The 57,671-nt window shown below is 44.1% G+C and carries 44 protein-coding genes and 1 pseudogene (1 of these 45 running past the window's edge); 28 read left to right on the top strand and 17 right to left on the bottom strand.

What is annotated here, in order from left to right:
* The 6 genes from QZ135_RS07955 to QZ135_RS07930 form a co-directional block, all read left to right on the top strand.
* Positions 1–569, top strand: the end of a protein-coding gene (locus QZ135_RS07955; RefSeq protein WP_294607604.1) for a trehalase family glycosidase. Its footprint begins 2,185 nt before the window's first position; 569 of the gene's 2,754 nt are visible here — the last part of the coding sequence; the start codon falls outside the window, past its left edge; its stop codon occupies positions 567–569.
* 324 nt (positions 570–893) lie between these two features.
* Positions 894–4,016, top strand: coding sequence for a TonB-dependent receptor (locus tag QZ135_RS07950; RefSeq protein ID WP_294607601.1), 3,123 nt, complete (start codon positions 894–896; stop codon positions 4,014–4,016).
* A gap of 35 nt (positions 4,017–4,051) precedes the next feature.
* Positions 4,052–5,875: a RagB/SusD family nutrient uptake outer membrane protein gene (locus QZ135_RS07945; RefSeq protein ID WP_294607599.1), complete on the top strand. Its 1,824-nt coding sequence runs from the start codon at positions 4,052–4,054 to the stop codon at positions 5,873–5,875.
* Between the two features lie 2 nt (positions 5,876–5,877).
* Positions 5,878–6,906 carry a family 43 glycosylhydrolase gene (locus QZ135_RS07940; protein WP_294607597.1) on the top strand — a complete coding sequence of 343 codons (1,029 nt, stop codon included), beginning with the start codon at positions 5,878–5,880 and terminating at the stop codon, positions 6,904–6,906.
* 13 nt (positions 6,907–6,919) lie between these two features.
* Positions 6,920–7,897, top strand: a complete 978-nt coding sequence (locus QZ135_RS07935; RefSeq protein ID WP_294607596.1) for a family 43 glycosylhydrolase — start codon at positions 6,920–6,922, stop codon at positions 7,895–7,897.
* Between the two features lie 29 nt (positions 7,898–7,926).
* Positions 7,927–9,954, top strand: a complete 2,028-nt coding sequence (locus tag QZ135_RS07930; protein WP_294607593.1) for a hypothetical protein — start codon at positions 7,927–7,929, stop codon at positions 9,952–9,954.
* A gap of 329 nt (positions 9,955–10,283) precedes the next feature.
* Here QZ135_RS07930 and ybeY read toward each other — a convergent pair whose 3' ends face one another.
* Together ybeY and QZ135_RS07920 are read right to left on the bottom strand one after the other, a co-directional pair.
* On the bottom strand, positions 10,284–10,694 hold the full coding sequence (gene ybeY, locus QZ135_RS07925; RefSeq protein ID WP_294607590.1) for an rRNA maturation RNase YbeY: 411 nt from the start codon (positions 10,692–10,694) through the stop codon (positions 10,284–10,286).
* Between the two features lie 26 nt (positions 10,695–10,720).
* On the bottom strand, positions 10,721–11,953 hold the full coding sequence (locus tag QZ135_RS07920; RefSeq protein ID WP_294607586.1) for a nucleoside recognition domain-containing protein: 1,233 nt from the start codon (positions 11,951–11,953) through the stop codon (positions 10,721–10,723).
* 158 nt (positions 11,954–12,111) lie between these two features.
* Between QZ135_RS07920 and QZ135_RS07915 the strand changes: the two genes are divergently transcribed.
* The 3 genes from QZ135_RS07915 (at position 12,112) to QZ135_RS07905 (ending at position 17,091) form a co-directional block, all read left to right on the top strand.
* Positions 12,112–14,070 carry a sialate O-acetylesterase gene (locus QZ135_RS07915; protein ID WP_294607583.1) on the top strand — a complete coding sequence of 653 codons (1,959 nt, stop codon included), beginning with the start codon at positions 12,112–12,114 and terminating at the stop codon, positions 14,068–14,070.
* A gap of 275 nt (positions 14,071–14,345) precedes the next feature.
* Positions 14,346–16,349 (top strand): ATP-binding protein, encoded by a 2,004-nt coding sequence (locus tag QZ135_RS07910; RefSeq protein ID WP_294607580.1) that lies wholly within the window; start codon positions 14,346–14,348, stop codon positions 16,347–16,349.
* A gap of 40 nt (positions 16,350–16,389) precedes the next feature.
* Positions 16,390–17,091 (top strand): DNA alkylation repair protein, encoded by a 702-nt coding sequence (locus QZ135_RS07905; RefSeq protein WP_294607578.1) that lies wholly within the window; start codon positions 16,390–16,392, stop codon positions 17,089–17,091.
* Here the strand turns inward: QZ135_RS07905 and QZ135_RS07900 are convergent.
* Positions 17,078–17,713: a DUF6266 family protein gene (locus tag QZ135_RS07900; protein ID WP_294607575.1), complete on the bottom strand. Its 636-nt coding sequence runs from the start codon at positions 17,711–17,713 to the stop codon at positions 17,078–17,080. The genes QZ135_RS07905 and QZ135_RS07900 overlap by 14 nt on opposite strands.
* A gap of 842 nt (positions 17,714–18,555) precedes the next feature.
* On the opposite strand from QZ135_RS07900, the gene QZ135_RS07895 reads away from it, so the two are divergent.
* The 12 genes from QZ135_RS07895 (at position 18,556) to QZ135_RS07840 (ending at position 32,462) form a co-directional block, all read left to right on the top strand.
* On the top strand, positions 18,556–20,319 hold the full coding sequence (locus QZ135_RS07895; protein ID WP_294607573.1) for an Ig-like domain-containing protein: 1,764 nt from the start codon (positions 18,556–18,558) through the stop codon (positions 20,317–20,319).
* A 12-nt stretch (positions 20,320–20,331) separates the two neighbouring features.
* Positions 20,332–20,868, top strand: a complete 537-nt coding sequence (locus tag QZ135_RS07890; RefSeq protein ID WP_294607570.1) for a hypothetical protein — start codon at positions 20,332–20,334, stop codon at positions 20,866–20,868.
* Between the two features lie 28 nt (positions 20,869–20,896).
* The gene (locus QZ135_RS07885; RefSeq protein ID WP_294607568.1) at positions 20,897–22,069 is read left to right on the top strand and encodes a radical SAM peptide maturase, CXXX-repeat target family; all 1,173 of its coding nucleotides are present in this window, start codon (positions 20,897–20,899) and stop codon (positions 22,067–22,069) included.
* On the top strand, positions 22,063–23,004 hold the full coding sequence (locus QZ135_RS07880) for a CXXX repeat peptide maturase (protein WP_294607566.1): 942 nt from the start codon (positions 22,063–22,065) through the stop codon (positions 23,002–23,004). Before QZ135_RS07885 ends, QZ135_RS07880 begins: the two co-directional genes overlap by 7 nt.
* 19 nt (positions 23,005–23,023) lie before the next feature.
* Entirely contained in the window at positions 23,024–23,299 is a 276-nt protein-coding gene (locus tag QZ135_RS07875; RefSeq protein WP_294607563.1) for a CXXX repeat peptide modification system protein, read from the top strand.
* 26 nt (positions 23,300–23,325) lie between these two features.
* Entirely contained in the window at positions 23,326–24,363 is a 1,038-nt protein-coding gene (locus QZ135_RS07870; RefSeq protein ID WP_294607560.1) for a hypothetical protein, read from the top strand.
* A 188-nt stretch (positions 24,364–24,551) separates the two neighbouring features.
* On the top strand, positions 24,552–25,652 hold the full coding sequence (locus QZ135_RS07865) for an ATP-binding protein (protein WP_294607557.1): 1,101 nt from the start codon (positions 24,552–24,554) through the stop codon (positions 25,650–25,652).
* A 2-nt stretch (positions 25,653–25,654) separates the two neighbouring features.
* Complete coding sequence (locus tag QZ135_RS07860; protein WP_294607554.1) at positions 25,655–26,296, top strand: DUF3226 domain-containing protein; 642 nt, start codon at positions 25,655–25,657, stop codon at positions 26,294–26,296.
* A 3-nt stretch (positions 26,297–26,299) separates the two neighbouring features.
* Positions 26,300–27,331: a Holliday junction branch migration DNA helicase RuvB gene (gene ruvB, locus QZ135_RS07855; protein ID WP_294607552.1), complete on the top strand. Its 1,032-nt coding sequence runs from the start codon at positions 26,300–26,302 to the stop codon at positions 27,329–27,331.
* 70 nt (positions 27,332–27,401) lie between these two features.
* Entirely contained in the window at positions 27,402–28,847 is a 1,446-nt protein-coding gene (locus tag QZ135_RS07850; RefSeq protein ID WP_294607549.1) for a lipopolysaccharide biosynthesis protein, read from the top strand.
* An 8-nt stretch (positions 28,848–28,855) separates the two neighbouring features.
* On the top strand, positions 28,856–30,226 hold the full coding sequence (locus QZ135_RS07845; protein WP_294607545.1) for a TIGR00341 family protein: 1,371 nt from the start codon (positions 28,856–28,858) through the stop codon (positions 30,224–30,226).
* 100 nt (positions 30,227–30,326) lie between these two features.
* Positions 30,327–32,462 carry a S46 family peptidase gene (locus tag QZ135_RS07840; RefSeq protein ID WP_294607543.1) on the top strand — a complete coding sequence of 712 codons (2,136 nt, stop codon included), beginning with the start codon at positions 30,327–30,329 and terminating at the stop codon, positions 32,460–32,462.
* 46 nt (positions 32,463–32,508) lie between these two features.
* On the opposite strand, the gene ahpF is transcribed toward QZ135_RS07840, so the two are convergent.
* The 3 genes from ahpF to QZ135_RS07825 form a co-directional block, all read right to left on the bottom strand.
* Positions 32,509–34,068, bottom strand: coding sequence for an alkyl hydroperoxide reductase subunit F (gene ahpF / locus QZ135_RS07835; protein ID WP_294607540.1), 1,560 nt, complete (start codon positions 34,066–34,068; stop codon positions 32,509–32,511).
* A 100-nt stretch (positions 34,069–34,168) separates the two neighbouring features.
* The gene (gene ahpC / locus QZ135_RS07830; protein WP_294607539.1) at positions 34,169–34,735 is read right to left on the bottom strand and encodes an alkyl hydroperoxide reductase subunit C; all 567 of its coding nucleotides are present in this window, start codon (positions 34,733–34,735) and stop codon (positions 34,169–34,171) included.
* 522 nt (positions 34,736–35,257) lie between these two features.
* Positions 35,258–36,184, bottom strand: a complete 927-nt coding sequence (locus tag QZ135_RS07825) for a hydrogen peroxide-inducible genes activator (protein ID WP_294607536.1) — start codon at positions 36,182–36,184, stop codon at positions 35,258–35,260.
* Positions 36,185–36,399: 215 nt separating this feature from the next.
* On the opposite strand from QZ135_RS07825, the gene QZ135_RS07820 reads away from it, so the two are divergent.
* Positions 36,400–36,891 (top strand): Dps family protein, encoded by a 492-nt coding sequence (locus QZ135_RS07820; RefSeq protein WP_294607628.1) that lies wholly within the window; start codon positions 36,400–36,402, stop codon positions 36,889–36,891.
* Between the two features lie 61 nt (positions 36,892–36,952).
* Here the strand turns inward: QZ135_RS07820 and QZ135_RS07815 are convergent, their stop codons facing one another.
* The 5 genes from QZ135_RS07815 to QZ135_RS07795 all read right to left on the bottom strand — a co-directional run bounded on the left by QZ135_RS07815 (position 36,953) and on the right by QZ135_RS07795 (position 42,705).
* Entirely contained in the window at positions 36,953–37,819 is an 867-nt protein-coding gene (locus QZ135_RS07815; protein WP_294607533.1) for a DMT family transporter, read from the bottom strand.
* A gap of 94 nt (positions 37,820–37,913) precedes the next feature.
* Positions 37,914–39,893, bottom strand: coding sequence for a DEAD/DEAH box helicase (locus QZ135_RS07810; RefSeq protein ID WP_294607530.1), 1,980 nt, complete (start codon positions 39,891–39,893; stop codon positions 37,914–37,916).
* A gap of 120 nt (positions 39,894–40,013) precedes the next feature.
* The gene (locus tag QZ135_RS07805) at positions 40,014–41,081 is read right to left on the bottom strand and encodes a tyrosine-protein phosphatase (protein ID WP_294607526.1); all 1,068 of its coding nucleotides are present in this window, start codon (positions 41,079–41,081) and stop codon (positions 40,014–40,016) included.
* 101 nt (positions 41,082–41,182) lie between these two features.
* Entirely contained in the window at positions 41,183–42,112 is a 930-nt protein-coding gene (locus QZ135_RS07800; RefSeq protein ID WP_294607524.1) for a carbohydrate kinase, read from the bottom strand.
* The gene (locus QZ135_RS07795) at positions 42,100–42,705 is read right to left on the bottom strand and encodes an SIS domain-containing protein (RefSeq protein ID WP_294607521.1); all 606 of its coding nucleotides are present in this window, start codon (positions 42,703–42,705) and stop codon (positions 42,100–42,102) included. Before QZ135_RS07795 ends, QZ135_RS07800 begins: the two co-directional genes overlap by 13 nt.
* A 249-nt stretch (positions 42,706–42,954) precedes the next feature.
* Here QZ135_RS07795 and QZ135_RS07790 point away from each other — a divergent pair, with 249 nt between their 5' ends.
* Positions 42,955–44,202 (top strand): pitrilysin family protein, encoded by a 1,248-nt coding sequence (locus QZ135_RS07790; protein ID WP_294607519.1) that lies wholly within the window; start codon positions 42,955–42,957, stop codon positions 44,200–44,202.
* 4 nt (positions 44,203–44,206) lie between these two features.
* Here the strand turns inward: QZ135_RS07790 and QZ135_RS07785 are convergent, their stop codons facing one another.
* Both QZ135_RS07785 and QZ135_RS07780 read right to left on the bottom strand, forming a co-directional pair.
* Positions 44,207–45,343 (bottom strand): ATP-binding protein, encoded by a 1,137-nt coding sequence (locus QZ135_RS07785; protein WP_294607517.1) that lies wholly within the window; start codon positions 45,341–45,343, stop codon positions 44,207–44,209.
* Between the two features lie 105 nt (positions 45,344–45,448).
* On the bottom strand, positions 45,449–46,354 hold the full coding sequence (locus QZ135_RS07780; protein ID WP_294607514.1) for an alkaline phosphatase: 906 nt from the start codon (positions 46,352–46,354) through the stop codon (positions 45,449–45,451).
* Between the two features lie 215 nt (positions 46,355–46,569).
* Between QZ135_RS07780 and QZ135_RS07775 the strand changes: the two genes are divergently transcribed.
* Entirely contained in the window at positions 46,570–47,709 is a 1,140-nt protein-coding gene (locus tag QZ135_RS07775; RefSeq protein ID WP_294607513.1) for an ATP-binding protein, read from the top strand.
* 57 nt (positions 47,710–47,766) lie between these two features.
* Here QZ135_RS07775 and QZ135_RS07770 read toward each other — a convergent pair.
* The 4 genes and pseudogenes from QZ135_RS07770 to QZ135_RS07755 form a co-directional block, all read right to left on the bottom strand.
* Positions 47,767–48,393, bottom strand: a pseudogene (locus tag QZ135_RS07770) (DUF6266 family protein); the annotation flags it as partial.
* A gap of 378 nt (positions 48,394–48,771) precedes the next feature.
* Positions 48,772–49,899 carry an SH3 domain-containing protein gene (locus QZ135_RS07765; protein WP_294607510.1) on the bottom strand — a complete coding sequence of 376 codons (1,128 nt, stop codon included), beginning with the start codon at positions 49,897–49,899 and terminating at the stop codon, positions 48,772–48,774.
* 142 nt (positions 49,900–50,041) lie between these two features.
* Positions 50,042–50,620 carry an epoxyqueuosine reductase QueH gene (locus QZ135_RS07760; protein WP_294607508.1) on the bottom strand — a complete coding sequence of 193 codons (579 nt, stop codon included), beginning with the start codon at positions 50,618–50,620 and terminating at the stop codon, positions 50,042–50,044.
* Positions 50,621–50,632: 12 nt separating this feature from the next.
* Positions 50,633–51,817, bottom strand: a complete 1,185-nt coding sequence (locus QZ135_RS07755; RefSeq protein WP_294607506.1) for a DUF5009 domain-containing protein — start codon at positions 51,815–51,817, stop codon at positions 50,633–50,635.
* A gap of 63 nt (positions 51,818–51,880) precedes the next feature.
* On the opposite strand from QZ135_RS07755, the gene QZ135_RS07750 reads away from it, so the two are divergent.
* From QZ135_RS07750 to QZ135_RS07735, 4 genes are all read left to right on the top strand, one after another.
* A complete protein-coding gene (locus tag QZ135_RS07750) occupies positions 51,881–53,473 on the top strand; it encodes a DUF6377 domain-containing protein (protein WP_294607503.1) in 1,593 nt (530 codons plus the stop codon).
* A gap of 186 nt (positions 53,474–53,659) precedes the next feature.
* A complete protein-coding gene (locus QZ135_RS07745; protein WP_294607501.1) occupies positions 53,660–55,132 on the top strand; it encodes a glycoside hydrolase family 30 beta sandwich domain-containing protein in 1,473 nt (490 codons plus the stop codon).
* 18 nt (positions 55,133–55,150) lie between these two features.
* Positions 55,151–56,413, top strand: coding sequence for a glycoside hydrolase family 5 protein (locus QZ135_RS07740; RefSeq protein WP_294607498.1), 1,263 nt, complete (start codon positions 55,151–55,153; stop codon positions 56,411–56,413).
* Positions 56,414–56,425: 12 nt separating this feature from the next.
* The coding region (locus QZ135_RS07735; protein WP_294607495.1) for a glycoside hydrolase family 3 protein at positions 56,426–57,671 on the top strand (1,246 nt) is incomplete at its 3' end.

Here is a 57,671-nt window from a genome sequence, read left to right as displayed (position 1 = left end):
CTAAGGTAGGCATATCTACAGTCGATCAATCCGCCCCTTATTATAAGGTAGACGGATATTGGAACGGTGCTGTCTGGTTTCCCCATCAATGGATGATGTGGAAAGCTCTTTTAGACTTGGATAAAGGAGAAGAAGCTTACCGGGTGGCGCATACGGCTCTTGATAACTGGGAAAAGGAGTGTACAGAGAGTTATTTCACCTTCGAGCACTTCATTATTTCCTCGGGAAGAGGGGCGGGATGGCATCAGTTCTCCGGACTTTCGTCTCCTATCTTGAATTGGTTTGCGGCTTACTACAAACCGGGTAAGGTTTCCACAGGATTTGAAATCTGGCTTACTAAAAGTGAATTTAGCGATGATTGCTCCGGGTATAGGGCGGAAATCTCTTTTGATGATTCAACGAAACCGCATGAACGTTGCATGATTGTTTGTATGGATGCGGGGCATACATACAAAGTGTTTTTCAATGGCAACCCCGTCAAGTTCAGGTCCGGCCATGCAGGAATGTTGGAAATCACTCTGCCTGCAACGAATAAAAGAGGGGAACTTGCCGTTCAGGCTCTTGATTAGCTTGTATGCAATAGCAGCATATTTTCTTTCATATTCGATATTATTAGAATAAAGGTGTATTCTGTTGAGGATGCACCTTTATTTTTTCTTTAAAGTTTCTTAGCTGTTCAGTCTTGCAACTCACAGTGTATGAGTAAAATGACAGATGCGTCCCACAATTGAGATTATTGTGTCTATTGCCGTTCTAAAACCTTCTGGCAGGTATTTTGGGACATTTTTTCTTTTTTTAGAGATAACTGTATTATCGACTATTTATTTGATTATCTACTTTTGTCTTGCTTTAAAGCCAATAAAGACTTTACAATTTTTTTAAAATTTAATATTATGAAGCAGAAGATTTCAAAATTCTTTTCTGATGCAAGGATTAGGATGCTACTCCTTCTCCTAATCTCTACGGTTTATGTTCAGGCTCAGTCGGGCAGAATTGTTACGGGTGTCGTTAAAGATGCTACGGGCGAAACAGTTATTGGAGTAAACGTAACTGTAAAAGGTAATGCTGCTTTGGGTACTATTACTGATTTGGATGGTAAGTATTCATTGAACATTCCCGCACAAAAAACTACTTTAGTATTTTCATTCATCGGCTATCAGACAATGGAGAAAACCATTGATGCCAACACCAGAACTCTGAACGTTATGTTGGTTGAGGATTCTAAATTGTTGGATGAAGTTGTTGTGGTTGGTTACGGTACGATGAAGAGAAAAGACGTAACGGGTGCCGTGGCACACGTTGGCGAGGAAGTAACAAAGAACAGAGCAGCCACAAATGCTCTTGACTTTCTGGTAGGTACTGTTCCCGGTGTACACATCACTCCTTCTACTGATGCAGGTGGCGGTGCTTCCGGACTTTTGATTCGCGGTAAGCAATCATTGAAAGCCAGTACTTCTCCTTTGATTGTTTTGGATGGTGTAGTATTCTATGGCAATATTGAAGACGTCAACCCGAACGACATCGAAAGTATGGATATCCTGAAGGATGCCAGCTCTACTGCTATCTACGGTTCTAAAGGTTCGGCTGGTGTTATCCTTATCAATACTAAGAAAGGTACTTCCGAGAAACCTATTATTAATGTAAGTACAAAGATTGGTGTCTCGCAGGCAACCTTTATGCCCGAAATGCCTACTGCTGCACAGTATATGCAGAGACGTTCCGATTACTACAAGACAATCGACTACTTTAAACCGGGCGACCAGCAAAAAGGTTTAGGTTATTATGATAATCCTGATAATCTGCCCGCAGGCGTTTCTCGTGAACAATGGGCAGCCTATGATCCTTCTTTCTCCGGTGACTACACCGAAACCTGGATGCAACGTATGGAGTTCAACCCTATTGAGGTTGAAAACTACAAAGCCGGTAAATTCGTTGACTGGATGGATCTTGTTTATCAGAATGGTTTGAGACAGGATTACGCTGCATCTGTTTCCGGTAAAACGGCAAGAACTAATTATTATGTGTCGTTGGGTTATACTAATAATGACGGTATCGTTGTAGGCGACCAGTTCCGTGCCTCAAGATCACGTGTGAACCTGGATACTGAGATTACAAAATGGTTGAATATAGGTTTGAATGCACAGTTCACTCATAAAGGCTCGGATAATATTAAGGCGGATACGGGTGCAGCTAAGGCAGCCAGTCCCTTTGGTGATGTTTACGAAGCTGATGGAAGCATCAAGGTTAGACCTTGGGATGACAACCGTATTGCCAATCCGTTATTGAACCACACAGTGGACGATAAATATTATAGAACGCAGAATTTCAATTCAAGTGTTTATGGTAAGCTGACTCTTCCGTTCGGATTTACCTGGCAGACCACTTTCAACGTGCGCTATGGTTGGAGAAAAGATTACTATTTTGACTCTGATATCAAACCGGGCGTAGTGGCAGGTGGCAAAGCAAAACGTGAAGACTATTCTGACTATGAATGGAGCATTGATAACATGTTGAAGTGGAACCGCACTTTTGCCAAAATACACAACTTTGACTTTACCTTCGTATATACTGCTGAAAAGTACCAGAACTGGAAAAGTACAGGAAATAATGAAGGTTTCCAACCTAACGGTGCGCTGAGCTATCATGGCATTCAGGCGGGTATCACTCCTACGGTCAGCTCAACTGACGAAATGCAGACTGGTAATGGCTTGTTGTGGCGTTTGAACTACTCATTGATGGATCGTTATTTGCTGACGGGTTCCGTACGTCGTGATGGCTTCTCCGCTTTCGGACAAAATAATCCTTTCGGCGTATTCTCTACGGTCGCTGCCGGATGGCGTATGTCGGAAGAAAAGTTCCTGAAAGACGTGAAATGGATTGATAACCTGAAACTGCGTCTTTCCTGGGGACAGACCGGTAACCGTGACATCGGCCGTTATGCTGCTTTCTCAAGACTGACCATTACCAACGTTATTCAAAATGGGGTAAACTATAAAGGTGTGTATCCTTCAAGTTTGGCCAACAGAGACTTGAAATGGGAAACTACTACCGGTTTCAACTTAGGTGTTGACTTTGGATTGTTCAACAACAGATTGAGTGGTTCGGTAGAACTCTACAAGAATAAGACGAATGATTTGTTGATGGACCGCGCTATGCCCGAAATCTCTGGATATGGTAACATTGCTTCCAACCTGGGAGAGATTGCTAACCAAGGTGCTGAGTTGACTTTGTCAAGTGTAAACGTGAATACCTCTAAAGTACGTTGGACTACTACATTTACTTATTCTACAAATAAAAATGAAATCAAGCACCTGTATGGTGATATGATTAATGTGTTGGATGCAGACGGTAATGTTATCGGTCAGCGTGAAGACGATGACGTACAGAATGGCTGGTACATCGGACATGCTATTGATGAAATCTATGATTATAAATGGATTGGTGTATGGCAATTGGGTGAAGAACTGGAAGCTGCAAAATATGGTAAGCAACCGGGTGACCCAAGATTGCTGGATGTCAATAATGATGGTAAGATCAATGACGAGGATAAACTTTGGTTGGGTAACAAAACTCCGAAACACCGTATGACACTGAGCAGTGACCTGGACTTGTTCAAATGTATCAACTTCTCTTTCGTATTGCGTGGAGAATTTGGTTGGATGGATATTGATAATCTGCCCAGAAACGAAACTAATCGCTTCTATAACACTTCAAACTCAGTTTGGACTGAGTACTGGACACCTTGGAACCAAAATAGCAAATATGCCCGTCTGGGTGCAAACATCGACAGCCCGGGTGTGAACATCTACGAAAAGAGAAACTATGTAAGAATGCAGAATATGGCATTATCTTATACGTTCCCGAAGAAGCTGATTAACAAGTTTATGATTGATAACCTGAGATTCAGTATTAATGTGGATAATGCATTCGTTATTTCTAAGTGGAGAACTTCCGATCCTTTGACTAAGGCCATTACTCCGCGTATCTGGACATTCGGTGTAAATATTACCTTATAATCTGATAGAACGAATAATTAAATAAAGATATTCAAATGAAAACAAAGAAAAATATACTAAAAGGTCTGGCCACTTGCCTGATAGCTGCCAGTCTTTCTGCTTGTGTTGATCTTGAACCGAAGGCTATGTCGTTCCTGACACCGGAAAATACCTTCGTGGATAAGGCGGGTTTGGAAACCATGCTTCGCCTTTGCCGTAAGCAGATGAATTTTGAATGGTTCGGAGATGCATTCAATTCTGGAAATTGTGAAACCTATTCTGTTTATGAATATGCTTGGTCTGACTTGGCCGTGATGGGTGGTCCTGAAACCAAGGAAATACATAATATGGTGACCCAGTTGACTCCTACCACTAATATGTATCTGCACCTCCGTTATTGGGTTTTCGGCTGGAACGGTATTAAGTATGCCAATACAGTCATTACCCGTGCTCCTGAAGCTGACGGTATGGCTTCGGAAGAAGACAGAAACGCTTGTCTTGCAGAAGGATATTTCCATCGTGCCTACTGGTACTATTTGCTGACCAACCAATTTGGTGATATACCTTGGATTGGTGAAGAAATTACTGGTGCCAAACTGGACTTTAACACAGTTTCCCGTAAGACGATCCTGGCTAATATCAAGAAAGATATGGAATATGCCGTGCAATGGTTGCCTAAAGAGGTGATTCGTGGTGCTGTGAGCAGGGCTGCAGGTGAACATTTGCTGGCTAAAATTTGTCTGGCTACCGGCGATTTCCAGCAGGCAATAGATGCAACTACCCGATGCATCAACAATTACGGATTGCACCTGATGACCGAACGTTTCGGTATTAACTCTGGTGATAAAAGTAAAGATGTATATAACGACTTGTTTCAAGAAGAAAATATCAGCATTGTTGAGAACAAAGAAGGTATCATGATCGGTCAGGAAATCTACGGTCTGGACGGATGTTCTTCTCCGAGTGGCTCAAAACGTAAGCGTAACTTCGTACCGCAATGGCATGCCGGAAGCAAAGTGAAGACACCTGATGGTAAGAACGGAACGACAGATGCATCGGGTATTTATGACGGATACGAGCAGTTGGAAGAGTTGGGTAGAGGTCTTGCCAAGATACGTCCTACCAACTATGCACAGTATGAATTGTGGAAGGATTGCGGTGATGATATGCGTCATAATTCCAATAACTGGTATGATAAGTCACGTATCAAATATAACCTGCCTGCTTCAAAGGGTGGTAGTGCTGCTTATTTTGGTCAACCGGTTGATCCTGCTTACTGTTCAGACACAATGCGTTGCTATTTCTCTTTCCCGATTGTGAAGGTTTTGATTGACAAAGATGATCCGAATGCGGGAGGTAAAGTGCCTGTAGGTGGTTTCACCGACCAATACATCTTCCGTCTTGCTGAAACTTACCTGAACAGAGCTGAGGCATACTGGTGGTTAGGACAAATTGATCTGGCTACTGCTGATGTGAATACAATCCGCCGCCGTGTGAATGCACCGGAACTCTCATCTGTTACATTGGAAGATATCCTGGATGAAAGAGCCAGAGAACTGTTCATGGAAGACCATCGTAAGACTGAGTTGACACGTATCGCATTCCTAAAAGCAGAAAAGGGCATAGACGGATATTCTCTCAGCAATTTCTCGGAGAAGAACTGGTACTATGACCGCATAATGGAAAAGAACAACTTCTTTGCAACAGAATATTATTATTCAACCAATGCCTTTATTATGAAGCCTTATCACGTATTGTGGCCTGTTCCGCGTAATGCCATAGAGTCCAATACACAAGGCCGCATCAACCAGAACTATGGTTACGATGGCTATGAAGACAATATTCCTGTAGAAGAACTTGAACAAAGATATAATAATTGATTATGAGAAGTAAATATATATTGTTTGCCTTGGCTCTGACAGGAGCCTTGGCATCCTGTTCGGATGATGATCATAAAAAGCCGGTTTATAACAACCCCTATTCAAACCCGCTGACTGACTACAGTGTGGGTGACCCTACCATCTGGAAAGAAAACGATCATTCGTTCTATGTATATGCCACTAATACATCTGTAGTCCGTAAATCAACGGATTTGATTAACTGGACAGAAGGTGGTAAGATGTTTGATAAGAAGCCTTCGTTCGTAACAGAATCGGGTGCGGCAGTATGGGCACCGGACATTGAAAAGATTGGCGATAAATATATCTTGTATTATGCCATGTCTGCCATGGGTAAACCCGCCACTGCCGGTATCGGTATCGCTTCGGCAGATTCTCCCGAAGGACCTTTCACACTGGATATATCTGTCGATGGAAAGGGCAAGTTGTTCACTTCAAATGAAATTGATGTAAGAAACTCTATCGACCCTTGCTTCTTTGAAGACAATGGACAGAAATGGTTGGTTTGGGGTAGTTTCAATGGTCTGTATGCTGTGAAATTGAATGCTGATGGTACAAGAGTATATCCTGACCTCGCAACAGCTAAAAAAGAAAGAGTACAGGTTGCAGGTACTGCATTTGAGGCACCTTACATTCATAAGCGTGGTGATTATTACTATATGTTCGCTTCGGTTGGTTCATGTTGTAACTCCATGTTGAGTACTTATACAACTGTTGTAGGCCGTTCGAATTCTTTCCTAGGTCCGTATGTGAATAAGAACGGAGAGTCAATGCTCGATAATAAATATGAAGTACTTATCAGAGCTAGCGATCGTTTTGTAGGCCCGGGCCATAATTCAGAGATTGTGACGGACAGCGAAGGTAATGAGTGGATGCTATATCATAGTTATGACAGACACACCCCAAGCAAAGGACGTTATCTGATGATTGATCGTATTGTCTGGGAGAATGATTGGCCAATGATTGTTGGCAATAGCCCCTCTACTGAAGCAGAAGCTCCGGTTTGTAAATAGTAAATGTGAATATATGCAGAAAACATTGTTTATAGGAGTCTTTCTCGCCATAAGCTGTTTGCTTATGGCGAAAAAGCCCATTAAAGCTTATCAGAATCCGGTCGTAAATTATAGCCTGCCTGATCCTTCTGTTATTAAGGGTGATGATGGCTATTACTATTTGTATGCCACCGAAGACATTCGGAATCTGCCTATCCACCGTTCCAAAGATCTGGTGAACTGGGAGTATGTGGGCACTGCATTTACAAAAGATACCCGTCCGAATTTTGAACGAAGGGGGGGGCTATGGGCTCCCGATATCAATAAGATAGGCGACAAATATGTACTTTATTATTCCATGTCTGTCTGGGGTGGGGAATGGACATGTGGCATCGGATGTGCCATAGCCGATAAACCCGAAGGACCTTTCACGGATTGTGGAAAGATGTTCCGTAGTAATGAAATCAATGTGCAGAATTCTATCGACCCTTTCTATATAGAAGATGGGGGAAAGAAGTATCTCTTCTGGGGTAGTTTCCGGGGAATTTATGCTATTGAACTGTCGGACGACGGACTTTCAGTTAAAGAGGGTGCCACGCCCTGCCAGGTAGCAGGAACAGCTTATGAAGGAACCTACATCCATAAGAAAAAGGGGTATTATTATTTCTTTGCTTCGATAGGCACTTGTTGCGAGGGATTGAAGAGTACTTATACTACGGTGGTAGGACGTTCCAAGAATCTGTTTGGTCCATATGTAGACAAAAATGGCGGAAAGATGTTGGATAACCATCATGAAGTACTGATTCATAAGAATGATGCCTTTGTGGGCACCGGACATAACTCTGAGATTGTAAAGGACAAGGCGGGTAACGATTGGATGTTCTATCATGCCGTGAGTACTCGGCGCCCTGAAGGTCGCGTGTTAATGATGGATAAAGTTGAGTGGAAGGGCGGATGGCCTTCAGTAGCTGGAAATTCTCCGTCGATAGAGTCTGCCGCACCGGTGTTCTAATAATGAATTGAAATAGATTAGATATAATTATGAGAGTAAAAAGATTGTTTTTGGGGATAATACTTTTGATGGGTATTGCCGAAATGTCGGCTATGAGTGCTGCTCCGGAGAATGTCTCGGCTTTTATTTCTTTGAAAGTACCGGGGAATGAGGCAAAGCAATATTCGCTTATTCTTCAGGAAGCGCAAGAGGGAACATACAATTGCCGGGCAAATAGTGAACTGCCGTTGGTTATTACCCGGAAAGTTACGGAAAGAGATGGAAAACAACGTGTTGACGTTGTGATAAATGCTTTGGAAGATGTGTATTTCAATTATGGGGAACAAGTAAAGACCGGTTATAAGCATGCCGATTGCCAGTTTTATATGCCGGGATTCTGGTATCGCCGTAATCTGCGTTCACCGCAAAAGGCACCTTCATTCCATACTTCCGATAGCTGGTTGGTGCGTGAGGACCGTTTGAGTACTCCGTTGACGGCTATTTTCAATCCTGTAAGCAGGAAGTCAATGTCAGTACTTCGTATTGATAAGTTCGATAAAGATGCGTTGGCTACTCACAAAGAAGGGGAAGTGATCGTATCCGGTGAAACATCTATTGGTTATACAGGTTTTGAGAATATAGAAGGTATAAGTGTGCTCTCTTTCGGTTTTCCGTATAAAGAAGCGCCAAAAACTTATATTCGTAAGTTGACACTGGCTCCCTCTGTTGAGGCTTTCCAGTTGCTTCGCAAAGGCGATAGCATTTCTCTGACCTGGGAATTGGCAGAAGTGGATGCGGCTGACTTCTCGGAATGCATACAGCGCACTTGGGAATATAGCTATGATACGAATCGCCCGGAACCTGTCAATACACCTTATACGGTGGATAGAATGAAAGAGGTTATGAGTAACTTCTTTGTGGAAAGTTATGTGGATAATACACCTACCCATTACTATTCCGGAGTAGAGTTGGAAACAGCTACTTGTGCCAGTACGGATGTTGCTGAAATTGGTTTTGTAGGACGCACATTACTCAATGCTTTTAATGCTTTGGAGTATGGAGCGCAGCAAAACCGTACAGACCTGGTGGATAATGCCAATAGTGTTTTTGATACTTATCTTCAAAATGGCTTCTCTCAGGTAGGGTTCTTCAATGAGGTTGTTCACTACAATCATGTTTCGAAAGATCCTGTTCATAGCATCCGTCGTCAGTCCGAAGGTGTATATGCCGTATTGAACTATCTGAATTACGAGAAGCAGCAGAAACGTAAACATCCTGAATGGGAGAAGCGTATAAAAGGTATACTGGACTCCTTCCTTCGTTTGCAGAATGAAGATGGTAGTTTCCCGCGTAAGTTCAAGGACGACTTTTCTCTTGTAGATGCCAGTGGAGGCAGTACCCCGTCGGCCACTCTACCTTTGGTAATGGCCTATAAATACTTCAAAGACAAACGTTATCTGGCAAGTGCAAAACGTACGGTAGATTATCTGGAGAAGGAATTGATATCCAAAGCTGATTATTTCTCGTCAACATTGGATGCCAATTGTGAAGACAAGGAGGCCTCTTTGTATGCTGCTACAGCTACATACTATCTGGCTCTGGTCACTAAAGGAGCCGAGCGCATCCATTATGCGGACCTGGCAAAGAAAGCTGCTTATTTCGCCTTGTCCTGGTATTATACCTGGGATGTTCCTTTTGCAAAAGGACAGATGTTAGGTGACATTGGTTTGAAAACCCGTGGTTGGGGGAATGTATCGGTTGAGAATAATCACATTGATGTGTTTATCTTCGAATTTGCAGATGTACTGCATTGGCTTTCCAAGCAATATAATGAACCGCGCTTCGCTGACTTTGCCGAAGTAATTTCTACCTCTATGCGTCAGTTGTTGCCCTATGAAGGTCATATGTGTGGCATCGCAAAGGTGGGTTATTATCCTGAAGTGGTACAACATACCAACTGGGACTATGGACGCAATGGTAAAGGATATTATAATAATATCTTCGCCCCGGGCTGGACGGTTGCTTCTTTATGGGAGCTCTTCTCGCCGGGACGTGCGGAACAGTTCTTGCTGAAATAATTCAAGTTTCGCAAGCTCAACTTTCGCAGTTGACAAGGGAAGAAGGGGACGAGTTGACAAGGACAGAAAGTCTGCTTATTTATAGAAATTTTATAGATAAATACGGCTATCGGTACTATTCCCCTTGTCAACTCGTCCCCCTTCTTCCCTTGTCAACTAATAAGTTGAGCAACATGCGAAACTTAAATGAAATAATATAAAGATTGCGAAGGATACAAGAAAAAGAAGGTGTGGCAAGACTCTGATAAGCGCATCATTCTGTCATCCTTGTCGAAGGATCTTCTCTCTGTGATTCAGGAGAGTAGATCCTTCACTACGCTCCTGTGTACTTATCTCATCGCCAGCGCTTTATTCTCTGCCTCTTCCATTATCTCCCGTTCTCCCGGACCTTTATCATTGATTCCGCAAAGGTGCAGGATGCCGTGAATAATCACACGGTGCAATTCTGTTTCATAATCGCTGCCGAATTGCTCTGCATTAGTGCGCACTGTATCGAGGCTGATAAAGAGATCACCACTGAGGCGGTTACCCTCACAGTAATCAAAAGTAATGATGTCAGTATAATAGTCATGTTGCAAATACTGGCGGTTTACCTCAAGAATTTTTTCGTCGGAACAGAAAATATAGGCGATTTCACCGACTCTTTTTCCGTAAGTGGCAGCAACGGCTTTAATCCATTCCGTTGTTGTGCCTTTTTTGATGGCGGGCATATCTACGCCGTCTGTCTGATAGGAAACCATATTAATTAAGAATTAGAAATTAAAAATTAAAAGAAGAAGATGTAGCTGATGATGATGGCAGCGATAATGCCTGCAAAGTCCGCTATCAGTCCGCAGGTGACGGCATTGCGTGTCTTGGTGATGCCCACACTGCCGAAGTAAACGGCAAGAATATAGAATGTAGTGTCCGAAGCACCACGCGCTACGCAACTCATTCGTCCCACGAAGGAGTCCGCACCATATTCTTTCATGGTGTCAATCATCAGTCCGTTGGCACCGCTACCGCTCAATGATTTCATCAACGCGGTGGGCAAGGCGCCTACAAAGCTGGTATCCACACCAAACAGTCCTACTACATAACCGATACCGCTTACCAGCATATCCATTGCACCGGAAGTTCTGAATACGGCAATACCCACCAGGAATGCCACCAGATAAGGAATGATGCGTACAGCAGTGGTAAATCCCTCTTTGGCACCTTCCACAAAAGCATCATATACATTTATCTTTTTCCACAATCCCCAGACAATGAACAACAGGATGATGCTGAACAGAATGATATTGGCAACCAATGTAGAATACGTTCCGATTTCTTCGCGTCCAAGCAGTGTGAACATGTAGATGAGTCCGGCAAAGAAAAGGCTGATGCAGCCGATGAGGATAAGGATAGGTTTATTGATGAGATTGATGCGCTGGGCAATGCTGACAGCAATTACTCCCACAAGGGTGGAGATGGCCGACGTAATAAGTATCGGAATAAATATATCAGTAGGCTGCGTGGCGCCCATCTGTGCGCGGTACATCATAATACTGATTGGAATCAGTATCAGTCCGGAAGTATTGAGTACCAGAAACATGACCATTGGATTGGTTGCTGTGTCTTTTTTCGGGTTCAGCTCTTGCAGTTCCTTCATGGCTTTCAGCCCCATGGGGGTGGCGGCATTATCCAGTCCCAGCATATTGGCAGAGAGGTTCATAAAGATGGAACCCATGGCGGGATGTCCTTTCGGAATCTCAGGGAAGAGGCGGCAGAACACAGGACTCAGCCAACGGGACAATGCATTTATCATGCCGCTCTGTTCGCCAATCTTCATGATGCCCAACCACAAGGAAAGAATACCAGTCAGTCCCAGGGATATTTCAAATGCTGTTTTCGAGGAAGTAAATGTGGAGTTGACAAGCTCCGTAAAGATTTCAGTATTGCCCATGAACAGGAGTTTGATGAATGCCACAATGAAAGCAATTACGAAGAATGCTACCCAAATGTAATTTAAAACCATAAAGCAACGCGTTTATTTTACGGCAAAAGTAGGAATATCTTTCTATTTAGCACGCTAAATGGAAAGATTATTGCATTTATTAGGGTAATAACGTTATTGGGAATACGAATTTCTAATTACCTTTGCTTTCTAATCACTAACTACTAATAACCAAGTATATGAAAAACAAGTGTATGTTAGTTGCAGCTTTGCTGATGTTATCCGGAGCAATGTCTGCAAAAGTAGTGCTACCGCCCATGTTCTCGGACAATATGGTGCTGCAACAACAGGCGGATGCTCCTATCTGGGGTACGGCTAAACCGATGAAAACGGTGAAAATTACCACTTCCTGGGATGGAAAGACGTATGAAACCCTTACTGATAAAGATGGTAGGTGGAAACTCTCTGTCCGTACCCCCGAGGCCGGAGGACCGTATGAACTAACCCTGACTGACGGGCAGAAACTGGTGTTGAAGAATGTAATGATCGGTGAAGTCTGGATATGTTCCGGGCAATCGAATATGGAGATGCCTTTGAAGGGCTGGGGTAAAATAATGGATTATGAGAAAGAGATAGCTGCTGCTAACCATCCTAATATCCGCTTGCTGCACGTGGAGCATGTGACGAGCACGCAACCGGAGCCGGACATCAAGATTCGCGATAACGGTTGGCAGGTATGCTCACCGCTTACGGTTCCTGAATTCTCTGCTACTGCCTATTTCTTTGGTCGTGAAATTTCTGAAAAGCAAAATGTGCCCATTGGGTTAATCCATACTTCCTGGGGCGGAACGAATGTGGAGTCCTGGATTAGTGGAAAGATACTGAAAGAAATGCCGGATTTCAGTAAAGTAGTGGAAGATATTCAGACAATGCCTGATAAATCTGCGATGAAAGCGGAGTATTTGAAAGGTTTGGAGGCTTGGAACAATCGTGTTGACGAGGGTTTTGCCATTGGTAAACCGGTGCGGGCGGAAGTCACCTGCGATGATAGCAACTGGGGGAAAATGAACTTCCCCGGTATGGTAGAAGAACAAGGTTTGGCTGGTTTTGATGGTTTGTTGTGGCTTCGCCGGACTGTTGAGATACCTTCTTCCTGGGCTGGTAAGAAAGTGCAGTTGGTTTTGGGAGCTATTGATGATAATGATGTCACCTATTGGAACGGGCAGGAGGTAGGACGTACTGATGGTTATTCGATTGCACGTAATTATACGGTTCCCGGTAAAATGGTTAAAGCGGGAGCGTTGACATTAGCTATCCGCGTTACGGATACAGGCGGTGGCTGCGGTATGCCGGACGAACTTTATCTTCGTTCTGCCAATGGTGAACAAATCAGCCTTGCAGGCGAATGGAAATATCAGGTGGCAGCAGATGCACGAAAAGAAGGAATGCCTCCGAAAGATATGTCCGAGAATCCCAACTTGCCGACATCTTTATATAATGCCATGATTCATCCGTTAGTGCCTTACACTATTCGTGGTGCCATCTGGTATCAGGGAGAGAATAATGCTTCTCGTGCTTATCAGTACCGTGAACTTTTCCCGTTGGTCATCGAAAACTGGCGTCAGGACTGGGGACAGGACTTCCCGTTCTATTTTGTGCAGTTGGCCAACTTCATGCAGCAATCTCCGCAGCCGGCTGACTCTGAATGGGCGGAACTCCGTGAAGCGCAAACCCGTACATTGGCTGTTGCCAATACGGGCATGGCGGTAATTATTGATAAAGGCGACGCCAATGATATTCATCCGAAAGATAAACAAGCGGTCGGTCATCGTTTGGCTCTGATAGCCCGTGCTAATACATATGGAGAACAGATACCATATTCCGGTCCGATGTACCGTTCCTATCAAGTGGATGGAGATAAGATAATTCTCTCTTTCGACCATACCAATGGTGGTTTGAAGAGCGGTGACGGTAAAGAACTGCAAGGTTTCTCCATTGCCGGGCGCGACCATAAATTCCACTGGGCGAAAGCAGAAATACAAGGCGATAAGATTGTGGTAACTTCTCCGGAAGTGCCTTATCCGGTTGCTGTACGCTATGCCTGGGCCAACAACCCGGTTTGCAATCTGTATAATGGTGCCGGTTTGCCCGCATCGCCTTTCCGTACGGATGACTGGAAAGGGGTGACGCAGAAATAATTTGAGGAAAGTAATCCGGAGAAAAAAATCCGCTTATTATCAATTTTAAATAATTGATAATAAGCGGATTTCCTTTTTATAGTGGACTGGCTATAGATGCATTGATAGTGCACAATTATTTGTTTATTTGCTCTGAATGTTTAGAAATAGCTTATTATTTACAATAAAAAGATAAAAAACGTCAATTGTGTTGGCTTGTAAGATGGAACAATATCTTCTTTCATATATAAAGCATATCTTTAGAACCCAGTTAATATACAACGAGCAAATAACTTATGATGAAAAAAACGATTCTTGCCTGTATCTTTTTACAATTGGCTATATGGGTTGTCCATGCCCAAAAGGTGGATTCCACCTACGTAAACCAAATGCATGCTTATTATGATAAGCATTTTAATGACCCCACCAATCCTATTGTACTGACAGCCTCGGATACATTGCTCGACATGGCAATCCGATGCAATGATACCGTAATGTCTAAAATAGCTTTAGGAGCTAAATTGGATTATTACTATTATGGGCAAGGTGAAAATCGTACGGATAGCATCATAGCCGGAGTAAATCGGCTGAAGCAATTTGCCCGGAAGGTGCAAAACCCTGAACTTTACTATTGGGCCTGGGCTGCCCGCCTGGTGAACTATTACATCAAACAGGGAGAATATAACATTGCTCTTGTTGAAGCAGAAAAGATGCTGCGTGAGGCTGAGAGGGATAATCTTACATCAAGTATTGCCGAATGTTATTATGCCTTGGCTAATGTCTATGCAGCCAAAGGTTTATTGAAAAAATCCCAGGAGTTCATGCTTAAAGAGATAGAACTTTCTGAGAAGACTAATGTCGTAAGATACAATATATCTTGCCAATACAGTGATGCGGCGAAGATATACATTGATCTGGGCGAAAAAGAAAAAGCTCCCGAATTATTAAAGAAAGCGCTCAAAACGGTCAAGTCTCCTTATCATAAGGTGACGGCCAAGCTGGTTTATGTCTCACTCTATCTTGCCCAAGGGGATAGGGAAGCTGCACGTCAGGCATTGGAAGAATGCAGGCAGATGTATGCGGAGGAACCTTCATTGAAACGTCATATCCACTATTTTTATGAGGTGGAGCTTGATTACAACTGGAGAGTCGGCAACTATAATGAGGCTCTTGGCATATTGGCTACACGGGAGGCGGAACTACAGAAAATAAACGATTTAATGACTTTGGCAGAATTAAGGAAGAAGAAGGCCGACATTCTTTGGGAAATGAATCGTAAAAGCGAAGCAGCTGATTTGTATCGCGACTTCCTGATAGAACAAAAGAAAGAAAAAGAGAAGAACGAAGAAATCACTACCGGTGAGTTTGCCACTATCTTGAATTTGCAAAGGCTCAGTGCCGAGAAACAGCAATTGGAAAAGATTTCCCAAGAGAAGCAACTTCAAAATACCCGTATCATCCTGTTTTCTGTAGTGGGAATCTTGTGCATTGTCGTTGTCTTCCTTTTGCAGCAGAGAAAGTTGAATAGAAAGTTGCATAAATCCAGAGATAAGCTGGACGAAAAGAACCGCATACTGATTGAAGCCAAAGAAGAACTGCGTAAGGCGAAAGAAATTGCCGAGCAAAGTAACTGGATGAAAACAGTATTCATCCAGAACATGTCCCATGAAATCCGTACCCCTCTCAATTCTATTGTAGGCTTCTCCGGGGTGCTGGTCGATATGTTTGAGGAGCAGGAAGACATCAAGCAGTATGTTTCGCTGATTGAAAGTAACAGTAAACTGCTGTTGAAGCTGGTTGGTGATATTCTTGATATTTCAGCACTCGATAGTAATATTGAAATCAACCATTATGCTGTCGATGTCAATGCTTGTTGCCAAGCTTCAATGGACGCGGCGGGCGAATTGTTTTCTAAAGATATAAGGCTCATTTTTGAGCCGGCTTGCGATGAACTGATAATAGACAGTAACTATAGCTACATAGTGCAGGTGCTCGATAACCTGCTGAGCAATGCATCAAAATTCACTCGGGAAGGTTCTGTTACACTGGCCTACGAGCTGAAAGAGGAGGAGAAGCAATTAATATTCACGGTTACGGATACCGGAATAGGCATTCCTGCCGATGAACGGGAACACGTCTTCGAACGTTTTGTCAAGCTGAATGATTTCACTCAGGGCACAGGTCTTGGCTTGTCTATTTGCCGCACCGTTGCAGAAAAGTTGGGAGGTTATCTGATTATTGATAAAGAATATATTCAAGGCACCCGTTTCATTTTCTGTGTACCGATGCAAAGAATCTGATGGGAAAAGGATATTTTTGTAGCCTGCTAAATTTAAGAGAATGCAAAGAACTAAAGAAATCCAGCAGGAGCTGGAGCAATACATTGACCCTGTGAAGCGGGAATATCTCCCCAATTTCTTTAAAACCGGAAAGGGGCAATACGGAGAAGGTGATAAATTCCTCGGTATTGTGGTTCCCAATACCCGTATCGTGGCAAAACGACATAAAGACGCACCTTTCGAGGTGATGGCGGAATTGCTGCAAAGTGAATGGCACGAGTGCCGCCTCTGTGCCCTGCTGATGCTAGTGGAGCGTTTCAAGAAGTGCGATGAAAACGGAAAAAAGGAAATATTCGATTTCTATCTGGCGCAAACCGCCCGTATCAATAACTGGGACCTTGTGGACTTGTCCGCTCCGGGCATTGTGGGCGAATATCTGAAAGACAACCCCCGTGATGTACTCTATCGTCTGGCGGATAGCGATTTGCTTTGGGACCAGCGCATTGCAGTTGTGTCTACCTATACATTAATCAAAAACAACGATTTCATCGATATTTTGGCTCTGTCCGAACGATTGCTTTATCATAAACATGATTTGATGCAAAAGGCCGTGGGCTGGATGCTGCGTGAGATGGGAAAGCGGGACAAGGACTTGCTGGTGCAATTCCTTGAAAAGTACTGTAAGACGATGCCCCGCACTACGTTGCGCTATGCGATAGAGAAGTTTCCGGAGGACGAACGGAAAGAGTTCATGAAACGGTAAGTGGCAGGCATACACTATTAGCTACGCTTTCGTCGGTTGCGCTGCAAAAGCCCAGGTAGGCAATCAATGTATCGCTCTTCCAGTCTTTAGGCAGTTGCAATTCGGCTTTGCCATCTGTGCGTGTGGCGGCAGTTGCATCATAGGTCGCCAAATTTTTCTCTTTGTTGTACACTAATAGCATGGCTGCATCTGTAGCCATGGCGTTTCCCTGTCCGCTGTTGTCCAGCCAGGTGAAAAGGGCTTTGTCTTCTTCTGTTGTCACTGCTGCGTTAAAAGCTTGTGTCAGGCTTCCGTGCGATACCAACACTTTGTTAGGGTCTATCACTAATCCCTGCTCACTGTCCGTCAAGGCATTTTTCATTACATAAGACATGGCGGCGTTGAAGGCTGTCTGCTTTTCCGCGAATTCCCGGTATCCGATACGCAGAAAAGGGGTGATTGTTTTGAGGAAGTTGAGTGCTACCTGAAATTTACTGCGTTGCCCTTGTTGCTTTTCGGTGCGTGGATTGGTCATGTATGCAGGGCGGGTTCTCATGTAAGGCACACCTTTCCAGGTGCAACCTACCAGATTTCCTACTTTTCCCGTAAATTCGCCAAAAGCTCCTTGTTTGATTTTTCCCATGATGGTTTAATTTTTAATTGTTAATACATTGTTGTTTGTGAAGGAGGAGAGAAGCTTTGTTTTGGCCTTTCTTATTCTTCGTGCATTGCTTTTTGAGAAGTGTTGCATCACAAAGGTATGAATAAACTTTTTCTTTTCTTTTGATTTGCAGAGTTTATTTTCAAGAATTTATGGGTATACGGAGAGAATGTATGTGATGCAGTGTTTCGGCATAAATATTACCGGTATCAGACATGGTTACGTCTTACCTTCTCCCTATATAATAAGAAGGAGTAGGTAGGGAGTAGGTAAGGAGTAAGTAGGGAGTAGGTACGAACCGGATATTTCTTTCTCATGGTTATCTGGATGGCTATGAGGTCCTAAACGGATGTTATGCGGTAAAAAATGGACAATAAAAACATCTTGAATAATTTGGTCTGTACACTGAAACTTCTTAACTTTGTCACAATCTCAGCTAGCCAGTGGGTTAGGGGGAGGTTTTTATTATTTTAATAGAAAGACGTTTACGGACGTTATCTTCTAGTCTCAAATCTCGCAAATTTGAAATCTATAAGAAGATACGGCAACGGGAACGTCCACTTGAGGTGTTTTGTTCAAACATTGCGCTTGGCGTGGTGTTCTGTATATTCATCTTGGCGTGGGCTAGCTGCGTTGCTTATCCTTATAGATGGGCATGCGAGAGCCTGAGACTGGGATAAGTGAAAGTACAGACTCCCACGTCTTTTTTGTATACTGCTGAATCAGGGGAAGTCTATAGGCATTAACCTATATGGATTATGCTTAGAGGAGAGAAATCAAATGGCAAATTACGGCACGTTTTAGTTGTGATAGTTATATCGTTTATGCTACCGTTAGCTATTGGCTGTAGCAAAGATGATAGTAAAGAGGAAGTTACTATTCCTGATATAGCATTGAATAAAAGTGAATTGGCGCTGGAAAAAGGTAAGACGGAAAGATTGATTGCTTCTTTTACTCCTGCTGAAACACCTGATAAAGGACATGTGTGGGCTTCCAGTGCCCCTGGCGTTGCAGTGGTGGATGAAACGGGAATGGTGACGGCTGTGGAGCCGGGAGAAGCGGTTGTTACAGCAACCGCGTTGACGGGTAAAAAGAAAGCCACTTGCAAGATAACAGTAGTAGATAAGGTTGTCAAAGTGACAGGAGTATCGATAAAACCTACAGAGACTACTATGGTAGTGGGAGATGACTTGATGCTTGAAGCTGTTGTGACACCAGAGAATGCGACAAACAAAACTGTAGCGTGGAGCTCGGATGATAGCAAAATAGCATCGGTGGATGCTGCCGGTAAAGTGACTGCTATAGCCGAGGGAAAGGTTACTATTGAAGCGACTACGGATGATGGCGATAAAACGGCATCCTGTCGGATTACAATCGTTAATAGAGGAGTGGAGATTTCTAAACCGGAGGTATCGGATATTACTTCTGTTTCGGCTCTCGTGGAGGGAACTGTCAAGCCTTCGGGTGTTAAGGTCACGGAGGTAGGTATTTGTTACTCTACTTCTCAATCTCCCACTGTCAATGACAAGAAGGTCGCTTTGTCCGGCGAAGATATTTCTTACACCCTGACCAAGCTGGAGGCAAATACTACTTATTATGTCCGCATATATGCTGTTGTGGATGGGGCGGCTAAGTATGGCGACCAGGCTATGTTTACTACGGCAGTGACCGTGGAAATTTCAGTACCTCAAATTTCTTCTATTTCTTCATCTTCGGCACAGATCTCAGGAACAATTACGACGTATGGTTTGCAAATGGATGAGGTTGGTATTTGTTATTCTACTACATCAATGCCGACGGTTGATGCTACTAAGGCTGTGCTTTCGGGTAATAAGATAGAATACACGCTGAATGAATTGACTCCCGAAACAGCTTATTATGTTCGTATATATGCTAAATTGGGTGCGGAATATTACTATGGAGATCAAGGAGCATTTACTACCTCAGGGATTATTAAAACACACTTTGAACCTACAGATATATATGAAGACAAGGTGGTGCTTACATCTGTTGCTCCAAGTGGGGTGAAGAAAGTAGATGTATGCTACGGAACATCGCCTAATCCTAAGATTACAGATAATGTTACTACGGCAAGTGTAGGTAGTGACGGGAAATTGAGATTGTCTTTAACAAAGTTGAGTAAGGGGACTACTTATTATCTAAGGGCTTACAGCCGTGTAGATTCAAAAATAGAGTATTACGATGATGAGGTGTCGGTGAAAACTGTTGGAGGAAATGATTTCTTTGTTAAATATACATATGAGCGGTATGAGAAAATGGATGATACTAATCCTTATAGCCGCTATCGGGTTTTTCTGAATTTTACCTATGATATAAAGTTAGCAGGTACATATTTGGTTGAAACTGATGATGGAGAATTGAAGAAAGCTGCGGACTATTCTCAATCAATATATATAGAAAATGGAACGGGCACTTTTTATTATATGAGAAAGGGAGGAGATGTATCATATTCCGGTGCTGCATCTTATATTGATTTTATTACGGAAGCGGATATCAGATTTACGAATCTTGAGAATAATCTGCGTTATCACTTTACGGTTCCTGCTAAATATTATAAAGGTTACTAATTTAGGGTTACTATGAAAAGAATGAAAGAAATATCACGCAGAGAGTTTTTTAAAGTAGCCATCAAGAAAACAATACCGTTTTTAGGGCTTATTGCTATTGCTCCTATATTGGATAGTTGCAGTAAAGATGATGAACCGTCGGGATGTAATAACAGTTGCATGGGAACAGCACAGAGTGGTTGTGGTTCTACCTGTAGCAACAGCTGCGTAGGGACATCGCAAGGTGGTTGTGGAGATGGTTGCAAAAATGGCTGTAAAGAAGGCTGTTCCAGTGGTTGTGATAATACAGCCAAATCTTCTTGTTCAGATTGCAGCACTTCTTGTAGTAATGGTTGTAAAGAAGGGTGCAGCAATGGTTGTAAGGATTCTGCTAAGTCATCCGGTTGCTCGGGCTGTGGCAATAGTTGTAATCTGGCTTGTGCGCAAACTTGTACGACAACTTGTCGTGGTGCATGTGTTTCAACCTGTTTGGGGCAGTGTAAGGGTACTTGTATGTTTGGATGTCAAACGGGATGCCGGAATGGGTGCCGGAGTTATAATAAATACTAACTTTTAAAATATTCGTTATATTTTAAAAATGGAAGGAATTAAAAAGAAGGAAGTGGACTGGAAGTCTGGAATGGCAAAGAATATCACTTTTATTGTCACGAAAGACTGCCAACTCGCTTGTAAATATTGCTACCTCGTGGGTAAAAACTCGAAAGAGCGAATGTCTTGGGAGGTAGCCAAACAAGCTATTGACTATGTATTAGAACGTGAAGAGGATTTTCCCGAAGAGTCTGTGGTATGGGATTTCATAGGCGGAGAGCCTTTTCTGGAAATAGACCTGATAGATAAGATTTGTGATTATATCAAGGTTGAACAATTCCAAAGAGATCATCATTGGTTTGGCGCTTACCGCTTCAGCTTTTCTACAAATGGCATCAATTACCATGAAGAAAAGGTACAGCAATTTATCCTGAAAAATAAGGAACATCTCAGTATTGGCATTACCATCGACGGTACGGAGATGAAGCATGACCTGAACCGCGTGTATAAGGCAAGCGGACGGGGATCTTATAAAGATGTTGTGCGCAACATTCCTTTATGGTTGTCACAGTTTCCTGATGCAAGTACGAAAGTGACTATCAGCAGTGCCGATATTCCTTATATCAAGGAAAGTGTTCTTCATCTTTATTCTTTGGGCATTCATGAAGTGAACATTAACTGTGTGTTTGAGGAAGTATGGAAAGTAGGGGATGACAGGCTGTTTGAAGAACAACTGCTGATGCTGGCGGATGCTATCATTGATAATAGCTATTACCGGGATTATTCTTGTTCTTTTTTTGGTGAGCATTTAGGGAAACCATTGGATTGTAAGTTGCAGAATCAGAATTGGTGCGGCGCGGGTATGATGCTGGCTGTAGATGCAATGGGAAATTTTTATCCATGTACTCGTTTTGCACAATACTCCCTTCGCAATAAGAAAGCTTGGATCATTGGTAATATTCATGATGGCATTGATAAGAACAAGTTGCGGCCTTTCTTGACATTGGACCGTTGTACGCAAAGTACACAAGAATGCATAGATTGTGAAGTGGCAAGTGGATGCGCATGGTGTCAGGGAGAAAACTATGATGCTGCCGATACTTCTACCATCTACCAGCGTTCTACAGCTATCTGCAAAATGCACAAGGCACGGGTAAAGGCTAATAATTATTACTGGAACAGGCTTTTACGTAAAATGGAATCGGAGGGCGAACCATGCTGAAATATTTAATTGTTTTATTGGATGATACCAGTACGTCCTATTGTCATTATGAGAATCCGAAGACGGAACATAAGCTAATCAGTTTGCAGGATTTGCGGGCTGCTATCCTTCTGGCAATGAAAGAGAATCTGATGGTTCAGTTTGTTTATCCTGATTACAAATTACCTCAGGAATATGAGGAAATCATAGAAACGACGGAGCATTGTAAAATTATGCCTGTTGCCTGTTGCGCTGGAGCGGACATTATCGTTTGGGATTATTGGGAGAATTCGGAAGGTCGGAATATGGACAGGGATAAGGTCTATGTATTGAGAACGAAGAAAGAGGATTTTTTCAGTCATTATGAGAAAGTGGGAAAGATGTTGATTCATGTGGCTCGCCTGAATATAATACTGACTGATGTGGATACTTTTACAGAAGCTGACTTCGATAAGTATAAGTCCGTGTTGGCTGAACTGGCTTTTCAGTTAAAGGGTTTTTATAATGAGAAGACGACCCCTCAATTCAACCTGCTGACTGACCGTATGCTGCTTGATAGTATGAATAACTGTAATGCCGGATGGGAGAATATAACGCTTGCCCCGGACGGGAAATTTTATGTTTGTCCTGCTTTTTATCTGTCAGGTGAGGGCTATTCCATTGGTGATTTGGATAAGGGACTTGATATCAGGAATCCTCAGTTATACCGTCTGAGCCATGCACCGCTATGTAGGCATTGTGATGCTTATCAATGCAAGCGTTGTATTTGGCTGAATAGAAAAACGACTCTAGAAGTGAATACCCCTTCGTATGAGCAATGCGTGACTGCCCATTTGGAACGTAATGCCTCGCGTGATTTGTTGCAAGAAATACGTAAATCGGGGTGCTTTCTACAAGGCAGGGAAATAACTGAGATAGATTATTTGGATCCGTTTGATGTGAGAAAGAAATATTAAAATGTAATGAGATATGATTATGAAGAAATTGGTAGGAGCAGTTACAGAACAAGAGAAACTTGAGATTCAGGTTCTTTTTGAACGTCGGAATGGGCTGAATGAGTTGGCCAAAATCATAACAGGGAGTAATGAGATGTTGTATGAAAAACTGGTGAAAGACCTTGGAGAGACAGGAAGAAAATTTCAGGACTGGTGGGATCGTATGTCAGATCAATATCAATGGGAACAGCGCGAGAAAGGTAATTGGGAGATTAATTTTAGTACGAATGAGATTTATCTGGTTTATGAAGAATAATGTTTTATTATTTATATTGTAATATTATGAGAAAGAATATTTGTTTAAAAAGTGGGATAATGGTGGTATGCATATTATCTCTCTCCGCATGTGGTTCTGGTAAGTTTCTTGATTTGTATGCACCGGAAGAAAGCGGCTTGAATGTTATGAAGATTACGGATGAGGCATCAAATTCTGTAATAGGAAATAATTCTGCCGGAGGGTTGGGGTTTTTGGCGAAAGGAAACTTTGCCTCTACTACTATAGGAGGGTGTAAAAATAGTAATGTATATTGGGGTACGGAGAGGCTACTCTCTATCTCATCGGATGGTCTGGAATTGGGATATGTAAGCAGTATCAATAAGCAATGGAATATTATGATTCGCAAAGCGGGTGCGCAAGGTGCTTCTACGCAACGTACGTTTAGGGATGTTAATGATTTCTCATGGGGAAATGACGGGAATTTGTATTTTTCTGACAAATCGGATATTCAACGTATGCAAATAGGCACTACTAATGCCCATGCGGGCAGCATTATGCGGCAACTTACTAATAATAGCATTGACAAGAATCCCGTCATTACAATGGATGGAAAACTATTGTTCTTTACACGTGTTGACAAATCGGGACCTTTTATCTGGTCTTTGGATTTAGAAAATGGGGCGTTGACGTCTTGTGCCCGTGGCTATAATCCATGTATTGTGGGGAACAGTAACGATTCTTTTATCTGTGTCCGTAACTCTACATCGGGGATTAGTGAACTTTGGTTGGTGAATTATGTGGATGGTAAAGAAACACTGATTCTTTCAGATAAGAACAGAGGATTTACTAATCCGACGGTATCTCCCGACGGGCAGTGGATCTTATGTCAGGGAAACAGTAAGTCATCCATCACTAAAAAGAATAATCTGGATATTTTTGCTGTGAAAATTGATGGAACAGGCTTTATACAGTTGACTTATCATCCTGCTAGTGACTGCTGTCCCATATGGTCGGCTGATGGAAAGAATATCTATTTCATTTCCAGTCGTGCAAATAAAGAAGATTATTTTAATATATGGAGAATGAGGTTTGATTTACGCTAGGCGGTGATTTCTTAAAAAACTATATGTAAATAGAACTGTGTGGCTTTCATACAGTTCTATTTTTTTTCACTGTAAGTTTGATAGTGCCAAAAAGATGGATAGGAATAGAGGTGTTTGTGAAAAGAGTTAACTTATAGGGGTTATCTCAAAATAAATTAGTTATTTTGCAGAAAACAAAAAATTGCGGTATGAAGTCACTGTGCATCAAGAACTATAAGAATCTTAAAGAATTGTCGCTCAATTCGCTTGCTCCGGTTAATCTGATAGTGGGGCGTAACAATGTAGGTAAGTCTACGTTGCTGGAGGCCATTTCTATCTACATAACGAATGGTAGCGATGAATGGCTGAAAACGATTCTGGATATTCGGGGAGAATTGGTGAATGTAGATTTTGCGAAAGGAGAAATAGATTCCAATAAAATATTATTGGAGCATTATAGCTCTTTGTTTAATGACCACTGCAAAGAGTTTGTAAATTCTACTGTTATTTCAATAGGCGAAAATGAAGACTTGTTGAATATCAGACTGGTGCATGTATCCGAAAAGACGATAAAGAGCGAAGATGGATTTGAAACGAGGAAATATGTATCGTATAATGATTGTGATAATGTTTCAGATTCTCAGTCGTTGCTGTATTTAGGAGATGGACTGGAGGTTTCTTCTGCTTCTGCTTCCAAAATTCTAATTCCCTTTTTTCAACGTAGAGCCTTTGGGAGTGTGAAAGATAAAATGCCATTTGAATATGTCTTGGTAGAGGATTTTCAGTTGAGAAGGAATGTGCTGCTTTTCGATAGAGTTTCTTTGTCTGATGAAGAAAAATACGTTGTTGAGGCTTTACGTATCATAGAGCCAAGAGTAGATAGACTCAATTTCTTGAATGAAAATGAGTTCTCGAATGTAAGGGTACCCTATGTAACTTTAAAGGATACAGGGCAACGCTTTCGTTTAAGTTCGATGGGGGATGGCACCAATAGGGTTTTGAGCATTATTCTTGGTTTGGTCAACTGTAAGGGAGGTGTTTTCTTATTAGATGAGTTTGAAACAGGACTTCACTATACTGTACAGACAAAATTGTGGGAAGTGATTTTTATGCTTTCTGAGAAGTTGAATATTCAGGTCTTTGTTACTTCGCATAGTCGTGATTGCATCAACAGTTTTGTTGCTGCTAATGAAAAAAAGTTGGGGCAGATTATTCGTTTAGATAACAGAGATGGAAATATTGTTGCTGTAAGTTATGATAATGAAGAAGACATGAAATTTATAGCACAAAGTAATGTAGAAATACGTTGATCATGAATAATAAGACGATTTTTCCTTATAGACTGTTTGTTGAAGGGGTGAATGATCTGCATGTCGTATCTTCGTTATGTGAGAATCATAAGTTGACGGAGAACTTTAATATAGAAGCTTGCGGAAGTGATAAAAATGTTATCAGGCAATTCAAGATCGCTATTACGAATCCTGCAGTTTATCAGCGTATCGGAATTATGGTGGATGCGGATAATGATGTTAAGGGACGCTGGATGCAATTGGTTGATATTTTGATGAAAAGTGGTAAGTATGACTGTGAAAACCTAGAATTGCCACTTGATGGATTGGTGCTTTATCCTTTGAATAGCTGTGATGCAATAATTGGTATATGGATTATGCCGAATAATAACTTGGAGGGAATGTTGGAGGATTTTGTTTTGCAATTAGTTTCTTCAGAAAATGTTCTGATGCAAAAGGCTGAATCCACATTATCTGAATTGGAGGCTAAAGAAATTCAACAATATAAAAGAGTACACAGGTCAAAGGCTAAGGTACATACATTTTTGGCATGGCAAGATGAACCGGGGCGACCTATGGGACAGGCCATTACTGCTCGTGTGCTGAACCCGGATGCTGAGCAAGCGAGGGTATTTATTGATTGGTTGAACAAATTGTATAATTAATAAATGGAACAAGAAGATTTTGACATACGTGATAATCAGTTGACCAGTAGGGAACGCGATTTTGAGAACGCACTTCGCCCGTTGTCCTTTGAAGACTTCAGTGGACAGGACAAAGTGGTGGACAATCTGCGCATCTTTGTCAAGGCGGCCCGTCTGCGTGGCGAGGCACTGGACCATGTATTGCTGCACGGACCTCCGGGATTGGGAAAGACGACACTTTCAAATATTATTGCTAATGAACTGGGGGTAGGCTTCAAGGTTACTTCCGGTCCGGTGCTTGATAAACCGGGCGACTTGGCTGGGGTGCTTACCAGTCTGGAACCGAATGACGTGCTGTTTATCGATGAAATTCACCGCCTTTCTCCGGTGGTGGAGGAGTATCTGTACTCCGCAATGGAGGATTACCGCATTGATATTATGATAGATAAAGGCCCGTCTGCACGGAGTATTCAGATTGATCTGAATCCGTTTACGATGGTGGGGGCTACTACCCGTAGCGGTTTGTTGACTGCGCCTTTGCGTGCCCGTTTTGGTATTAATCTGCATTTGGAATATTACGATGATGACGTGTTGAGCGGTATTATTCGCCGTTCGGCAGGAATATTGAATGTACCTTGCTCTACAAGAGCAGCGTCTGAGATCGCTTCTCGTAGCCGTGGAACGCCGCGTATTGCGAATGCATTGCTGCGTCGCGTGCGGGATTTTGCACAAGTGAAAGGGTCGGGGAGTATTGATACGGAGATTGCCAACTTCGCTTTGGAAGCACTGAATATTGATAAGTATGGTCTTGATGAAATTGACAATAAGATACTTTGTACCATTATTGATAAGTTCAAAGGTGGTCCGGTAGGGCTTACTACCATTGCTACGGCATTGGGTGAAGATGCCGGGACTTTAGAGGAGGTGTATGAACCGTTCCTGATTAAAGAGGGTTTCTTAAAACGTACCCCCCGCGGACGTGAAGTAACTGAACTGGCTTATAAACATTTAGGACGTAGTCTTTACAATAGTCAGCGTACCTTATTTAACGACTGAGAACAAATACTTTCTCTATTTTCTTCTCAGATTGAAAATAAAGATGGGGCTGTTTATTAATTAAGAAAACATGGCGGGATTAAAAAGTTTAGCAAAAGAGACAGCTATTTATGGGGTGAGTAGTATTGTAGGACGTTTCCTCAATTATCTGCTGGTACCTGTATATACGATAGCTTTGCCTGCATCATCGGGTGGTTATGGTGTGGTTACGAATATATATGCCTGGGTGGCATTGATACTGGTATTGCTGACGTGCGGCATGGAAACGGGATTCTTCCGTTTTGCCAATAAAGGGCAAGATGATCCGATGCGGGTATATTCCACCACCTTGTTGAGCGTAAGTATCGGCTCTGTGGTATTTGTAGCTTTGGGGTTGTTATTTTTGGAACCTATTGCCGGATGGTTGGAATACGGAGAACACCCCTGGTATATAGGTATGATGATGATTGTGGTGGCAATGGATGCTATTCAAAGCATTCCGTTCGCTTATCTGCGTTATAAGAAACGTCCCATTAAGTTTGCGGCGCTAAAGTTGTTGTTTATCTTCCTCAATATTGCTCTTAATCTTTTCTATTACGTTGTTCTGAAAGGAAATGATGTAGGTTATGCCTTTCTCTTCAATCTGATATGTACCTCTGTTGTCATGTTGTGCATGATACCGGAACTGAGGGGATTTACTTATGTGCTGGATAGAGAGTTGCTGAAACGGATGCTTCGTTACTCTTTGCCATTGGTGATATTGGGTGTGGCAGGTATCTTGAATCAGGTGGCTGACAAGATTATCTTTCCTTTTGTCTACCCTGATGAGGCGGAGGCCACCGTGCAACTTGGCATTTACGGGGCTGCCAGTAAGATAGCCATGATTATGGCTATGTTTACCCAGGCATTCCGCTTTGCTTACGAACCTTTTGTATTTGGTAAGAGCAAGGATAAAGACAGCCGTGAGATGTATGCACAGGCAATGAAGTTCTTCATTATCTTTACGTTGCTGGCCTTCCTGGCAGTGATGTTTTATATGGACATTCTTCGCCACGTCATCGGGCGTGATTATTGGGATGGACTGAGGGTAGTGCCTATCGTGATGGCGGCGGAAATCTTCATGGGCATTTACTTTAATCTCTCTTTCTGGTATAAACTGATTGATGAAACCCGTTGGGGAGCTTACTTCTCATTGACGGGCTGTACCATCCTGATACTTATGAACATCTTCCTGATACCGAAGTACGGTTATATAGCTTGTGCCTGGGCGGGTTTCACCGGCTACGGTGTTGCTATGTTACTTTCCTACTTTGTCGGTCAGAAAAAGTATCCGATACAGTACGACCTGAAAGCGATCGGGATGTACGTCCTCCTGGCAGCCGTACTTTATGTGGCAGCCGAGTATGTGCCGATAGATAACATCTACCTGCGCATGATGTATCGCACCATCTTATTATTATTGTTTATTGCTTATGTTGTGAAGCGTGATTTGCCGCTTGGGCAGATACCTGTCTTAAACCGTTTCATTCGAAAATAATAGCGCTTATGGAAACACCTGAACAAAACCGGAATATATTTGCTATCAAGAAATTCCTAAACGAATATCTTGACTTACGAAAAGACAAAGACAATGAATTGGAAACCGTAGACTCTATCCGTAAAGGAGTGGAGTTCAAGGGAGCGAATCTGTGGATTCTGATATTTGCCATCTTCATGGCGTCATTAGGTCTGAATGTCAATTCCACTGCCGTAATTATCGGTGCTATGTTGATTTCCCCGCTGATGGGTCCTATCATGGGGGTGGGGCTTTCCGTTGGTTTGAATGACTTTGAATTGATGAAGCGTTCATTGAAGAGTTTCTTGATAACGACACTGTTCAGCGTGACGACGGCTACCATTTTCTTCCTGGTAAGCCCGGTTGCCGAGGGACAATCGGAGTTGCTGGCACGCACCTCACCTACGATTTATGACGTATTCATCGCACTAATGGGTGGTCTTGCCGGTGTGGTGGCCCTTTCTACCAAAGAAAAAGGAAATGTGATTCCCGGCGTTGCCATTGCCACGGCATTGATGCCGCCACTCTGTACGGCAGGTTACGGACTGGCAACGGGAAATCTTGTTTATTTCCTTGGTGCTTTCTATCTTTATTTCATTAACTCGGTGTTCATCAGCCTTGCCACCTTTGTCGGTGTGCGTGTGATGCATTTCCAACGAAAGGAGTTTGTAGATAAGAAACGGGAAAAGAAAGTGCGCCAATACATCATACTCATTGCCGTACTGACGATGTGCCCGGCTGTTTATCTCACAGTGGGCATCATCCAGAGCACTTTCTATGAGAGTTCTGCCAACCGGTTTGTTGCTGAACAACTCTCTTTTGAGAATACGCAGGTGCTGGATAAGAAAATCCATTATCATGGCACTAAGGACAATGAGATACGTGTGGTTTTGATTGGTCAGGAAGTTCCCGAGGCGTCTATTGCTATTGCCCGTGGGAAGATGAAAGATTATAAGTTGGGTGAAACGAAGCTGACCGTTCTTCAAGGAATGAATAATGAGGCTGTGGATATTTCTTCTATCCGGGCTATGGTGATGGAAGATTTCTATAAGAACAGTGAAGAGCGGCTGGTGGAACAGGCGAAGAAGATTTCTTCGCTGGAACAGAACCTTGCGAAATATAAATCTTTTGATGAATTGGGAAAGACAATCATCCCGGAACTGAAAGTGCTGTATCCATCGGTAAAAACGGTTTCTATTTCTCATGCGATAGAGTTGACGGTCGATTCGATACGGACGGATACCATTACGCTTGCCGTACTGAAATTCGGTAAACATCCCAATGCACAGGAAAAGGAGAAGATTGCTGAATGGCTAAAGGCGAGGACAGGGGCGAAACAGCTAAGACTGATTGCAGAATAATATGAATCCAGGTTCAGCCCGGGAGGGTTAGGGAATTGTAATACTAACTGATAGTTCTTCATTAAATTATCATTTAAATCACTTAAATACTAAATATAGAATGAAGTTAAAGTATATCCTGATAACCGTTTGCTGCTTCTTCACCTTGGCAGGACAGGCGGACGAAGGTATGTGGATGCTGGGAAACCTGAATAAACAGACCCGTAAGACCATGAAAGAACTCGGCCTGCAAATGTCTGCCGATAAACTATATAATCCGAAGAAGCCGTCGTTGAAAGATGCGGTAGTCAGTTTCGGAGGGTTTTGTTCAGGAGTGGTAGTGTCGGAAGACGGGTTGGTGTTTACCAATCATCATTGTGGTTTTAGCAGTGTGCAGCAACATTCATCGGTGGAACATGATTACCTCAAGAATGGTTTTGTGGCACGTAGCCGTGAAGAAGAACTCCCTAATCCGGAACTTTATGTCCGTTTTCTGTTACGCACAGAAGATGTGACGAAACGTGTGCTGAGAGCTGTCAAACCTTCGATGAATGAGATGGAACGTTCCAGTGCGGTAGATTCCATGATGCTGGTGATAGGTGGTGAGGTTTCCCACAAGGATTCTACTTTAATCGGTATTGTGGATGCTTACTATGGTGGCAATGAGTTCTGGCTTTCTGTTTACCGCGACTTTAATGATGTCCGGTTGGTGTTTGCACCGCCTTCTTCTATCGGTAAGTTTGGTTGGGATACGGACAATTGGGTGTGGCCGCGGCATACGGGAGATTTCTGTGTGTTCCGTATCTATGCAGACCGCAATAACCATCCTGCCGAATATTCTCCCGAGAATGTTCCTTATCATCCTGAATATGTAGCTCCGATTTCGCTGGACGGCTATCGGGAAGGTTCTTTCTGTATGACGCTGGGTTATCCCGGCAGTACGGAACGCTATCTCTCTTCGTTCGGTATAGAAGAAATGATGAACAATTCCAATCAGGCGCAGATAGATGTCCGTGGTGTGAAGCAGGCCATCTGGAAGCGTGAGATGGACCGCAATGACAGTGTACGCATCAAGTATGCCTCCAAGTATGATGAAAGTTCCAACTACTGGAAGAACAGTATCGGCACAAACCGAGCTATCCGTAAACTGGGGATATTGGAGAAGAAACGGGCTATGGAACAGGAACTTCGCCGATGGATACAGCAGAATCCGGAAGAGAGAGAGAAGCTGTTGCAACTGTTCACAGACCTGGAACTGAATTACAAGAACCGCCGTGAGGTGAACCGTGCACAAGCTTATTTTATAGAATCATTCCTGTATGCCCCGGAGCTGGTGCAACTTGCTCTGAAAATACTGAATTTCGACTTTGAGGGAGAAGAGAAGACTGTTGTGGCGGGTTTAAAGGATATTGTAGAGCAATACTCCAATCTGGATTTGGAGATTGATAAAGAAGTGTTTACGGCTGCATTAAAGGAATATCGTTCTAAAGTAGATACTACTTTTCTGCCTGCAATCTATCATACCATTGCGCAGGAATACAATGGAGATGAAAAAGCTTATGTGGACAGCCTTTATGCCCACTCCGAACTGACTACTCCCCGTGGCTTGAAGCGTTTCCTTGAACGGGACACTACTTACCAGATATTTGATGATCCGGCCATTTCCCTGGGTATAGATATGCTGACAATGCTGTTTGATATGAATATGCAGATGCAGGCACCCACTTCGGAGATTATCCGAGGAGAACGCTTGTTGAATGGGGCTATCCGGCGGATGTATGCTTCGCGCAATTTCTATCCGGATGCTAATTCTACCATGCGGTTGAGCTTTGGCACTGTGGCGGGATATACACCTTTTGATGGCGTGGAATATGCTTATTATACCACTTCAAAAGGAGTTTTAGAGAAGGTAAAAGCAAATGTGGGGGATGTGGATTTTGCTGTTCAGCCGGAAATCCTGTCGTTGCTTTCTTCGGGAGATTTTGGAAGATATGCCGATGAAAAGGGGGAAATGAAAGTGTGCTTCATCTCGAATAATGATATTACGGGCGGGAATTCAGGCAGTGCCATGTTTAATGCAAAAGGTGAGTTGCTGGGCTTGGCGTTCGACGGAAATTGGGAAGCGATGAGTAGTGATATTCTGTATGAGCCGAAGATGCAGCGCTGCATCGGGGTGGATGTAAGGTATATCCTGTTTATTATAGAGAAGTATGGTAAGGCAAGCCATTTGGTGCAGGAACTGAAAATTAGTGATTAGTGGTTAGTGATGAGTGGGCACTGCGCAGCCCACTCATCATTCATCACTAAATTATCCCTCTTATTCTGTCGTCAAATGCTGAAAGCGCTGCTTTTGCCCCTTCACCCATTGCAATGACAATCTGTTTATAAGGTACGGTCGATACATCTCCTGCTGCATATACTCCCGGAATATTGGTCCGGCAATAAGCATCAATCTTGATTTCTCCTTGTGGTGTAACCTCCAGTTCTTCCCGGAAAGGAATACTATTTGCTGCCAGTCCTATCTGTACGAAGATACCATCGAGTGGGAAATCCCGTTCTTCGTTGGTCACGCGGTCCTTGACACGGATGCTTACTACTTTATCTCCGTTTCCCAAGACTTTTGTAGTTTGTGAAGACGTGAAGATTTCAACATTCGGTAGGCTCTGCGCTTTTTCTTGCAGCACCTGGTCTGCTTTCAGACTATCAGCAAACTCAAATACGGTTACTTCCCGGCATATACCGGCCAGATCGATGGCGGCTTCTATACCGGAGTTTCCGCCTCCGATTACGGCTACATCCTTTCCCTGATAGAACGGTCCGTCGCAATGCGGACAGAAGGCAACGCCTCTACCGATGTACTCCGTTTCACCTTCTACATTCAGTTTCCGCCAACTGGCACCTGTCGCAATAATCACGCTGGGGGAAGTGAAAGTCTCACCGCCTACTACCGAAATAGCTTTTTCTTTACCTTGAAGTTCCGCCTTCTCTATTTTCCGGTCTTCAAATAAATCGATAGGATAGTGATTGATATGGCTCCTTAAATTATCCGCCAGTTGTGCCCCCGTTGTCTGCGAAATGGAAATCAGATTCTCGATACCTACGGTTTCTTTCACCTGACCACCAATCTTTTCGGCAACAATAGCCACACGCAATCCCTTGCGGGCTGAATATATAGCTGCTGAGGCTCCTGCCGGTCCGCCGCCCAATACAAGGACATCATAGGCCCGTGATACGGGTTCTGCATTTGCCAATGGCTCGGAACCAAACATATCTTCTAACTTTTGTAAAAGTTCCCCCAGCGTGCCACGTCCGACGTGGAGCAATTTCCCATTGGCGTATACGGACGGTACGCCTTGTATCTTCAGTGCATCCACTTCTTTCTGGAAGAGGGCTCCGTCTATCATTTCGTGCGTAATTTGTCCGTTCAGCAGGGCAATGACATTCAGAGCCTGCACCACATCGGGGCAATTCGTACATGTCAGCGATACATAAGTTTGCAGGGAAACAGGTCCTTTCAATGCCTGTATGCGTCGCTGTATGACTTCATCAGGAATATTTTTACCTTTGCTGTCTGCGTTGAGTACTGCCAGAAGCAAGGAAGTGAATTCATGTCCGTTCGGTATTCCACGGAACTTCACACCGGTTTCTTTTCCATCTTTCAGCAGGGAGAACTCCAGTTTCGGCTCTTCGGTTTCCGTTATTTCGCAGGATAGTTTGGCGGAACATTCGGCTACATCTTTCAGCAAATCTATCAGTTCCTGTGCGCTCTCGTGCCGTGGATGGCATACAATATGAAAGGTGTACGTCGCTTCCAGATTCTGGAAGATGCCGCGTATCTGTTCTTTTAATGCTAAGTCTAACATAATCTATTACTGTTTTTTGAGAATAAAACAAGCCCCCTCCAAAGTGTGTGTGCAAGATACAGGATAGAGGGGGCTCGCTAATTAAAAAAGGGAGATGAACTTAAATTTTACCAACCAAATCGATGCTTGGTTTCAGTGTTTCGCCGCCTTTCTTCCATTTTGCGGGACATACTTCGCCGTCGTGCGTAGCCACGAATTGTGCTGCTTCCACCTTGCGGAGGAGCTCGTCGGCGTTACGTCCGATGTTGTTATCTTGAATTTCTGCAATCTTGATTTTGCCCTCAGGATTTACGACGAACGTGCCCCGGTAAGCCATACCTTCGTCTTCAATCATTACGCCGAATGCACGGGTCAGGACTCCTGTCGGGTCTGCCAACATAGGATACTTGATTTTACGAATGCTCTCGGATGCATCGTGCCATGCTTTGTGCACGAAGTGGGAGTCTGTGCTTACTGAATATACCTCCACGCCCATTGCCTGGAACTGCTCGTATTTTTCGGCGATGTCCACCAATTCAGTAGGGCATACAAAAGTAAAGTCTGCGGGATAGAAGAAGAAAATAGCCCATTTGCCTTTTACGTCTTCGTTAGTTACTGTTTTGAAACTTCCGTTCTGGAATGCCTGAACTTTGAATTCAGGAAGCTGGGAATTGATAATTGGTTCCATAATCTTTTTTGTTTTTAAAAGGTTTAGTACTTTGTTTTACTGATGCAAAGTTCATGCAAACCGAATGCAGAAGCAAGCTCGCTTGATTATGCTGAGGTGCAGCTGAATTTCGCTTTTGCAAAAATATAGCATCTTTTGCCGATAGAACAAAAAAAACGATTGAAAAGATTTATGGGGCGATAGAAGAAATCTATCTACTTGCACCAGCCTTATGATAAATGCCTTGTTTGTAGCAAAGGGGAAGGGGGCGTTCATTGTAGAGAAAAGCCGACTTATATATTTCCTTTCATGGAAATTCTATTTCCCCCAAATGGTAACTTCATTTACATGCCGAGGTAAAGGGCGTTACATGCCGAGGTAAAAGCCGTTACAATACGGGGTAAAGAGCGTTACATACAGTGGTAAATGCTTTTACATCGTGAGGTAAATAGAATGTAAATGCTATCTGTTGATAATCAGATAACTATCTAAATGCATTGGCAAATGCTAATTCGTTGTCATAGTGTTTTAAAGGAATTGATACTATACCAGTGTCTGTGTGGCTTTCAGGGAAAGCATCTCTTTGGGCACTGCGCCGTGTATTTCTTTGACCAGCACTTCCAACAAAGTATGGCGGACAAAGTTTTTGTTAGTCAGCATCACAATCTGCCGGGTGGGGGCAGGGATGGCAAAAGTGCGTACCAATTCTTTTTGAGTTTCGCCCAATTGCATTACTGCCAGTTCGGGGATGAAGGTCACGCCCTTGCCGCTTTCCACCATGCGCATGAAAGTCTCCATACTGCCCAAATGATAGGCCAACTGACTGGCGCGGGCGGCTTTTAGTTGGCAGAAGCGTACCAGTTGGTCGCGGAAGCAGTGCCCTTCATCGAGCAGCCAAAGCTGTTCTCCGGTCATGTCGGAGGTGCGGATAATCTCATTGTTGAACAAGGTGTCCTCACGCGCAACGTAAGCAAAGAATTGTTCATAGAACAGAGACGTTTGCCGGAACTCTTCCATCCCTGCCAGGCTTGCAACGATGCCTGCATCTATCTCCCCGGTTTGCAGGGCTTGCTTGATATCTTTGGTTTTCATTTCCGTCACACGGATGTCCAGTTGGGGATATTTCTTCATCAGTTGCGGGAAGAAGCGCGGCAGGAGGTAAGGGGCGATAGTGGGCAATATTCCCAGTTTGAAGATGCCCGATAGGGAATGTTTTTCTTCCTCTATAATATCCTTTATGCGGTCGGCCTGCGACAGCACCACGTGGGCCTGTTCCAGGATGAGCAGTCCGATGGGGGTGGGACAGATAGGTTGCTGGCTACGGTCGAATATTTTGGTTTCCAATTCGTCTTCCAGTTTCTGTATCATGGCACTGAGGGTGGGTTGAGTGACCCGACAATGTTCTGCCGCTTTGGCAAAATGACGGAACCTGTCGACGGCAAGGATATATTCCAATTGTTGTAAAGTCATGATAAATAGAGGGTTTGAATGGGTAATATAGATTCTGTCTATGCAAAGATAGAAATTATCTGTTTGACAAGCATTGATTTGCCCCTTATCTTTGTACAAAAAACGAAGAAGGCTGCATCTCAGCATAATCAAGCAAGTTTGCTTTTGATTTCAATTTGCACTTTCTTTATAACAGAAAAAACAAAAACAGTATAAACTTTTAAAACAGTAAAATGATGAAGACTTTAGATTATATCAAATTAAACGAATCGGGAGTAGCTAACGTAGTATCTGCATTGCATCAGCTTTTGGCAGATTTCCAGGTACATTACACAAACCTGCGCGGTTTCCACTGGAACATCAAAGGACACGGTTTCTTTGTACTGCATGAGAAGTTCGAAAGCATGTACGATGATGCAGCCGAGAAGATAGACGAAATTGCAGAACGTATCCTGATGTTGGGCGGCGTACCTGAAAACAAGTTCAGCGAATACCTGAAGGTTGCAAAAATCAAAGAAGTATCTGAGATTTCATGTGGCAGTGATGCCGTTAGCCATATTCTTGAGACATACGGATATCTCATCGGTGAAGAGAGAAAAGTAATCAGACTGGCGGGTGAAGCCGGTGATGACGTTACTGCCGACCTGATGACTGGTTATCTGAAAGAACAAGAAAAGATGGTTTGGATGTTGACTGCTTTTAGCACAAAATCTTGCACAGACAAGTAATTTTATAGGTTTAGGTGATAAATGATGGAAAAGGTGATGAAGTGGTGGAGACACTGCTTTGTCACCTTTTCAATATAATCACCGTCACCGCCGAAATAATCAGCATAATTCCCAAAGCGATACTTTGAGTGAAGGGTTCTCCGAAGATGAGGATACCCACGCAAACAGCAGTAACAGGCTCCATGGCTCCCAACACAGAGGTGAGCGTGGAGCCTATGTTTTTGATGGCACGCACCAGTGCCAAATTGGAAATAACAGTCGGTACTAAAGCAAGCATTACAAGGTTACCCAAAGTAATCCGGTCCGGAATGGCTTGTATGCCGATACCTGCCGCTTCTATCCCGATGAAAAGGAGGATTCCGCCAAACAGGAAGACGTAAAATGTCATTTTCAGTCCCTTCATTTCGAGGGATTTCAGTTGGCTGACGGTGACCAGATAGAGTGCATAGCCCAAGGCGGAAAGCAGAACGATGAAGATGCCTGTTAACGTTACGGTTCCCGTTGTGTCTCCATGTGAAAGGAAGAAAACGCCGCTCACAGCCAATGCTATTGCTGCTATGCGCCACAGTGATTTCTTTTCGCGAAAGAAGACCATCATAATGAGTGTGGTCAACACCGGATACATGAAATGAAGGGTAGTGGCTACGCCGCTTGACATGAACCTATATCCCCAAAAGAGGAAAACCGCAGAACTATCGTATAGCAATGCCAGTAGCATAAGTGGAAGTATCTCCGTCCGCCGGATGCGGAAAGATTGTTTATCGAGTAACAGAATGCCCGCCAGTGCCAACATGGCAAACAGGAAACGGTAGAGCAATATGGACCAGAACTGCATCCCCTGATGCATGGCGGGTATAGTGAACAACGGAATAAGTCCGAAGCTCGCCGAAGAGAGAAGTCCATATAAGAAACCGTTTACTTTATTCATGTTCAAAAAGTGATAAAGTGATAAAGTAATGGGGTGATAGGGTGATGTTACTTATTATCACTCTATCACCCCATTACTTTATTACTCTATGCTATTATTTCTTCTTCGGTGTCCGTCTTGCCCAGCCTTCTTCGCTGAAGTCAGGTTCTTTATCACGGAACTCCTTGTTGTCACCCTGAAAGAATTGTCTCCAATCATCCTTTTTCCCGCGAGAGTTGGTGTAGCCACGCTCTTCGCGGCTTGGCTTGCTTTTCTTCTTGTCGGCCGGAGTGCTATTTTTCCTGTCAGCCGGAGCACTTTCCGATTTACTTCTGCTCTTTCTGGGGGTATCGCTGCGTTTATCGTCTTTGAAGCTACGCTTCTTGCCATCAAACTCTTTCTTGCCGTAATTGCCGCCTTCGGCTCTGCGTCTGCCTTTGGGTGCTTCCTTGCCTTCTTCGCCTGCAATCTCTACAGATACCTTGCGGCCGTTCCAGTTGGCGCGGTTCAGGGATTTCACTACATTGGCGGCTTCCTTCTCGTCTACCTCAAAGAAAGAGAATTTGGGCATGAGGTCAATGCGTCCCAGCTCTACCCGTCCGCGGGTATTGTTGTTCAGCAGACTTATCAACTCGTTGGGGAAGAAGTTATCCATCTTGCCTAGGTTGATAAACAGGCGGGTGTAACCCGGTTCTGCCTTGCGCGAGCCTGTGCTGCGTTCGCCACCACGTTCTCCGTTTCTGGAAGTGCGTTCACCACGACTGTCGGTAGGTATTTCTATATCTCCGCGATTGCGGTAATATTCTGAAAAACGGTTGAACTCATGAGAAACCATACGTTTGATAAGGTCTTCTTTGCTCAGCCAGTCCAGCTTACGGTAGATATCGGGCATGAAGTCGGCCATATCTTCTTCGTTCACCTTCACCTTCTCCAGGTCGTCGATTACTTTCAGAAGTTGTTTCTCGCAAATCTGTTTGCCGGTAGGCATTTCTCCTATAATGAACTTTTTACTGATGATGCGTTCTATTTCGCGCATCTTACCCTTTTCACGCAGGTTGATGATGGCGATGGAAGTACCCGTCTTTCCGGCACGTCCCGTGCGTCCGCTGCGGTGAGTGTAACTTTCGGTATCATCGGGCAAACCGTAGTTGATGACGTGTGTCAGGTCGTCTACATCCAGTCCGCGTGCGGCTACGTCTGTGGCAACCAGGATTTGCAGGTTGCGAATGCGGAACTTCTGCATCACAGTGTCACGTTGTGCCTGGCTCAGTTCACCATGCAGTGAATCGGCATTATAACCGTCCTGCATCAGTTTGTCGGCAATCTCTTGCGTCTCTTTACGGGTGCGGCAGAAGATGATTCCGTATATTTGGGGATAATAGTCTACAATACGTTTCAAGGCCGCGTATTTATCTTTGGCATGAACGGTGAAGACTACATGCTTCACGTTGCTTGTACTTTCATTTTTCCGTCCGATAGTGATTTCTTTGGCATCACGTAAGTACTTCTTTGAAATACGTGCAATCTCCGGGCTCATAGTGGCGGAGAATAATAACGTATTACGTTCCTGAGGCACATCGGCGAGAATGGCGTTGATACTGTCCGTGAAACCCATGTTCAGCATTTCGTCAGCTTCGTCCATCACTACGTTCTGAATAGTGGCGAGCGATACCGTTTTGCGTTCCATCAGGTCAAGCAGTCGTCCCGGGGTGGCAACGATAATGTGTACGCCCTGTTTCAGTGCGCGTATCTGGCTATCGATGGATGAACCGCCGTATACGGGCAGCACCCGCAAGCCGGTGACGTATTTGGAATAATCGTTCAGATCACCTGCAATCTGCAAGCAAAGTTCACGTGTCGGGCAAAGTATAAGGGATTGTGGAATCCGGTTCTTTACATTAATTTTCTGGATAAGTGGCAAGCCGAATGCGGCGGTTTTTCCGGTTCCAGTCTGTGCAAGTGCTACAATATCATTATTTTCTCCTAAAAGGTAAGGAATCACTTCCTCTTGTACCGGCATGGGACACTCATATCCCATTTCTTCAATGGCGCGGCGTATCTCCGGCGACAGACCGAGCTCTTCAAAATTCTTCATTAAATCTTTGTATATCTTTATATTTTGGGCGCAAAGATAAGAGTTTTTTGGTGATAAACGATTAGTTATTAGTGATAAATTAAAGAACAGGAACATTTTATGCCTGTTAATCACTTATTACTAATCATTATTCACTAATAAAATCTTTTGTAGTTTCTTGATTTCCTCTTTGCTGAGGCCGATGGCTCTTTGCAGATAAGTGTCCACATCGCCGTATCTTCGCTCTATTTCCTCTTTAGCAGCGTTCAGGAAGTCTTCCCGGGCCGAATAGATGGTGGTGATAGCCTCTTGCGAGCGTGCAGGCAGGTTGTAGGCATAGCTGGAGGCGCTGGGAATGTTGAAGTAATCGTTGCTGAGGCGGTAATCTTCCATAATGATGTCGCTGTTCACACGCAGGGAGGCGAGTATCAGTGCCGAAGCGACGCCTGTGCGCCCCTTACCGGATGAACAATGAATAACGACAGGATAATTGGCACTATCCAGCAGAATATCGAATATCTGGCGATACTCTTTATGATAATTCATCACTAATTCGCGGTTCATCCGTTCCACCATGCGATAGACGGTATCACTCTTTATTTTTTGTTGCTGAATACCTTTCAGTATGTCTTCCATATCTCCTGTTTTTATGGGGATATGCACCACGTTAAATCCCGGTTGTAGCGGAGTATGACCATTCAACTCCGATTCTGACCGGAGGTCGATGATTGTCTTTATGCCTATATTCTTCAATTCTCTGCGTGAGTAGCATTCCAGACTGTCTATCTGCGCCGAGCGGTAGAGCATGCCCCAACGCATCCGTTTCTTGGTGGGATAGGAGGGATAGCCACCCAAGTCTCGGAAGTTCTGTATGCCAGGGATATTGACATTGCGGGTAGCAATCCTCACGCGATATTTATCATTGAATACGAGAGTGTAATAATAGCGTTTGGCAGGGTCTGTTGTAACAATTGTCATTCGCTGGTCGGTGATGTTTGCCATAGCCACAGGGGAGTCCTCGGGAATATTGTTCGGGTCGGTCGAAGCATATACCTTCACATTTCCCTTGATGAGGGGGGCTATTTCCCATTTGACGATACTGTTTCCGACATTATTTTCCTCGCAAACAACGGAAATATGAGGGACAGTACCACTACAAGCCGGTAGCAGCAACACACACGTAAGCAAATTCAACAGATTTTTATACATAGTTTGATTGTCTGAGCGTTACTGCAAAGATATGTATTCTGATGACTTTTGTTACTCCGGGGCGCAGAGTTTCACAGAGTTTTTTCTCCTTTAACGGGGATTTAGTTAACGGGAGGCAACTGCCGGGCAAATTCAACTGATATGGAGTTGTTGAAACTACGGCATACGTCTGCCGCAAACTCGGTACCGCAATGGATAATCTTATCCCAGGTTGCTTCGCTTATCTGTCCCAGGTCGCGATGCCGCACGCCATACTTCAACAGGCCGTAGATGATACCGGCATTGAAGTTGTCGCCCGCGCCGATGGTGCTGACAGCATCCAACGGGGGAATGGAGTAGTTCTTGCTAATGCCATTTGTGCGCAGGGAGATTTCTTCGGCTCCGGCGGTACAAAGGAAGTTGGGGCAATAGAAGTGAATTTTGTCTTTATATATCTTGTCCACCTCCCGTTGGTTATACATATAGAAGAAGTCTTCAATAGAGCCTCGTACAATATCGGCATATTCCAGGTTTTCGATAATGGTAGAAGCCAGTTTCAGCGCTTCGTCTTTGTGTGAAGACCGGAAATTGGGGTCGTAGTAGACAATCGCTTTTTTATCGCGAGCCTGCTCCAGTAAGTCCAGCACCTTGTCGCGCAGCACTGGATTCAGGGCGAAATACGAACCGAAAACTACAATGTCATCTTCTTCCAGTTTAGGAAAGACTACATCCAGCCGTTGTTTGGGATAGTCTTTATAGAAGATGTATTCCGCATCACCCTGTTCGTTCAGGTAGGCTAGCGATACGGGTGATTTACCATCGGGAAACACATTCACATAATCGGTAGACATTCCGCTATCCCGCATGGATTGCAGGATAGTGTTGCCCACCCGGTCGTTTCCTGTCTCGCTGATGAAGCTGACGGGAACGCCTGCCCGTGCCAGTGACACGATGCCGTTGAATACTGAACCGCCCGGTACGGCAGCCGTAGGCTGTCCGTTGCGGAAAATGATGTCGAGGATAGTTTCTCCTATACCGATTACTTTTCGCATAATTTTCTTGATTTTTCACCCAGATAACCGCCGTGGTGGCGCTTGGAGTAGTCTCCAATAGTAAATCCTGTTTGTTGCATCACCTGTACCACGAGAATATCGCCGATAACGGTCATCACAGTGGTGGAGGTGGTCGGAGTCATGCCCAGGGAGCAGACTTCCTTCGGCTTTCCGGTGCTGAGACATACATCAGACTCATGGGCCAACGGACTGTCCGGGTTGCCGGTGATAACAATAAATTTGAGGTCCGGGTTCAGATTATGAGCCAATTGTGTGAGTTCTACAATCTCACGTGTTTTGCCGGAATTGGAAATCAGCAACAGCAGGTCGTTCTCCTGCAAGATGCCCAAGTCGCCGTGTTGTGCTTCACTGGGATGCAGAAATACGGAGGGGATGCCGGTGGAACAAAACGTTGTGGCAATGTTCATGGCAATTTGCCCTGCTTTTCCCATGCCTGAGGTCACCAGTTTGCCTTTCCGCCGGTGAACCTGTTCTACGATAAGTTCTACCGCACGCTCGTAAGCGTCTGTCACAGGAATGTTCAGTACGGCTTGTGCCTCTTTCTGCAGAAGCTCTTGAATGGATTCAATCATTATTTCCTGATATTTAGTTAACAAGTTAACAAGGGGAACACGCGGCATAGCTTTGCCGCCTTGTCAACTTGTGCCCTCGTTAACTTTGAAATGCAAATATCTGCAATTTTCCATAAATGGCAATAAGTTTTATTGTATTTTTGCTTTGCGAAGATAGGCGGCACCTCCTCAATAAAAACAGGCAAGCTTGTTTTGTACTGATTTCAGTTTGCACTATCTTTGCGCCCTCAATCAGTTTCAAACGTCAGAATGAAGAAGTTAGCACTTTTCCCCTTGCCGGAACATAATCAATATACGCTTGCCAATGGCCTGCGCATTATTCACCAGCCATCGCTCTCCAATGTGGCTTATTGTGGTTTTGCTGTCGATGCCGGAACGCGCGATGAGCTTGAAAACGAACAAGGCATGGCGCACTTCGTGGAGCATCTCATCTTTAAAGGTACGCAAAAGCGGAAAGCCTGGCATATACTCAATCGCATGGAAAATGTGGGGGGCGACCTGAATGCATATACCAATAAGGAGGAAACGGTGATTTATTCTGCTTTCCTGACCGAACACTTTGGCAGAGCATTCGAATTACTGACGGATATTGTATTTCACTCTACTTTCCCTCAGCGTGAAATTGAAAAAGAAACGGAAGTGATTATAGATGAAATCCAGTCTTATGAGGATACGCCTTCCGAGCTTATTTTCGATGATTTCGAAGACTTGATTTTCCGTGGGCATCCGTTGGGACGCAACATCCTGGGTAATCCTGAACTATTGAAAACTTTCCGCAGTGAAGATGCGGCGGCTTTTACTTCGCGTTTTTACCATCCCGAAAATATGGTTTTCTTTGTTTGGGGAAATATGGATTTTAAGCAAATTGTACGTTGGGCGGAGAAACTCCTGGCTGATGTGCCTGCGGTGACGGTGGATAACCGTCGTACTCCGCCTCCTCTTTATACTCCGGAACGCCTCGTTATACATAAGGACACCCACCAGGCCCACGTCATGATAGGCAGTCGCGGCTACAATGCTTATGATGATAAGCGCACTGCTCTTTATCTGCTGAACAATATTCTTGGCGGTCCGGGCATGAATAGCCGTCTGAACGTCTCTCTGCGTGAGCGTCGTGGTCTTGTTTATAATGTGGAGTCCAATCTGACCTCTTATACCGATACAGGCGTTTTTTGCACTTATTTTGGTTGTGACCCTGAAGATGTGGATACCTGCACGCGCCTGGTGATGAAAGAATTGAAGCAAATGCGCGATGTCAAAATGACTCCCCAGCAGCTTGCTGCCGCAAAGAAGCAGTTGATAGGTCAGATAGGTGTAGCTTCGGATAACAACGAGAACAATGCCCTTGGCATGGCGAAGACTTTTCTGCACTACAACAAATATGAAAGCTCCGAAGCGGTTTACCGACGTATTGAGCAACTCACTCCGGAGATTTTATGGGAAGTAGCGAATGAGATGTTTGCGGAAGACTATTTGTCGACGCTTATCTATCGCTGACAGATTATTTGGCATAAGGCAATGTTTGCAACCATAGTTTCATGAAACGGTCGTAAACACAATAGCCTTTATCGGATTTAAAGACGTACTCTTTATTCATTAATGTTTTGAGGGCTGTATTGATGCTACTGCTACCCTTTAAGCCGTATTTCTTAATGAAGGCTGCGCTGTTGATGGCTGCAACCTCCCCTTCGCGTGCAATGGCACGCAGCAAGATGGATTGATTTTCAGTCAACATTCCATATAATTGTTGATAAGAGTCTATTTCCGATTGAATGATATCTGCAAGGCAGATGTCAATCCGTTTCTCGTCTATTACCGGTTGTGGCTGTTCGTAAAGCCGATTCAGGATATATTGCAGATACCATGTATGTCCTCCGAAACGTTGATAAATCTGTTGGAACTGCACTTTGTCCAATTGCTTTCCTCCCCTGTCCATCCAATCGCGGGCAAAGAGAAAATATTCGTTTTCCGGTATGGGTTGCAAAGTCATCTTTTCCGTACTCCGGTAAAAGGGACGCTTGGCCGAAGTGAATATTTCGTTCATAAGATGCTGTTTACTGCCGGAAAAGATGAAATGTATATGTGGCAGGAACTGGATATAAGAGCGCAGTAATCCTTCCACGCCTTTTTCCGGGTATTCAGTGATTTGCTGGAATTCATCGATTGCTATATAGCACTCTTTGCCGGAGTGTTCCAGATATTCGAATATCTCTTTCAGGGTAGCTTGTGCCTGTGAAGGATGAAAATCAAGTGTAGCTTGCGGAGTCCCATTCAGCGGGTCGGAAGAAAACACAATGTGGCAACTTCTGAAAAAACCGGTGAGTGTGGTAAATGCTTTTTGAGAGAGGGTATCCAGCTTGCCGATAACTGTTTGCCCGAAGAGAATGATAAAATCATTCAGGCAGGTGGTGGAAAATATATCCATATAAAAACAGGCGGCTTCTGGCTTTTCTTGTTGAATCTGATAAAAAACATTTTTTATCAGTCCGGTTTTTCCCATACGGCGGGGGCTCATCAGGGTGATGTTGCGTCCGTTCTGCAAGGCAGAAATCAGTTTCTGTGTATCCTCTTTCCGGTCGCAGAAATAATCAGGCCCGGCGTAGCCGTAAACTAGGAAAGGGTTAGTCAATCTGTTCATAAGCAAATATTTATGTATAGCGTAATTTGTGTAGCACAAAAAGTGCTACACAAATTACGCTATAACTTTTGACATTTGCAAATGTTTGGATATGAATTATACTTCTTACTTGAACACCTGCTTCATCGGACGACCTATCCAAACCTGCGGTTGCTTTAATCCAAAGATATAAGCTATGGTGGAAGCAACATCATATTGCATCATGCTTTCATGGAATTCGCCGCTCTTCTTTACATTTTTACCGGAAATGATGAAAGGAGTTTGCATCTCATTCATGGTTTTACCGCCATGGCCTTTTTCGATACCTCCGTGATCGGCAGTGATGATGAAGATAGTTTCTTTCAGTATGCCGGCATCTTTAACGGCTTGGACGATGCGGGCTACATAGGCATCCAGTTCTTTCAGCTTTGCATAATATTCGGGAGTGTCATGTCCCGCCTGGTGTCCTACGTGGTCGGGATTATCGAAACAGACGGCGAGCAGAGTCGGCCTTTTTTCTTTGATATATGTTTCTGCCATTGTGCACAGGGCTTCGGGATGTTTGTTGTAGTCGGGAGCTTGTGCGTAATGGCTCAAAGCAAGGGTATCCACAAGATATTTGATGCCGTCCCATTCATACAGGCAGCCGATTTCAGCTTCCGGCTGTGCATCGCGCAGTAGCTGGAAGACAGTTGGGAAAATGCCATGTTCATTGAGTACGCGCGAGGGCAGTTCAGGAGTTTTGGATCCCCATTGCGTGTATCCGTGCAGTTCTGGTCCGGCACCCATGAACATGGAAGCCCAGTTGATGGCACTGGAAGAGGGGAGGGCCGAACGTTTTTCAAGCGTGTAGGCTCCGTCTGCCATGAATTGCTTGATAGTAGGTATATCTGCTTTGGGAACGCTATAGGCGCCCCAGCCATCTAATCCGATTAATACGACATGTTTTGCTTTCCCTTTGGCGCTGCAAGGAGTTGCAGCAAGTAGCACTGCAAGGATAGAGAGTGCGAATGTGATTGTAAATTTCTTCATGTTCTTCTGTTTTTTATGTTAACTGCAAGCAAAGATACGGAAGATATTTTGTTTGTACCTGCTGTTTTAATACTGGAAATATGCCTTTATTATCCGCGTATCGCCAAAAAGAAACTATGTAGTAACTTTATCTGCTTAGGAATGTTTCAAGATGAATTATTATGATTATCATAATAATAATTATTATATTTGCAATAATCTAAAATTGAATAATCATGAAGACTGTGCAAACAAATCCTTTTATAATAGGCACCTATGCCGGTAGCCATTACTTTTGTGACCGCGAAAGAGAAACTAACGAACTGATTCGTGATTTGACAAATGGGCGCAATGTGGTATTGATTGCACAACGGCGTATGGGAAAGACCGGATTAATTCTACATACTTTTCACCAAGAGGAAATCAGTAAAAATTATAATGTTTTCTTTGTCGATATCTTTGCAACGGCTTCTATCCGTGAATTTGTATATGCTTTCGGCAGTGCTATAATCGACCAGTTGAAACCACGTGGCAGGAAGTTTCTGGATCGTTTTCTGCAAACCATAACTTCCTTGCGTCCTGCTGTGAAAATAGATGCTTTAACCGGTGAACCCACGTTAGAAATTGGTTTAGGAAACGTGTCCTCTGTGGATGCCACTCTGGATGAAATCTTTGCGTATCTGAATACTGCCGATAAACCCTGCATTGTTGCGTTTGATGAATTTCAGCAAATAAGCCATTATACTGAAAAGAATATGGAAGCTTTGCTGCGCACGCAGATACAGCATTGTCCGAACGCCCGTTTCATTTTTGCCGGTAGCGAACCCAGTTTGTTGGTGGATATGTTCAATAGTGAGAACCGTCCCTTTTATCAAAGTACCTTTACTTTGCATCTTGAAAGCATACCTTCGGATAAGTATATCGAATTTGTGCAGATGCATTTTCGTGAGCATGGCAAAGCCATAGATGCCGCTTTAGTGGAAGTGGCTTATCAAAAATTTGAAGGGATTACTCTTTATCTGCAGATGCTGATGAATGAGGTATTCTTGCTGACGGAGAAAGGAGAAACTGCCACACCGTATTATTTCGAAATGGCTTTAACTTCCCTTATCCGAAAACAAAATTTCATTTATCAGTCCATCTTTGCCGACCTGACGGAGCGTCAACGTGAGATACTCCGTGCAATAGCTGCTGAAAATATAGCTGCCAATGTGACTTCCGGTGAGTTTGTGCGAAGATATCATCTGAAATCACCCAGTTCCGTACAGTCTGCTCTGAAAGGACTTTCCGGTAAGGGGGTGGTTAGTAAGACTCTGGATGGCTATGTCATCAACGACCGGTTGTTTAAGTTTTGGATAAAACGAAATTCCATCTGAAAGAGTCCATAAGGCGGAATCCTCTGACTGGGGTACATGCGGGGTAGTTTGGACGGTTGTTACGGATAGTCGTACGCTATTGGCTACACAACTTCCGTCAGCACTGCAAAAGCTGAGATAGGCTACCAGTTCATCGCCCTGCCAGTCATCCGGAAGGGGCAATTCAGCATGAGTGTCGGAGCGCAAAGCGGCTTCTGTGTCATAGACAGCCATTTCCTTGTCTTTGTTGTATACCAGCAGCATGGCTATATCTGTGTTTTCCGCATTTCCCATACCAGAGTTGTTGTGCCAGTTGAAGTTCATTTTATTTTCATCTTGTATAGCTGTACCTTCAAATACGGGCATTAGCGTTCCCATAGATACCAGCGCCCGGTTAAAGTCAATCGTGATATCTTTCCCGCTACCCGTCATAGCTCTTTTCAGCGTGTAGGACATGGCGGCGTTGAATGCAGATTTATCTTGCGTAAACTCTTTATATCCAATGCGAATGAAAGGCTTTATGGTCTTCAGGAAGCTGAATGCCGTGGCAAATTTACCCCGTTGTTCCTGTTGCCGGGGTGTGCGCGGATTGCTGACTTTGGCGGCGCGGGCACGTATATAGTAGTTTGATTTCCAGCGGAACCCTACTATCGGTCCCACTTTACCGGAGAAACCTCCGAGAATGCCTTGATTGATAATTCCCATGATATCGTGTTTTTAATTACTTATTTTTGTTACTGCACAAATGTATGGAAAATAAATCTCTTCAACCCGCTTCCTGTGATTTTTGCGTTCATTTGCATTGTTTTGCGTAGATAATTGTTTTATCTTTTCCGGTGTGATAAGTTTTGTCCGCATTATACCCGGGATGCACTTGCTCCGTACCAAGACCGTGGTTTCTTCGCTCAGAGGTACCTGTGAGTGGAGAAGGTACGGAGCAAGTACATTTCGGATATATCCCAGGTACGGCTGAGTTACAGTAATGCTATCTATTATATTTGTAATTGATTGTTTTTATCAGATAAACCGGTGAACCGTCCGGCTGTTTCTTCAATGGCTGGTAAGGTGTTTGCTATTGCAGGTTTAATAAGTTCGCTTAAATCCACCACCAGGAGTCTGGTTCCAGCGGCGTCCGCTATTGTCGTGAAAACCAACGTCACTATTCGGACTGTCTTGTGTAATCTCAGTACCATCGGGCAGTCTGAATTTCTTGAGTCCGTCATCACTATGATTTATACTGCTGCTGCCGTTTGCAAAGGCCGATAACAGGAGCCAGCCGATAAGTACAATAATCAGAAGGAAAACAAACTGAACAAGTATAATGAGAGTAGCTGCGGTTCCTATAATATACATTAGTATGCATAGTATTGTAGATGAAAAACCGCCGCTTGAACCTACCTCTTTTATTATAATTCCTAATTGAATCAGTTGGCAAATTCCCATTGCTCCCAAGGCAAAAGGGATGCCGGACTGAAAAAAGAAACTACATACGATACATGCAATGCCACAGATGCCAATACCGTAAAAATATCCCCATCGAAAGCTAAGAGAACTGTATGCGTTCCATAAAATACTGTCTAAAACCAGAAAAAGGCACATTATCTGGTTATATACCACAATTCCGAATATGATGAAATTGATAATTATCCATAACCATCCTACGGATTTTGGTGAGCAAAACCAGATGGAGTCGCTTCCCATAACGAGCTGATATCCGATTTCTACAGAATAGGTGATGAAAAGTAAGCCGATATAGGTATAGTATCCAAAGTTTTGGTTATCTATAGCCTTGTCATTTTGGCTTCTGCGGATGATGTAGGTAATGAGAGACAGGACTAAAATTACAATAAGCAATATCGTTCCTGTTTCACGGTCTCCGCTCCCCTTGAATAAGTTTTCCCAATTCCATTGTTTAGAAGTGTTTTGGGTAGGTGATGGAGATAGATATTCTATATATTGGGCACTGACGTATCCTATCTGACCATCATAGTTGATTTGAGCCCAACCATCGCTTATTTCTGTAACCTCAATCTTTTCTCCCGCCATCTTTTGACCCATAATGGCTCCGTTGGTGTTTGGAGCTTGGCGAACTCTTAATGAGGATGAAGCTGTCACTTTATAGATTCCCGCAGTAGGAGTGTCTATAGTGTTTGCTAATCCAATCATGAAAGGAAAAAGGCAAAATAGAAGTAGAAATGTGTATTGCTTCATAATATTAGTGTTTATTCGTGTACACATACAAAAGTAAAAAAATATTTTGAATTACTGTTGTGGTAATATAAAAAATTAGCCTTTTCTGGAGTATAGAAAAGGCTAAAGTGATAAATTGCCATAAAGTGGGCATTCATAATTATCAAGTTGTTTCCAGCCTGCGCATACTGAACTCGCAACCGCAATATTGCTGGTTATAGAAGTCATGTTCTTTGAGAAGTTGGTTTCGCCGGTCCTGTAGCCCGCCTTTTCGCCAGTTCTGTTCCCAGAAGGTGGTGCCGGGATAAAGGAAGGCGGCACGACGCCCTGCTTCATTTATCTGGTCAAGGCTTTTCCAGCGGGAGGAGGCGAGGGTAGTGGTGAACAGAGTGAAGCCATGTTCTGAAGCATAACGTGCTGTCTCCGTCAGGCGGTGGATGAAACATTTCAGGCAACGGTTGCCGCGTTCAGGTTCGTTTTCCATACCTTCCATGGAGGTGCGCCAGAGTTGGTAATCGTAGTCGCCATCAATGAAATCGAGCCCGAGACCCTGGACATAGCGGATGGCTTCGGCTTTTCGGATTTCATACTCTTCCCGGGGGTAGATGTTGGGGTTATAATAAAATACAGTGGGGCGAATGTCGTTGGCAAGCAGACATTCGATAATGGCAGAAGAACAAGGTGCGCAACAGGAATGAAGCAGCACCTTGTTTTCATTGTTGGGAGTTTGTAACTTTAACATAAATCTTAAAAGTTATACTTTCAGCTTTATTTTAGCCTTCACCAGCAGTCCGGTCAGTTGGACGATGATGAGGGAGAATATGAGCGAGCGCAGTAAGCCCGGAGTGCCGGCATTCAGCACATCGGGATAATGCAAGCCTAATAGCTGTTGTATGGAATACCATAGATAAGGAATGATATAACACGTCAGCGTTGCTGTTCCGGCAGGCTTGATAATATCAAACCAAGGCGTTTTGCCTTTAACATCCGTCAGCCAATAGAACAAACCGAATAGCGGGAAGAATGCGGCAAGACAATAGAACAACCAGCTTGGAGTGGCTTGTATCTTAGAGATAATCCAGTAAGGATGTGAGCAAAGCGCAGCAATGAGCATGATGACGCCCAGTACACAAAGAATAGTGATGAACTTGCGCGGGTGCTCCCGGTCGGCATACTTCTGCATCAACAGGGAGGTGAGCACCCCCGACATGCCGAATGCATGCAGTGTCCAATCACTGGGGATGAAAGGCAGCAGGATAACACGTAAACCATATTCCTGCGGTATCAGGCTGGAATGGCTGACCACGGCAAGCAGCACAACCACCAGCCATGCGATTACATTCTTACGCAGATTTTCACGGGTAAACAGGTAAATACCGGCACACACCACATATGTCCAGCCGATAAGTCCCAGTATGCCCCACCAACCTTGATGAAATGGTTTCCCGTTTAAATCTTTATACAATACAAGGAATGCCAACAGTGCTACACCCACGACCTTCATTGCGATGAATAGGTGCTTTTTTGAACCTTCGGCCTTTGGGTAAACCGCCCAGACCAGGAAGAAACCAATAACCATCAGTATCGTGAACCATTGATGGGAGAGCCCTCCCTCTATGCCGCCGGAGTTGAGCGAAAACAGTCCCATTGCAATCAGGGCAACTGTGCGCCAGAAGACATGCGCGATGACCTGTAAAGTGGTGTCACCTTTCCGGTAACGGTTCTGGATGGCAAAAGATACGGACATGCCCATACAGAACAGGAATGCAGGAAAGATAGTGTCGGAGAATCCCATCATGTCTTCATTCATTTCGGCATGTTCGAGCCAGTGGGGAATGTTTTTCAGACCGGGGATGTCATTTACAAAAAGCATGAGGAACATGGTGAGCGCGCGGAATACATCGACCGCCGCCACTCGTTGGGGTGTTAAGTTTTTCATTATCGGATACATTTGGGGGTTAATGCTGCAAATATAGGAAACAAATTTTTTATATTTGTCGCCATGAAGATAAAATTGCTGATATTTTTAGGGTTGGCTTTAGCGGGCATTCGTGGAATGTCGGCTCCCGTTGATATTCCTCCGATGGATGGATGGGAAGCTGCTCTTGATGAGGCTATCTGCGCTCATAAACAATATGTGGCAGTGCGGGAAACTCGTATTGAGGCATTGAGGCAGCAGTTGGCACAGACGGATAAGGAAACTAAGGATTATTTCCGGCTGAATGCCGAAATGTATCAGGAATATAAAGCTTATATATGCGACTCAGCCCTCTATTACCTCAGTCGTAACCTGCGCTGGGCGCAGCAACATGAAGACCGGGAGGCGGCTGATGAAACACGTATCCGGCGGGCACATCTGATGTCGGCGGCAGGCATGTATAAAGAAGCTTCCGAAGATTTGGAAAAGATACATCCTGGGCAATTGTCTTTCCGTTTATTATCCGATTATTATGAATGTTACCGCCATTTGTACGGTGAATTGGGAGTTTACACGCAGGATACCTTCCGGCGTGGGCGTTATTATAGCCTGTCTGCTGCCTATGGTGATTCGTTGATGCAGGTGCTTTCTCCCACTTCCGCTTTTTATCTGGAGCGCCGGGAAATGAAAGTTTCCGCTTCCGGGCAGTTGGAGGAGGCTTTGAAGATTAACGATACCCGTATGGCGAATGTGCGTCCCGATACGCCGGAATATGCGTTGGTAACATATCACCGTTCCATGCTCTATCGCCTTTTGGGCGACCGGGAGCAGGAAAAGTATTATCTGGCTTTGTCTGCACTTACCGATATTCGTCTTGCCATAACCGACCATGCTTCCCTATGGACGCTGGCGCAATTGCTTTATGAAGAAGGAGACATTGAACGGGCTTACCGCTATATTCGTTTTTCGTGGAGTGAAACCAACCATTACAATGCCCGTAGCCGCAGTTTGCAGACGGCCGGTATCCTGTCTCTGATAGACCTCACCTATCAGGCCATGCAAGAGAAACAGAACGAGCGCCTCCGTTTTTATCTTTTGTTGATTAGCGTTTTGTCCTTGCTGCTTGTCATAGCCATCGTCTGGATTTATCGGCAGATGAAACACCTTTCCGTGGCCCGTAGTCACTTGGAGCAGGCTAACGAGCAACTGCAAATGTCCAACCATATTAAGGAAGAATACATCGGCCGTTTCCTGAAACTCTGTTCTACTTATATCGACCGCCTGGATGCCTACCGCCGTATGGTCAACAAAAAACTTTCCGGCGGGCAGACGGAAGAACTCCTGAAAATGGTGCGCTCGAGAGATGTACTCGATACTGACCTGAAAGAACTATATGAGAATTTTGATACGGCTTTCCTTCATCTTTTCCCGGATTTCGTTGAGAAGTTCAATGAGTTGTTGCAACCGGAAGAACGCATCACACTCCGTAAGGGCGAACTGCTGAACACTGAATTACGCATTTTTGCCTTAATCCGTCTGGGTATTGACGATAGTTCGCAGATAGCCGAATTTCTCCGCTATTCCGTCAACACCATTTATAATTACCGGGCTAAGGTGAAAAATAAGGCATGTATTTCGCGCGATGACTTTGAAACATGCGTCATGAAGATACGCTAAACATACGTCATCCCTTTCTTTTTTATCCACTTTTTTACTTTCTCTACTCAATCTTATATTGTTGTTTTTTAATGTGTTATCTGTGCAAAGACTTTCACTCGTCCACATATTGATAACACTGAGGAGCGCAATGCCTTTATCTTGCCTACCTTTGGGGAAGATTAATTAACCCTTGAAAAACATACCATGAACTTGAAACTACCTCTTTTATTAGGATGCTGTCTATTCATTGCTATTACTGCATGTGCCAAGACATCTGCTTCGCTGGGCGAAGATGCAACCGGGAAGAAAGTGGACGTATACATTACGACTGCCGACCGCCAGCAAAGTTTTAACCACACCACTCAGAAACTCTCCAAATCTCCTGCATCTGCGTTTGTTGTCACCTTGAACCCTGCGGTGCAATATCAGGAAATGGATGGCTTCGGTGCTGCCGTCACCGGCTCTACCTGCTACAACCTGATGCAGATGGCACCTGCCGACCGTGCGAAGTTTCTCACCGAAACTTTCTCTGATAAAGACGGACTGGGCTTCAGCTATATCCGCATTTCCATCGGTTGTTCCGACTTTTCGCTGAGCGAATATACCTGCTGCGACACGGAAGGCATTGAGAACTTTGCTTTGCAAACCGAAGAGAAAGAATACGTGATACCTATTCTGAAAGATATTTTAGCCATTAATCCCACTATCAAGATATTGGGTTCTCCGTGGACTTGTCCCAGATGGATGAAAGTGAATAACCTGGAAGAAAAGAAGCCTTTTGATTCCTGGACGAGCGGACAATTGAATCCGGATTATTATCAGGATTATGCTACTTACTTCGTGAAATGGATAGAGGCATTCCGTGAAGAAGGCATTGAGATTTATTCCATTACTCCACAGAATGAGCCGTTGAATAGGGGCAATTCCGCTTCTTTGTTCATGGGCTGGAAGGAAGAGCTGGCTTTTGTGCGCGATGCCCTCGGCCCTGCTTTCAAAGCTGCCGGACTGGATACAAAGATTTATGCTTTCGACCATAATTACAATTATGATAATATGGCCGACCAACAGGGTTATCCCGCCAAGATATACGATGACGAAGTGGCCGCCGCCTTCCTCACCGGAGCTGCTTACCATAACTATGGCGGCAGACGTGAAGAACTGAACAATATCCGGCAGAAACGCCCGGATAAGGAACTGATTTTCACCGAAACCTCCATCGGTATGTGGAATGACGGACGCAATCTTGAAAAACGCTTGATGGAAGACATGCGCGAGGTAGCACTTGGAACAGTGAACAACTGGTGCAAAGGTGTCATTGTATGGAATCTGATGCTGGACAATGAGCGTGGGCCCTGGCGCGAAGGCGGTTGCAAAACCTGTTACGGTGCTGTGGACATCAGCCGTGAAGACTATAAGACAATGACTTATAATTCTCATTATTATATCATCGGACATCTGTCGTCTGTGGTGAAACCGGGTGCTTTCCGCATAGAAAGCAAAGGTGATGCAGGGGGAGGATTGATGTATTCTGCCTTTGAAAATACCGATGGAACCGTGGCTTTTGTGCTCTTGAACGAAGGAACTACGGAAGCCCGGCTGGCAGTAAAGGTCGGAAAGAATTATGTGGATTGTGTAGTGCCTGCCAAGTCGGTAGCCTCTTATCGTTGGAAGAAATAATCTTATATTTATAATATCATGTTGAAATCTATTTTAGTGGGTACATCCCTCTTGGCAGCCTCTCTCATGTTGGGAAGTTGCGGTGAAAAGGCAGAAAAAACACAGAAACCTGCCGCGTTTATTACTGTTCAAGGGCAAGACTTGATAAAGCCCGATGGTACAAAGCTCTTTATAATGGGCACCAATCTGGGCAACTGGTTGAATCCGGAAGGTTATATGTTCAAGTTCAGCAAGACGAACTCTCCCCGTTTCATCAATGAGATGTTCAGCCAACTGGTGGGACCTGACTTTACTGCTGAATTCTGGAAAGCATTTAAGGACAATTACATTACCCGTGAAGACGTACAGTTCATCAAGGATACAGGTGCGAACACTATTCGCCTTCCGTTCCATTACAAACTCTTCACGGATGAAGATTTTATGGGACTGACAGCTAATCAGGATGGCTTCGCCCGTGTAGACAGCGTAGTGGAATGGTGCCGTGAAGCAGACCTTTATCTTATTCTCGATATGCACGATGCTCCGGGCGGACAAACGGGTGATAATATAGATGATAGCTACGGATATCCCTGGTTGTTCGAGAGCGAAACCAGCCAGCAATTGTATTGCGATATCTGGCGCAAGATTGCAGACCGTTATAAAAATGAACCGGTTATTCTCGGTTATGAGCTGTTCAACGAGCCCATTGCCCCGTACTTCCCGAATATGGAGGAACTGAACGGTAAACTGGAAGAACTTTATAAGAAGGGCGTAGCCGCTATTCGTGAGGTAGATAATAACCATATCATCTTGTTGGGTGGTGCACAATGGAACGGCAACTTCAAGCCGTTTACGGATTCTAAGTTTGATGATAAAATAATGTATACCTGCCATCGCTATGGAGGTGATCCGACAAAGGCAGCTATCCAGAATATCATTGATTTTCGCGATAGTGTGAACTTGCCGATGTATATGGGTGAGATTGGTCATAATACGGACGAATGGCAGGCTGCCTTTTGCCAGACGATGCGTGAAAATAATATTGGTTATACTTTCTGGCCGTATAAGAAGATGGATGGTTCCAGTTTCGTAGGGATTACTCCGCCGGAGAACTGGGCGAATATTGTCTATTTCTCTGAGGCTCCGCGCACGTCTTATAAGGAAATCCGTGATGCACGTCCCGACCAGTTGATGGCACGTAAGGCAATGATGGATTTTATTGAGGCTTGCAAGTTGAAGAATTGCGTGGTGCAGGAAGGGTATATCCAATCGTTAGGAATGAAAAATAACAATAAACATTAATCACTTATTCACATGAAGAAAGTATTATTCGGTTTGGCATTTGCTGTTGCTCTTCCGCTTTTTGCACAGCAGAAACCTGTATATTTGGATGCAGCCAAACCTATTGAAGAAAGAGTAGAAGATGCCTTGAAAAGGCTGACTATCGAGGAAAAAGTAGCTATGCTGCATGCGCAGAGCAAATTCAGTAGTCCGGGCGTGCCCCGCTTGGGTATTCCGGAATTCTGGATGACGGACGGTCCTCATGGCATCCGTCCCGAAGTTCTTTGGGATGAATGGGATCAGGCAGGATGGACCAATGACTCTTGTGTAGCTTTTCCGGCTTTGACTTGTCTGGCCGCCACCTGGAGTCCTGAAATGTCCATGCTTTATGGAAAGAACATCGGTGAAGAGGCACGTTATCGCAACAAAGCCGTTCTTCTGGGTCCTGGTGTCAATATCTACCGTACCCCGCTGAATGGACGTAACTTTGAGTATATGGGCGAAGACCCATATCTGGCTTCTCGAATGGTAGTCCCTTATGTGCAAGGGGTACAGCAGAATGGAGTAGCTGCTTGTGTGAAGCATTATGCACTGAACAATCAGGAAGTCAACCGCCACACCACTAATGTCATTGTAGACGATCGTGCTCTTTATGAAATCTATCTTCCGGCTTTCAAAGCTGCCGTTCAGGAAGGCAAGGCATGGTCTATTATGGGCGCTTACAATTTATACAAAGGGCAGCATGCCTGCCACAACCAGTATCTGCTGAATGATATTCTGAAGGGAGAATGGGGCTTTGACGGCGTAGTTGTTTCCGATTGGGGCGGTACGCACGATACCGACCAGTCCATAACAAACGGTCTTGATATGGAATTTGGCAGTTGGACGGATGGTCTTGCCAGCGGTAGCAGCAACGCTTATGATAACTATTATCTGGCTGCACCCTATTTGGAACGTCTCAGGTCCGGCAAGGTAGGTACTAAGGAGCTGGATGATAAAGTGCGTCGTATCTTGCGTCTGGCATTCCGTACTACGATGGATATGAATCGTCCTTTCGGTTCCATACTGTCCCCCGAACATTATGAAGCCGCCCGCCGTATTGGCGAAGAAGGTATTGTATTGCTACAAAATAAGGGTGCCGTGTTACCCATTGATCTGAATAAAGCGAAGAAGATTGCCGTTATCGGTGAGAATGCCGTGAAGATGATGACTGTAGGCGGTGGTAGTTCTTCCCTGAAAGTGCAACGTGAACTTTCACCGTTGGATGGCATCAGAAACC

The sequence above is a fragment of the uncultured Bacteroides sp. genome, assembly GCF_905207245.1.
GTDB lineage: Bacteria > Bacteroidota > Bacteroidia > Bacteroidales > Bacteroidaceae > Bacteroides.
The sequence above is the reverse complement of the archived record's forward strand: the minus strand, read 5'-3'. Positions and strand labels throughout refer to the sequence as shown.

Bases quoted from the DNA above. Each gene is read 5' to 3' on its own strand.
- QZ135_RS07950 (WP_294607601.1), top strand. From the start codon at position 894: ATGAAGCAGAAGATTTCAAAATTCTTTTCTGATGCAAGGATTAGGATG.
- QZ135_RS07945 (WP_294607599.1), top strand. From the start codon at position 4,052: ATGAAAACAAAGAAAAATATACTAAAAGGTCTGGCCACTTGCCTGATA.
- QZ135_RS07940 (WP_294607597.1), top strand. From the start codon at position 5,878: ATGAGAAGTAAATATATATTGTTTGCCTTGGCTCTGACAGGAGCCTTG.
- QZ135_RS07935 (WP_294607596.1), top strand. From the start codon at position 6,920: ATGCAGAAAACATTGTTTATAGGAGTCTTTCTCGCCATAAGCTGTTTG.
- QZ135_RS07930 (WP_294607593.1), top strand. From the start codon at position 7,927: ATGAGAGTAAAAAGATTGTTTTTGGGGATAATACTTTTGATGGGTATT.
- ybeY (WP_294607590.1), bottom strand. From the start codon at position 10,694: ATGGTTTCCTATCAGACAGACGGCGTAGATATGCCCGCCATCAAAAAA.
- QZ135_RS07920 (WP_294607586.1), bottom strand. From the start codon at position 11,953: ATGGTTTTAAATTACATTTGGGTAGCATTCTTCGTAATTGCTTTCATT.
- QZ135_RS07915 (WP_294607583.1), top strand. From the start codon at position 12,112: ATGAAAAACAAGTGTATGTTAGTTGCAGCTTTGCTGATGTTATCCGGA.
- QZ135_RS07910 (WP_294607580.1), top strand. From the start codon at position 14,346: ATGATGAAAAAAACGATTCTTGCCTGTATCTTTTTACAATTGGCTATA.
- QZ135_RS07905 (WP_294607578.1), top strand. From the start codon at position 16,390: ATGCAAAGAACTAAAGAAATCCAGCAGGAGCTGGAGCAATACATTGAC.
- QZ135_RS07900 (WP_294607575.1), bottom strand. From the start codon at position 17,713: ATGGGAAAAATCAAACAAGGAGCTTTTGGCGAATTTACGGGAAAAGTA.
- QZ135_RS07895 (WP_294607573.1), top strand. From the start codon at position 18,556: ATGCTACCGTTAGCTATTGGCTGTAGCAAAGATGATAGTAAAGAGGAA.
- QZ135_RS07890 (WP_294607570.1), top strand. From the start codon at position 20,332: ATGAAAAGAATGAAAGAAATATCACGCAGAGAGTTTTTTAAAGTAGCC.
- QZ135_RS07885 (WP_294607568.1), top strand. From the start codon at position 20,897: ATGGAAGGAATTAAAAAGAAGGAAGTGGACTGGAAGTCTGGAATGGCA.
- QZ135_RS07880 (WP_294607566.1), top strand. From the start codon at position 22,063: ATGCTGAAATATTTAATTGTTTTATTGGATGATACCAGTACGTCCTAT.
- QZ135_RS07875 (WP_294607563.1), top strand. From the start codon at position 23,024: ATGAAGAAATTGGTAGGAGCAGTTACAGAACAAGAGAAACTTGAGATT.
- QZ135_RS07870 (WP_294607560.1), top strand. From the start codon at position 23,326: ATGAGAAAGAATATTTGTTTAAAAAGTGGGATAATGGTGGTATGCATA.
- QZ135_RS07865 (WP_294607557.1), top strand. From the start codon at position 24,552: ATGAAGTCACTGTGCATCAAGAACTATAAGAATCTTAAAGAATTGTCG.
- QZ135_RS07860 (WP_294607554.1), top strand. From the start codon at position 25,655: ATGAATAATAAGACGATTTTTCCTTATAGACTGTTTGTTGAAGGGGTG.
- ruvB (WP_294607552.1), top strand. From the start codon at position 26,300: ATGGAACAAGAAGATTTTGACATACGTGATAATCAGTTGACCAGTAGG.
- QZ135_RS07850 (WP_294607549.1), top strand. From the start codon at position 27,402: ATGGCGGGATTAAAAAGTTTAGCAAAAGAGACAGCTATTTATGGGGTG.
- QZ135_RS07845 (WP_294607545.1), top strand. From the start codon at position 28,856: ATGGAAACACCTGAACAAAACCGGAATATATTTGCTATCAAGAAATTC.
- QZ135_RS07840 (WP_294607543.1), top strand. From the start codon at position 30,327: ATGAAGTTAAAGTATATCCTGATAACCGTTTGCTGCTTCTTCACCTTG.
- ahpF (WP_294607540.1), bottom strand. From the start codon at position 34,068: ATGTTAGACTTAGCATTAAAAGAACAGATACGCGGCATCTTCCAGAAT.
- ahpC (WP_294607539.1), bottom strand. From the start codon at position 34,735: ATGGAACCAATTATCAATTCCCAGCTTCCTGAATTCAAAGTTCAGGCA.
- QZ135_RS07825 (WP_294607536.1), bottom strand. From the start codon at position 36,184: ATGACTTTACAACAATTGGAATATATCCTTGCCGTCGACAGGTTCCGT.
- QZ135_RS07820 (WP_294607628.1), top strand. From the start codon at position 36,400: ATGAAGACTTTAGATTATATCAAATTAAACGAATCGGGAGTAGCTAAC.
- QZ135_RS07815 (WP_294607533.1), bottom strand. From the start codon at position 37,819: ATGAATAAAGTAAACGGTTTCTTATATGGACTTCTCTCTTCGGCGAGC.
- QZ135_RS07810 (WP_294607530.1), bottom strand. From the start codon at position 39,893: ATGAAGAATTTTGAAGAGCTCGGTCTGTCGCCGGAGATACGCCGCGCC.
- QZ135_RS07805 (WP_294607526.1), bottom strand. From the start codon at position 41,081: ATGTATAAAAATCTGTTGAATTTGCTTACGTGTGTGTTGCTGCTACCG.
- QZ135_RS07800 (WP_294607524.1), bottom strand. From the start codon at position 42,112: ATGCGAAAAGTAATCGGTATAGGAGAAACTATCCTCGACATCATTTTC.
- QZ135_RS07795 (WP_294607521.1), bottom strand. From the start codon at position 42,705: ATGATTGAATCCATTCAAGAGCTTCTGCAGAAAGAGGCACAAGCCGTA.
- QZ135_RS07790 (WP_294607519.1), top strand. From the start codon at position 42,955: ATGAAGAAGTTAGCACTTTTCCCCTTGCCGGAACATAATCAATATACG.
- QZ135_RS07785 (WP_294607517.1), bottom strand. From the start codon at position 45,343: ATGAACAGATTGACTAACCCTTTCCTAGTTTACGGCTACGCCGGGCCT.
- QZ135_RS07780 (WP_294607514.1), bottom strand. From the start codon at position 46,354: ATGAAGAAATTTACAATCACATTCGCACTCTCTATCCTTGCAGTGCTA.
- QZ135_RS07775 (WP_294607513.1), top strand. From the start codon at position 46,570: ATGAAGACTGTGCAAACAAATCCTTTTATAATAGGCACCTATGCCGGT.
- QZ135_RS07765 (WP_294607510.1), bottom strand. From the start codon at position 49,899: ATGAAGCAATACACATTTCTACTTCTATTTTGCCTTTTTCCTTTCATG.
- QZ135_RS07760 (WP_294607508.1), bottom strand. From the start codon at position 50,620: ATGTTAAAGTTACAAACTCCCAACAATGAAAACAAGGTGCTGCTTCAT.
- QZ135_RS07755 (WP_294607506.1), bottom strand. From the start codon at position 51,817: ATGAAAAACTTAACACCCCAACGAGTGGCGGCGGTCGATGTATTCCGC.
- QZ135_RS07750 (WP_294607503.1), top strand. From the start codon at position 51,881: ATGAAGATAAAATTGCTGATATTTTTAGGGTTGGCTTTAGCGGGCATT.
- QZ135_RS07745 (WP_294607501.1), top strand. From the start codon at position 53,660: ATGAACTTGAAACTACCTCTTTTATTAGGATGCTGTCTATTCATTGCT.
- QZ135_RS07740 (WP_294607498.1), top strand. From the start codon at position 55,151: ATGTTGAAATCTATTTTAGTGGGTACATCCCTCTTGGCAGCCTCTCTC.